The organism is Mucilaginibacter lappiensis (assembly GCF_050433765.1).
Classification (GTDB): domain Bacteria; phylum Bacteroidota; class Bacteroidia; order Sphingobacteriales; family Sphingobacteriaceae; genus Mucilaginibacter; species Mucilaginibacter lappiensis_A.
The window spans coordinates 173,014-230,684 of record NZ_JBNPWP010000012.1; the positions used below are offsets into that span (position 1 = coordinate 173,014).

Consider the following 57,671-nt stretch of genomic DNA (forward strand, 5'->3'; position numbering starts at 1 on the left):
AAACCTCATTATGAAACACCAGTTAAAACTCATTCTTTTGTTACTTATCTGTATTGCTATAAGTTATTCGGCATGTACCAAATCAAGCATCACCCGTAATTCAAGTACGGTTACCCCAAAGGTGATAAGCAGCCAGGTGGCTTTAAATCTTAAACAAATATTATATGGCGAATATGGCTCCTTTAGTATTGCCGACGGAGTAGACATGCCGGTAAATATGGATATTGGTCATAAAGGCCGCCTTAAAATACAGTCGACCAATGATGGCCCACAATGCGGTTTTAAGATCGATACCGCTTTTCAGTTTTCTCTTGACGCCAGTGATACTGCCAAATTTGATATCTGGAACAGGATAAAGTATGAAGTGCTTTGCACTGGTGGCGTACTGTCGGGCGTAAGTGTTTATGATAGTTTAAACGTTTCGGCTACATCAGCTAATTACACCATCGTATCAAAAAGCGGCGAAACTTTGGTGCTTAAAAGATTGGTTCCGGGTAATAAAAACTCACAACTTTCGCTGAGTGGCTCGTTAAATGTTTATGCAAATGTACAGCCCAAAAAAGCATCAGAAAAACCTACCACCGGGACATATAATTTTACGCTAACCGCCCTGATCATTGATCCTACAAAAAATGGCGACGTTATAAGTGGTTCGGCAACGTTTGCCACTAAGGGCAGCAGCGCCGATGGTATTTGGGATTATAAGGGAACCATTATATTTTTAGGCGATCATAAAGTTAAGATCACCATTGAAGGATCATCCTATACTTATGACCTGCAAACAGGGTTGGAAGTATAAACCGCAGATAATTTAAACACAAATGTAAAAAACCCGCCTCATCAGCGGGTTTTTTACTATATAGTGAGTTTAATATATTAAATCTCTGCATAAACGGGTTTGGCAATACCGTTATCATAAGCTTTTAAATTCTTCTTTAATAACTTACGTGCCACGTGAATGCGGGTTTTTACTGTGCCGATAGGGATATCCAGATGATCGGCTATTTCATGGTATTTATGTCCCTCAAAATACATCGTAAATGGTACGTAGTAATCTTCGGGTAACCTGTCAAGGGCTCTTTTAATATCATCCATCACAAACTTTGCCTCGCCTTGATTTTTTGTTGAACTGAATACCAGGTTTGGAGATGAGATCTCGTCAGACTTGGTAACAAATGTGCTCATTTTAACAAAACGGCGATAGTTGTTGATGAACGTATTTTTCATGATGGTGTATAACCATCCTTTTAAATTTGTACCCTCTTTAAACTTATTGTAATAAGTTATGGCCTTCAACATTGTATCCTGGACAAGGTCGTTAGCATCATCTGCGTCATGGGTAAAATGAAGGGCGTAAGACCTTAATGAACTTGCCTGACGTAGTACTAGGGTGTTAAACTCAATCTTTGTCATTTTGTTAAAGTTTTGTAACAAGTGTTAGACAAGCATGATGCCACTTACCGGTTAACTTTGAACACGGACAAAACTTTAAGTTAAATTTAAAAACAAAAATTCAAAGTGTAACCATTACACTATAAATGTTGTTAAGTATCTTATAAACAACAAATTATATCTACTAAATACTGAAAATAATCAAGTGAGACCAGTGTTTGTTTGTAACAAAAATGTTATACAAGGGAACAAAAAGGGCTGGATTTGTTTAGTTTGAATAAAATTATTTAACTAATAATATTTACTTCACGTTGTAGCATAACGCCAAATTTAGTGTACACACTGTCTATGATTTGCGACGAAAAGCTGTACACTTCCTGTCCGGTGGCACCGCCATGGTTCACTAATACCAGTGCCTGATTTTTCCATGTTCCGGTATTTCCTACAGTTTTTCCCTTCCATCCGCACTGTTCAATAAGCCATCCCGCGGCTAATTTAACCTGGCCATCGCCGCCCGGATAATTCACCACATCAGGAAATTTTGAGTGGATCTCCTTAAACTCATCAACACTTATCAGTGGATTTTTAAAAAAACTACCGGCATTACCTATTGTTGAAGGATCAGGAAGTTTGGATACCCGGATATGAGATACTACCTGCGAAACATCTTTAATAGTAGGCAATGTAATACCCCTACTGGCCAGCTCCTGCCCTATGGCGCCATACTGGGTATTGATATTAGGGACCAGCGACAAATGAAACTTTACCGATACTATGATATACAATCCTTTCAGTTCATTTTTAAATACACTTTCGCGATAGCCAAATTTGCAGTCGGCTTTGGTAAAGCTTTTAAATGTACCTGTAGCGATTTCAAAAGCTTTGCAGCTCACAAAAGTGTCCTTTAACTCCACGCCATAAGCGCCAATGTTTTGAATGGGCGATGCACCTACCGAACCAGGGATAAGGCTCAGGTTTTCGATACCCGCATATTCGCGGGCCACACAAAAGTTCACCAGATCATTCCACACCTCGCCGCCACCGACTTCCACAAAAACATCATTGTGACTTATACGGTGTTCGATACCGCGTATGTTCATGCGGATCACCAACCCATTAAAATCGTTAACCAGTAACAGGTTGCTGCCCCCACCCATCACCAGCCGCTCTGTTTGCTGCCATTGCGGATCTGCAAACAATTCAACCAATTCGTCCTCATGTGCTATCTCTACAAAATACCGGGCAGAAACATCAATACCAAAAGTGTTAAAGTTTTTAAGGGATACGTTTTCCTGTATTTGCAGCATATTTTTGATGTCGGATTTGGGATGTTGGATTTCGGATTTACTTGGAGCGAATTTCGGAATTTTATTTTGCAGTGCTACCCAATCTCACCAAAAAGAAATGATTCAACGTGGTCATCCTTTTTGCTTTGATGATGAACGGCAGCGTCATATTCTCATTCGGATAATTATCAAATGCTTTCACCAATTCAAAAGGTGTATTATTCTTTTGCAGCTCCGCCTTTTGATCGTCATTAATTAATATAAGCGCGTTGGTATGTTTGGCCGCCTCGTTCAGATCCATAAAGGTAACCGGCTGATGGGTGTAAAACTCAAAAGCATTCGGCACATTGAAGGCCGCTATCACTTCATCATTTGGATGATGTTGATTAATATATTCGGCCGCGTGCAGATCGCCCTTAAAAGTAAGCAGTGTAGGGTACACTACACTCATGAGGTAGGCATTAACCCACAAGCCCACACAGCACGTGAATAAAAACAAAGCTCTTTGTTTTGAGGCGGTATTTTTATAAATGTATAAAGTAATACCTGCCAATAAAATGCAGAGGGGCAAAAATATGGTCAAGCGCTCGGGCGCGAAAATGAAGTTGAGCACTATAACAATTACTATCAGCAAACCGCTTATGCTGTATTGAGCAATGGTAAAAAACAGGTTTCTGTTGCTGTTAAACACTTCCCGCACAAATCCCGCCGTTATAATAGCGAAGAACGGGAACAGGATATTGGTATAAAAGGGCAACTGAAATTTGGAGATCGAAAAAATAAGCAGCATCACCACAGAGCCGCTAATGGTAATATACTCGGGCAGTACTACCCCTTTAACCATTTTACGGATATGCCTGAAAATGGCATAGTAAAATAAAAGCATCCAGGGAGCAAAGGCCCATAAAAGCGTATGCAGAAAAAAGAAGATACTGCCATGGGTGTTTTTGATAAAGCTATTGTTATTAAACCGACCAAACTGGCTATCCCACAAAAACCAATGAATGCCCGATATGCCGGTTTTGCCAAAAACCACCTTTTCGGGATGCAGATCGAACTGTATATATAAGGTATAAATTTCGGGCAGTGTAAAAATGGCTACCAGTATAAAAGCCAAAAGCCATTTGAGGTGAAAAAGATTTTTAAGATCTTTTTTAAACAGATAATCGCCAATAATAGCGCTGCCTATGGGGATCAGCAGGTATATGCCTTTGGTCATTACCGCGCAGGCTGTAAATAACGAGGCCAGCAAAATATCAATAAGGCTAAAGCGCTCCTTAACTTTATAAAAGTGATACACAGCGCCCATCAGCAGGCCCATAATATAAGGCTCGGCCCGCACATCGGTGTTCGACATTAAAACATGCTGGGCGGTAAGCAATATTAAAATGGCTATCAGAGCCGTTTCCTGATCATAAAATTTACGGGCCAGTTTATAAGTATACACAACCGACATCAGGAAAAACAATAGGGCCGGCAGTTTATAAGCTATGGTATTAATGCCAAAAACTTTAAAGCTCAGGGCCGCCATCCAAAAGGGAAAATGTGGTTTATCCAGCCAGTCTTTCCCATGATAAATGATATCAGCAAAATTATTGCTTTGGGCCATGGTACGGGCAAGCATACTGTACAGGCTGGGGTCGTCGGTAAAATATTTAATGCCTATGCCGGCTATATTAACCAGTATGGCCAAAACCAGTACCACTATATATGGTCTTTTTTGTGCCGCGGATAGGGAGGTTGCTGAACTATTCACCAGATATATTTATCGCAATAAGCTGTACAAAATAACACATTATAAAATTACTAACGTGTTGAACCCTTAAGATTCTTAAAAAAATCAACCGGGAATTGCGGCGAATCGACTCACCCGGTCATCGCTATGCTCGACCACCCTCTCTTCGCCTGCGGCGGAAAGAGGGAGTTTGCAAGGCTTTTATTTTAACTGTCATCCTGAGGAACGAAGGATCTATTGTTGAATCTGTCCAATCGTTGAATAGATGCTTCACTATGTTCAGCATGACAAAATTATTTTTCTTCCTCAACCCTCTTTTCGCCGCAGGCGAAGAGGGTCGCCGAGCGAAGCGCAGACGGGGTGAGTCTTCTAAACCAGGTACATCAATAATTCATGCTTCACTCAGTCCATGGCAAATACTTTGGTGAAGTTTCTATCAATGTTGGATTAACCGCATTTAATGTTTCACCATTCAAAACCTCCTGATAAAGCATCAAATATTTTTGAGCCATTTTCTGTACGGTAAAATTGTCAACAGCATAATCATGGCAAAGCTGGTTATTAAATCCAGCCACGGCTTTAAGTCCATCGGTGAGTACTTGCTTACTGTTGCTAAGCAGCCCCACCTCTGGCAATACCAGTTCGGGCAGGGAACCATAGGGCGTGCCAAATACCGGGCAGCCAAAGTACAGACTTTCAATAATAGCCAAACCAAAAGGCTCGTGCCATAAAACCGGGAACAACAATGCTTTTGAACTGTTAAGCACCACCGACTTTTCATCATTATTAACCATGCCCTTAAACCGTACATTAATATTAAATGTAAAGCGCAACCCCATTTTTAAATTGAAGCGATCACCACCCAAAACTATCAGCTTGTTACCACTTTGAGTAGCCACATCAATAGCCCCCTTTACGTTTTTAACCCGCCAGGCAGCCTTTGCCAAAAAATGTGTGTGGGTTCGTTTTTTTGAAAGATCAGGTCTGGGATAATCATCGGGATCAAGACCATGGTGTATAAAAACCGATGAGCCATGCCGCGCTGCATGATCGGCAGATACAAATACGGAGTTCCTATCTAACTGATGCCCATAACCCGGATTGTTATGCACATTGATGAGGTAAGGTTTCTTTGTGAAATTGCTCACCTGGAAGTGAAAATGTACCACATCAATATCATCAGGTACCTGCATGTTCATATCAATAGCAGGATCATAAACTAAAATTTTTGCAAACGGGCATTCGGAGCCGGCGGCTACCAGGTAAGTTACCTCATGCCTCAAGCGGTTAAGCTCCTTACCCAGCCACCAGGTCACCCGCTCGGTGCCGCCGTATTTTGCAGCAGGTATTTGGGTATTGTTAACTATTAATATTTTCATCAGGCTGATAAAGTAAGCGCCCGAATTTCGGAATTTAATTTGGATTGAAAAGATTTGTCTGATTAACCATCCAGCTGCTTTTTCGCCCCCTTTACATCATAAAAATCAGGAGATTTTACTTTAACATCCAAAAAAACAGGTGTTATTGAAATTTATTTGCTTAAATTTTCATTTTAGCAATATAATCTATCAACTTTTTTAATTATTTTAGAAACTTAATTAAGTTCTTAACATTTTAACTAAAAGAAATGACAGTCATTAGCACTTCCGAAAAACTACCCCTTAAAAAAACAGCTGTAAATCCTATTATCATTATAGGCGCTTTATTTTTCATTTTCGGTTTTGTAACCTGGCTAAATTCGGTATTGATACCCTATCTTAAAATTGCCTGCCAGCTTAATAACATCGAATCGTTTTTGGTGGCCAGCGCCTTTTACATTGCCTATCTGCTGATGGCCAAACCGTCGGCTTGGCTGCTCAAAATATTTGGTTTTAAAAACGGAATGGCCGTTGGCTTAATTATCATGGCATTGGGCGCGCTGATATTTATACCCGCAGCATTAACCCGTACGTATGTCATTTTCCTGATCGGCCTGTTTGTACAGGGTTCAGGATTAGCGGTTCTGCAATCGGCCTCAAACCCATATATCACTATAGTTGGCCCACCCGAAAGTGCCGCCAAGCGTATCAGCATTATGGGTATATGTAATAAGTTTGCCGGTGTATTGGCCCCACTTGCCTTGGGCGCTGTTGTGTTAAAAAACATCGATGCTTTTACAGCTAAACTTGCCACGCTGAGTGACACTGAAAAGATAAGCGAGCTTAACGAGCTGGCTTCACGCGTTATATTACCTTATGTACTTATTGTAATTGTATTGGCGATACTGGCCGTACTGATCTATTTTTCGGGATTGCCTGAAATTGATACCGATCATGAGGACGAAACCGTTGCCGCTGCCAACTCCGGCAAAACCAGCATATTCCAGTTTCCGCACTTAATATTAGGAGTAATAGCCCTGTTCCTGTATGTAGGAGCCGAGGTCATAGCTGGCGATTCCATCATCAGTTATGGTATGGCGCATCATATCCCGTTGTCTACAGCCAAGTATTTTGCCTCTGGTACCCTTGCCTGTATGGTTATTGGTTATATTGCCGGCATACTATTTATTCCCCGTTATATTTCACAACAAAAAGCGCTGGTATATTCGGCTATTTTGGGTGTAATTTTAACTACTGTCGCACTACTTGTTCCTAAATATGCTTCGGTAGCATGTATAGCCCTTTTAGGTTTAGCCAACTCTTTAATGTGGCCCGCTATATGGCCGCTGGCACTATCGGGCCTGGGCAGGTTTACCAAAATAGGCTCCTCTTTACTGGTAATGGGTATAGCCGGCGCGGCTGTTTTCCCGCCAATTTATGGCTTCCTTGTTGATAAGACTAAAGAAAGTGCCGGCCCAGAGATGGCAGCACAATCTTCATACTGGATATTGCTTCCTATTTATTTATTCATCCTGTATTTTGCTACAGTAGGTTATAAAAAGGGTAAGCATGTAGTGGCGGTGTAAGGCTTTAGATTATCTGAATTACGTATTTTGTCTGAACCACGAGTTTTGTCTGAACCAGGATTCGTAGGATTATAGGATTACAAGGATTGTTGTCAATAAGAAATCCCAATAATCCCTGAATCCGTTTAATCATGGTTCAGACAATTTACAATATCACCGCTTAAACCATTTCCTGCTTGCCACCAGCAACCCAAACTCTTCCGACGGATTTTTCTCTGTTGATTTATGGTGAATTTTATGCGCCCTGCGGATACCCAGCAGGTAACGGTTATTGCTTTTAAAAGATTTGAAGCGGTTATGGATAAACCAATCATGGAAAATAAAGTAGATGATGCCGTATATACTGATGCCGGTACCAATCCAAAAGTGATAATCTAAACTGATATGCCCCGTCCACATCAGCCATAAAGCCAGCGCTGCAAAACCGATGCTAAAAATATCGTTCAGCTCCAGAAAGCCGTGCCTTTCCTGGTGATGCGTTTTATGGATAAACCACAGTGGCCCATGGAACAAGTATTTGTGCATAGCCCAGGAAATTACTTCCATTACAGCAATGGTCATAAGCACGATACCTATATCCGATAATACCTGCATATTATTTTGCCGCTAATGCCGGTTCTATAACGCTTTCTATGTCTGCGATGTTAACATCCTCTTGTCCGTCATATCCCGTTTTCTGAAATATCAGCTCCCCTTTTTTATTAAAGATGATCACGGTAGGATAACCTACAAAACCCAACTGCGCATCCGGGCATTTGGTTTTATCAGCTGGAGAAAAACTTTCCAATTGGCTTCCGACATGATTAACTTTCGAGTCGCAACCCTCTATAAAATATACAGGCAACCTGAAATCCTGTCGTTGGCTAAAAAACTGATATGACTTTACATAATTAGCCATTGATGTATCCTGAGCTATAAACTTTTTAACTACACCACTATCCGTGCGACATAAAGTTATAAAACAAAAATCTTTATTATTAAGGTGTTTAGCGTAAAGCTTGTGCAGCATACCCATTTCTATAAAACATGGCGGGCATGGTATAAACCACGAATCAATAAACAGTACTTTATTTTTACTCAACTGCTTTAAAGTAGTATGCTTACCATGAATATCGTAAACATCAATATCAGGCAAATATTTAAGTTGCTGCTTTTTAGCACTATTTTGTGCCCTGCCCATAGATGCCCAAAATAACATGCATGTCAGTAAGATATAATAGTTTATCTTCTTCATAACTAATAATTTAGTTTAATATAAGCCATACTAAAACAAAAAGCAGAAACAAATCTAATTGTTTCTGCTTCAATATTATTTACTTCGATATTCTAAATTAAAAATCCGAAATCTGAATTCCCAAATCCGAAATCTTATATATGTATCGGCCTGTTCTCGGTAGCTGCTAAACATGCTTCGCGCATGGCTTCGGTATAAGTTGGGTGGGCGTGGCTCATGCGCGAAATATCTTCGGCGCTTGCACGGTATTCCATAGCTACAACAGCTTCGGCTATCATATCCGCGGCACGCGGACCAATCATGTGTACACCCAGGATTTCGTCGGTAGCGGCATCAGCCAGTACTTTTACAAAACCATCCAAATCACCGCTGGCACGGGCACGACCGCTGGCCTTAAATGGGAACGAACCTGTTTTATATTTTACACCGGCCTCCTTTAACTGCTCTTCGGTTTGGCCCACGGCAGCAACTTCTGGCCAGGTATAAACAACACCCGGTATCAGGTTATAGTCAATGTGCGGTTTTTGGCCGGCAATAATCTCGGCAACCAAAGTACCTTCATCCTCGGCTTTGTGTGCCAGCATGGCGCCTTTAATAACATCGCCAATGGCATAAACACCTTTAACGCTGGTTTCCAGGTGATCATTAACGGTGATCTTACGGCCGCGTTCTTCAACCGTAATACCTATTTTATCCAAACCTAAATTATCGGTATAAGCTATACGGCCAACGGCTACCAGGCAGTAATCGCCTTTAAGCTCTTTTTTCTCGCCTTTAGGGGTATCAAAACTTACAGTAACTTCTTTACCTTTTACCGTAGCGCCGGTAACTTTATGACCCAGGTAAAACTCCATACCCAGTTTGGTTAATACTTTTTGCAGCTCGCGACCCAATGCTTTATCCATAGTTGGGATAATGCCATCCATAAATTCAATTACAGATACTTTAGACCCTAAACGTGCATATACAGAACCCAGCTCCAAACCAATAACCCCACCGCCTATCAGTACCAGGTGTTTAGGTATTTCGGTGAGTGTTAAAGCCTCGGTAGATGTGATAATGCGTTTTTTATCGATCTTTAAAAATGGCAGTGCCGATGGTTTTGAACCGGTAGCAATGATCACGTTAGTGCTGGTGATCTCGGTTTCGGTGCCATCGCTTTTTTTAACGATGATGGTATTTTTATCTTTAAATGATCCTACACCAAAGTGGGTATCGATCTTGTTTTTCTTCATCAGGTAGCTAATGCCGCTGGTGTTGGCATCAACCACTTCCTGCTTACGTTTGATCATCTGCCCGAAATCAATTTTCAGGTTATCCAGGTTAATACCATGCGTTTTAAATGAGTGAGCCGCGTTATGGTAATGTTCAGACGAATCAAGCAAAGCCTTTGACGGGATACAGCCAACATTTAAGCAGGTACCCCCAAGGGTAGGATATTTTTCAACGATAGCGGTTTTTAAACCCAGCTGGGCACAACGTATAGCGGCTACATAGCCTCCAGGGCCCGAACCGATAACGATAACATCATATTGCATAGTAGTGTATTTTGTGGTTGGCAAAGTTAATGGTTATTAGCCTATTATTTTATAGATTTAGGGTCAAAATTCACAATACTTGTTTACCCAGGAACGGATCAGCGCTACCCTGTCTTTTATAAACCGCGTGCCAAAAAACAAATTCGACCAGTCGTCAAAGTGATCGTGCTGAAACCCTAAATAAAATACCCAGAACCCAACACCCAGGTAAGGGATAGCTTTAAGCTCTTCTTCGGTAACATCCCTGTTTTCGCGATACCCCGAAATAAAAACCGCAAACATCCGGTCGGCCTCCTCATTGCTGAGCTTGCCCGTATAATTATGCACAAAGAAATGCACAAAGAACGACATCAGGTCATTTGCCAGATAGCCCTTACCGGCAAAGTCGAAATCGAAAAAGGTTAAAGTCCCGGCTTCGCTAAAATGGAAGTTCTTCGGTAAAAAATCATACTGGCAATACCCGTAGCTAAATTTACCGGTATCAAATGATGTCAGCTTTTCAATTACCTTATCTGCGGTTTCTTTTAAATAAGTGTACTCCTCAGGCAGATCTTTAAAAGCCGGTTTCAGGTCTTTTATGGGTTGGGTGAGCGTAGTTTCAGTTGTATATGCTTTCCGCTGATGCTTTAGTTCGATAACCGAAGTTATATTATGAACTATCGCCATTTGCCTGCCGATTGTTTTGAGCTGATCGTCCGTTAGTTCAAAAACAGGGCCACCTTCGGCGTAAGAAAATAAAATACCATAACGAATACCTTCGGCGGCTTCAAATTGCTGCAGCTGATCACCCCGGGTGTCTTTAATTGGATAAGCTACACTGGCGCCGTTTTCTTTTAACAGGTTCAGTAGCTCTATCTCTCCCTTTATTTCGTCGGCCGAACGGTGCTGCTCACGGTAAACTTTGAAAACGTATTGGGCATCTGTGGCTTCTATAATATAGGTATCGCTCACTCCACGTAACAAATACTTACAGGTTATAAGTTTTAAGCCGTAAGCATCCTCAATATACGTTTTTAAGGCGATGGCCGATAAGGTTGAATACTGCGCAGGAAACTTGGGCATAGGTAAAAGATTTAGATAGCCTACAATGATACAAAATTGAAAATACTTAGCGCCGGGCCTACTCTTATTTTACCAAACATTAGCCATTTATTAGCCTGTTATTGTAACAGTGTTGAAATGAACGTTTAAATGATGATTTACTTGTTATTTTAGTCAGTAAATTGACTGATCTCATGAAAAAAAATCTCCTTTACTATTTAAATAAAACTCCGCCCAAATCCACTGCTTAAGGTAGAGTCTTAAAAAAAGTCTTCCCTGCCGGATTAAATTTATACTCACCCTTCCAGGGGGATATTTTAACAGCGGTTGCTTTGTGCGAAGATTTACTGAAGCATATTTACTACATTTAAGCTTATTTTTATTGACTGATCCTTAACAATGAACAATTTATCATTTATCAAAGTGCATTATAAATTAATGCTCCTGCTGGCAATTACATTTCTGCCGGCCATCACCCAGGCCCAACTGCTGGAAACCAAAGAAAAATACACCCATGCCGATACGCTGCGCGGCGCCCTTTCACCATTGCGTAGCTGTTACGATATCAATTACTACCACCTTGATGTTAAGGTTAATATTGATCAAAAAGCCATTAGCGGCAGCAACCAGTTTAAATTTACCGCCACGCAGGATTTTACCAAACTGCAGTTTGATCTGTTTGCCAACCTTAATGTAGATAAGGTGGTATATAAAGGAAGGACCCTGGCTTATACCCGCGATGCTAACGCCGTATTTGTAACATTCCCGCAAACCATAGCAAAAGGCAGTAAGGACGAATTTACAGTATACTATTCAGGTAAGCCAACCATAGCCGTAAATGCTCCCTGGGATGGCGGACTGGTATTTAAAAAAGATTCTCTGGGTAAGCCCTGGGTGGCTACGGCCTGCGAGGGTGTAGGCGCCAGCATCTGGTGGCCCAATAAAGATCACCTGAGCGATGAGGTAGACAGCATGATGATCAGCATCAGCGTACCTAAAGGTTTAAAAGATGTATCCAACGGCCGCCTGCGTAAGGTTACCCCTTTAAAAGATGGATATACCCGTTTTGATTGGTTTGTTGCCAATCCCATCAACAACTATGATGTGGCTGCAAACATTGGCGATTATACCCACTTTAGCGACACCTACGATGGCGAAAAAGGTAAACTCACCCTTGATTACTGGGTACTGCCGGCCAGTCTTGACAAGGCCAAAAAGCAATTTGGCGAAAACGTAAAACCCATGCTTAAAGCCTTTGAACATTGGTTTGGCCCTTATCCTTTTTATGCCGACGGTTATAAACTGGTAGAGACACCGCACCTGGGCATGGAACACCAAAGTGCTACGGCTTATGGAAACCATTACCTGAACGGTTATTTAGGCTATGATATGTCGGGCACGGGCTGGGGACTTAAGTGGGATTACATCATTGTACACGAAAGCGGCCACGAATGGTTTGGCAATAACATTACCGGGAAAGATCTGGCCGATATGTGGGTCCATGAAAGCTTTACCTGCTACTCCGAATCGTTATTTATTGAGGATAACTGGGGTAAAAAAGCCGGACAGGAATACAACAAAGGGCTCAGACCAGGTATCGGTAATCGCAGCCCGATTGTTGGGGTTTATAACGTAAACAAAGAAGGCTCGGAGGATATGTACCCTAAAGGTGCCGTATTGCTCAACATGGTGCGCACCATTATTAACGACGATGAAAAATGGCGCACTATTTTACGCGGCCTTAACAGTACATTTTACCACCAAACCGTTACTTATGATCAGGTGGTGAATTATATTAATGATCAGTCGGGCAAAAACCTGCTGCCTGTTTTTGATCAGTACCTGCATTATAAAAACCTGCCTATACTGGAGTTTGGTGTACGAGATGGCAAACTGTTAAGCCGTTGGATAGCCGATGCTAAAGGTTTCACTATGCCGGTACTGGTAAGGGTTAAAGGCGGCGAGTATAAATTTATTACCCCTACCACCCGCTTTACCCCGGTTGAAATTGAAGGCGCTACCAAAGACAATATTGAGGTTGATACTTTTAATTATTATATAGGAATACTGATTGATTAAGTTGATTGATTTAATTACGATATAAAGACATGCGAAATAATACACTTTACATTTTTTCACTTACCCTTTTACTGGTAAGTGTTTGTTTATTGCCCGCACAAGCCCAGCTTGGCGCAAACCGCGAAACCTTTACCCGTGCCGATACCTTACGCGGAAGTTTGTCACCTTTACGCACTTGTTACGATATTAACTACTATCACCTGGATGTGAAGTTTGATATCGGTCAAAAATTCATCAGCGGCAGCAACTTATTTAAATTTACCGCTACGCAGGATTTTACCAAATTACAGTTTGATCTGTTTGCTAACCTGAAGGTTGAAAAAGTAGTTTATAAAGGAAAAAAATTGCCCTATACCCGCGAGTTTAACGCAGTGTTCATCACGTTTCCGCAGACTATAACTAATGGCAGCAAGGATGAATTTACGGTATATTACTCAGGCAACCCAACCATTGCCAAACGTGCCCCCTGGGATGGTGGCGTAGTATTCACTACCGACTCCCTGGGCAAACCCTGGGTAGCTACGGCCTGCCAGGGTGTAGGTGCAAGCATCTGGTGGCCAACAAAAGATCATCAGTACGACGAGGTGGATAGCGCGCTGATTAGCATCAGTGCACCCAATGGCTTAAAGGATGTATCAAACGGCAGGCTGCGTAAGGTAACCAAGCTAAAGGATGGCTATACCCGTTTCGACTGGTTTGTGGCTAATCCTATCAACAACTATGATATTGAAGCCAACATTGGCGATTATGTACATTATGATGGTACCTATCAGGGCGAAAAGGGCAAGCTGACACTCGACTACTGGCCGTTAAGCTATAACATTAACAAAGCCAAAAAACAATGGAACGAAAACGCGACCAAAATGCTGAAAGCCTTTGAACACTGGTTTGGCCCATACCCTTTTTATGAGGATGGCTACAAGCTGGTAGAAACCCCGCACTTAGGCATGGAACACCAAAGCGGTACCGCCTATGGCAATCATTACCAAAATGGCTACCTGGGCCGCGACCTGTCAGGTACGGGCTGGGGTTTAAAATGGGATTTTATTGTAGTGCACGAAAGCGGGCACGAATGGTTTGGCAACAACATCACCTCCAAAGATGTTGCCGATATGTGGATCCATGAAAGCTTCACTAACTATTCTGAATCCTTGTTTATTGAAACTTTTTATGGTAAACAGGCCGGGCAGGAATACGTACATGGCACACGTATGAACATTGTAAACGACCGCCCTATTGTGGGTCCGTACAATGTGAACCGCGAAGGATCGGGCGATATGTATTACAAAGGCGGCAACCTGCTCAACATGGTACGTACCATTATTAACGATGATGAAAAATGGCGCAACATACTGCGCGGCCTCAATAAAACTTTTTATCACCAAACCGTTACTTATGATCAGATAGTGAATTACATCAGTGAGCAGGCCGGTATCAATTTATCACCTGTATTTGATCAGTACCTGCATTATAAAAACATCCCCATACTGGAGTTTACAACAAGAGAAGGCAAAACACTTTGCAAGTGGACCAACGCTGATGCTAAAGGCTTTAACATGCCGGTAAGAGTGCGGGTAAAAGGCGGCGATTATAAATTCATCACCCCAACCACCCGTTATTCCCCAGTTAATTTGGAAGGCGCCACTAAAGATAATATTGAAGTTGATACTTTTAATTATTACGTAGGGGTAATGGTTGATTAAGTTGTATTAAGAGCGTTGATGAGTAAATAGGCTGTCATGCTGAACTTGTTTCAGCATCCCACATGCTGTTCCGTATTAGAGCTTAACACATGGGATGCCGAAATAAATTCGGCATGACCTGGCTAAAAGAAACTTTATTTCAAAAAAATTGCAACCTAAAAGCATAACGTGCGTCTTATAAACAAACAATTAACTTAACATGAAATCACTAACCAAACTATTACTTGTTGTGGCATTGGCAGCAGGTACCGCAGGCCATACTTTCGCAAAAGCAACCCCCGTTGTTAAAACCATAAGTCAAACTACCCAGGACCGTCATTTATCCGGTTTTCATGCTATTGACCTGGCAGGTTCTTTTGATGTATATATTACCCAGGGGTCAACCGAATCGGTAAAAGTAGAAGCTCCCTCCGATGTGATTGACCGTATTATTACCGAGGTACAGGGCGGTGTTTTAAAGATCCACAGTAAAAAAGACACCAACTGGGGCAACTGGAGCTGGGGCAACAAGAAAATGGTGATCTACGTTACCGCTAAAGATCTGAACAGCGTTGGTGTAACCGGCTCAGGTGATATATTTTTTAAAGACGGCATTACTACCAATTCATTAAAATTACAGATCACAGGCTCGGGCGATATGCTGGGCAAAGTGAATGTAAAAACGCTGGAAAGTAAAATATCAGGCTCCGGCGATATGAAACTTTCTGGCCGTGCCGATGAATCGACAATAAGCGTGGTTGGCTCCGGCGATTTTACCGCCCGCGACATGGTAACGATTAACACAGCAGTACGTGTAGCAGGCTCTGGCGACGCGGTAGTAAACGCCAGCAATAAAGTTGACGCCTCTGTTAGCGGTTCAGGCGATATTCATTATACCGGAGGTGCTAAAAATATCAATAGCGCAAAAGCCGGTAGCGGGGATATTGAAAGGTTGTAACCTCATAGCCTCACCTAATCCTCTCCAAAGGAGAGGATTCCTGATTAGCGAGGTGGAAATATATTAAAAGAAAAGAGCGATAGGCATAACCTATCGCTCTTTTCTTTTTTAACCCTCTCATTAGGAGAGGGCAGGGTGAGGCTCTGAATCCTAAAACCTCGTATAAAAAGCCAGCTGTGCCACATGGTTCAGGGTATAGCTTTCGGCTTGTTTAATGTATTGGTTAAGGTATCCGGTTTCTACGTCGATCATTTTGTTGATGCGGTAGCCTACGGCAACATAGGCCCGGTTTTGATCAAAGAAATGCTTGTTCACCTTATTTTTATTTTGGATATTAACAAACACCTCATTCTGCAAGGCCAGGAACGGGCCCTTGCTAAATACTGCCGAATCGTTTTTAAATGGTATTACCCCTCTTGCAAAATACCGGAAACGTTGCGAAAAATAATGATCGTTCTTGTTGGCTGCAGTGTTACCCAAAAAGCGTTGCTCCCAACGGAACCGGTGCGATACCGCGATGGTTTTACCCATCTTGTGCGAGTAGGTGTACTGCTGCCAGATGCGGTGCTCAGGCCTGAAGGTTTTATCGCCAGCCGCGGTGCGGCCACTGGTAGCAATGTAGGCATAACCTAATGCTCCTACTTTGTTTTTAGCAAAATAGTAATTGGCAGACGGGCGCAGGAGCACATTTTTTAAATAACTTATCTGATCATGTGAGCGGAGCTGCCCATCAAATGAATAGCCCCAATGATCTGATAATTTTTGTGAGTGAAACCATGCCCCCCATCCCGAAAACTGATTATCCTGCGCAAATAGCTTTGCAGGCACTATAAATAATAAAACAATAAGAACTGATAATTTTTGCTTCAACTGCATAGGTATTAGTATTTGTTAAGGTTAATTACTGTTAATCTTTAAATCGCACCAAAGTTTGACGGCCCAAATCAAACGTTATCCTAAACGCTTCCTGGTTGCTGAAATAACCCGGTGTTTGGTGCAAACTTAAAATAAATTGTCCTTTTATGCGCTTGTATAAAAATGGCGTGTATATCAGATCCATGCGGTTATAGGTTTTCTTTTCAAAAAACGAATCACCATAAATAATATGGCTGCCCTGGCCTTTATAAAACTCATCAAACAAGGCAAAGCGGTGCCAGCCTAAATATACACTTGCCACAAAGCCGGCAGGTTTTTGAAAACCATCCAAACCACGGGTACGTTCAAATGACATCATTCCACCAGCCTCAAAGCTTAGCGAATCCAATATGGTTTTGTGACTAAAATCAAGCCCTAACCTAATTTGGCCGCCGCCATTATCCTGTATATGATCATTAGGGATAGGAATGGCCGGCCCGGCATCATGCATCAGCAAAAAATAATGCGATACATAAAATGGTCCGCTAAGACTTGGCCTGTATTTCCCCGAAAAGCCGAATAAAAACTGTTCGCGGTCGGTATTGGTTTGGCGGCTCACCCAATCAATCCAGCCGGTTTCTGTAAAATGCTCATTGGTGTATCGGGCCAGTAAACCTTGCACATTGGGGCGGTAATAACGTAAAGTATCATTCAGTAAAGCCCGGGGATAATCGGTCAGTAAACCTTCGCGCGGAAAAGCACCGGCATTAAACAGCCAGTTTTTACCGGTATAGCTATAATAAGCAACAGGATCAACCTTTAAAAAATAAGGCTGGGCGCCAAACTCATGGATGCCGTTAACCCCCACAATAAAGTGATGAACACTATCGATATTCAAGCCCAGGTCAAGCGCCGTACGCACACCCGAGTAGGTACGTGACCGTAACACAAAATCCTTATACTCGCGGTTATCCAGAAAACCCATTCCGTTAAAATGGATATCGAGGCTATTTTGCGCCAAAGCAGCGGTGCTGCTTATGATAGTTATGATTGCTAATAGGTATAGTTTTTTAAACATGGGGTTATTATTTAACTGTTAAACTTGTAAAACCACTGTTCCTGCTCCCTACAAACGGATCCGTTCGCCAGGAAAAAAACAGCGCGTAGTTCCCTTTTTTCATGGGGGATTTGAATGTAAATTTATAATGTGCCTGTGCCCCGGGTTTTAATGGCGGCAGGTCATAAAAATCGTTCCCGGCCGACTGAATCTCCACAATATCCGGACCGAGGAAAAAACACACCTCAACTGTAAGCGGATGCAGTGCATTTTTATTACTGAAATCGATAGTGAACGGATACGGATTGGTGATGGTTAAGTTAACCGACTGCTGTTGCCCGGGTGCCGATGTAATACTATCGACCGACGCTTTGCATATCACTTTTTGATAGGTACGTGCATCGTTGATCCAGCCGCCATACCACTTACCTGTAGTGATAATACTATCAGTACTTACGTTAGGCCATTTATCCTGTGTAAGGTAATATACATCGGTATGCTGCAGGCTATCTTCAAAGGGCCACATATCAAACTGGGTGGTACGGTAATACCGTGAATCGTACGCAAACCCTTTTAATGAGTTGGTATAAAAACAATATTTGGATGGGTTTTGATATTCATCCCTCATCACCACATAATGATCGCCCGCTTTAGCATGTACTGCCTTTGCCCAATCCCTGAAACCGTAGTAGCTGGCTAATTGTCCGTTCTGTTTTAAAAACGAGAAACCCGCTACCAGGCATAATCTGAATGCAACAATAAGCACGATATTAACCACAGCCAACCGGTAAAGCCATACCGGGCTAAATTCTTTTTGTTTAAGATTGATCAGGGCCAGCATAACCAGTGGCACAAAAGCTATCAGCGTATAATGCGGCTGCACATTTACTTTGAGGGTATTCAGATAAAAGAAAACAAAAACACCGGCGGCATTCACCATGAGGCAGCGCATAAAGGCGTCCTTAATTTTGGTAGTGAAAGCCTTGTAAAATATAAACCAGCTAATGAGCGGTCCGCCAATGAGCAGTTGCGCAAGCAGGTAATTAAAGCCGTAAATAATATCAAAACCACCGCCAGAGCGTTCGAACAAATTAAAATTCACCGCCGGGAAATTGTGGTGGTACTGCCATAGTATATGTGGTACAAACAAAGTCAGGGCCAGCACTACGATCAGGTAAAACGAGCCGCGCTTTAACAGCTTTAAGTTTGATAGCAGGGTAAAACCAACAAGTAATACCCCATGATATTTACTGTACATAAGGCAAGCCACTACAACGCCAAGTATCAGCGCTAATACCCAGCTATCATGATCAAGGTATTGCTGGTAAAAAAAGTAGAACAAAACGGCGAAGAACAATAGTGGTGCATCGGGCGTGGCGGTAAAGCCATACACATGAAATATCAATATGCCCGCCATAAACAGGATAAACCATTTGGCACTAACCGCATACCGTTGCAGCATGAGCCATACCAGGTATATAGCCAGCGTGCTTGACAGAAGTGTTATCAGCCGTGCGCCCAGTTCATTATGCATCAATGTATCGCCAATGCGAATAAATACGGCCACCATTGGCGGGTGGTAATAAAAACCCCAATCCATCATACGCGAAAACACCCAATAGTAAGCTTCATCAGCATGTAGCTCCAGGGTGCTGGCCTGTAAAACGTTTAATGCTGTCCACAACAATAAAAAATAAATAATAGGGCGGTTATACTTTTCCGTTGCCTGTTTATTATTTAAGGTGCTGTGCTGCATTAATTATGATAAAAATTGAATTGGCAAAGGTATGATAAAAGATATAAGGCATAAAGCGATCGTAATCATCATTAAGTAAATTGATCAAATAATATGGTTAATGTTGTTAATTTAGCTTTCCTGATCATACACCTAATCATCTTCATCAATGCCCGAGTCAATACAAATCATCAAAGGTCCAAGAACTTTCATCCTTAACCTGGTTAAGGATCTAACCGTTGAACAGCTTAACCATATTCCGCAAGGATTTAACAATAACCTGATCTGGAACCTGGCCCACATCATATCCGGCCAGCAAGGCATCTGTTACACGCGTGCCGGGCTGCCTATTGTTGTGGACGATAAATACTATACCCCCTATCGCCCGGATACCAAACCCCAGGATTTTATTGATGCGGATGAGGTAGCAATTATCAAGGAGCTATTCCTATCAACGATTGACCAACTGGAAACCGATATACAGAACAATCTGTTTGTAAATTATCCCGCCTGGACCTCCCGCTATAATTTTGACGTGAACTCGTTTGATGAAGCTATAGATTTTTTACCTTTTCATGAAGGGTTACATGCGGGTTATATCATGGCTTTGAAAAGGGCGGTTTTGAAGGAGCTGGAATAAAGCCTCACCCAACCCTCTCCAAAGGAGAGGGCTTTAAAATGCTTTTTAAAGTCTCCCCTTTCGGGGGAGATTTAGAGGGGGCTTAATCAAGGTTCAGACAAACAAAAAAGACCTTCTTTTGCAAGAAGGCCTTTAATATAATAAGTTTACGAATGATCATTAACCTGCTAATGCCGCGGCACCGCTCACAATTTCGGTAAGCTCGGTAGTGATGGCTGCCTGGCGGGCCTGGTTGTATGAAAGCTTAAGGGCTTTTAACAGATCGCCTGCGTTTTCAGTAGCCTTATCCATAGCCGTCATGCGGGCACCATGTTCAGATGCATTTGAATCCAACACAGCACGGTACAACTGGATCTTGATATTTTTAGGGATCAGCTGTTCTACAATTTCCTCTTGCGATGGCTCCAGGATGTAATCAACATTAGCAGTTTTTGTTTGCTCCTGTTTTTCAGGTTTTGGCACCGGCAATAATTGCTCGGCAATTAAATACTGTACTGCAGCGTTCCTGAAATGGTTATAAACCAGCTCAACACGGTCAAAATCACCATCAACAAAACCTTTCATAATGCTTTCGGTAATTTTTGAAGCATTTTCAAAGTTAAGGTCAAGGTACAGATCGTTATTGTTGCCAATTACGTTGTATTTGCGCCTTTGGTAATACTCCTGGCTTTTTTTACCAATAGCCACTATCGAAACATTACCGGCCTGCAATTGCTTGCTGTATTTTTCGGCGATAAGGTTGTTGGCTGTTTTAATAACGTTGGCATTAAAAGCGCCTGCCAAACCACGGTTTGATGATACCACAATCACCAATATGCGCACGGGCTCGCGCTCCTGCAAATAAGGTGATGAGCCATCCTCTAAACTTTGAGAAAGATTTGCCAGCAGCTCTTTAAGCTTATTAGCATAAGGGCGCAATTGAACGATAGCATTTGTAGCGCGCTTTAACTTGGCAGCCGAAACCATTTTCATGGCCTTGGTGATCTGCTGTGTTGACGACACAGATGTTATCCTGTTTCTTACTTCTTTTAAATTAGCCATTCTTTTTTTTTAGTATCAAGTATCGAGTATCAGGTATCAAGATTTTGAACATGAATACTGACACCAATGGTACCTATATTTTGTATCAAGTGGTATCAAATATCAAGACCTAAAAAGGTACTTGATACTTGATACTAATTACTTGATACTACTAATTAATATCTTCCTGCCAGTTCTTTTGCTACTGTTTCCAGTACGCCGGTTATCTGGTCGTCAAACTTACCTGCTTTAAGGGCAGCTAATACTTCTGGATGACGGGCTTCTAACTGACTGGTATATTCTACTTCAAACTTCCTGATGTCTTTTACAGGCACATTACGCATCAGGTTTTTAGTACCTAAGTAAATAATTGCAACTTGTTTTTCAACAGATACAGGTGAGTACTGACCTTGTTTCAGGATCTCCACGTTACGTACACCTTTATCCAGTACGTTTTTGGTTGATGCGTCAAGATCTGATCCGAATTTAGAGAAAGCCTCCAGCTCGCGGTATTGAGCCTGGTCAAGTTTTAAAGTACCTGCTACTTTCTTCATTGATTTGATCTGCGCGTTACCACCCACACGTGATACCGAGATACCTACGTTAATAGCCGGACGAACACCCGCGTTGAACAGGTTTGATTCCAGGAATATCTGACCATCAGTAATAGAGATTACGTTGGTTGGGATATAAGCAGATACGTCACCAGCTTGTGTTTCGATGATAGGCAATGCGGTTAATGAACCACCACCTTTAACGATACCCTTGATAGACTCAGGCAGGTCATTCATCGCCTGGGCGATAGAATCATTTGCGTTGATCTTAGCGGCACGCTCTAATAAACGGCTGTGCAGGTAAAACACGTCACCAGGATAAGCCTCGCGGCCCGGTGGACGACGTAATAATAACGATACCTCGCGGTAAGCAACAGCTTGTTTTGACAAGTCATCATAAATGATCAATGCCGGGCGACCAGTATCACGGAAATACTCGCCGATAGCAGCACCAGCGAAAGGAGCAAAGAACTGCATGGTAGCAGAGTCGGCAGCACTTGCAGATACAACGATAGAGAATGGCATAGCGCCGTTTTCTTCCAGCGTACGTACAATGTTTGCCACTGTACTTGCTTTTTGACCGCAAGCTACATATATACAGATAACTGGTTTCCCAGCATCATAAAATTCTTTTTGGTTAATGATGGTATCAATACAAACGGCAGTTTTACCAGTTTGACGGTCACCAATTACCAGCTCACGTTGTCCGCGGCCAATAGGGATCATCGCATCGATAGCTTTAATACCGGTTTGCAAAGGCTCGGTTACCGGCTGACGGTAGATAACACCTGGCGCTTTACGCTCTAAAGGCATTTCATAAGTTTGACCTGTGATAGGGCCTTTACCATCAATTGGGTTACCTAAAGTATCAACAACACGGCCAAGCATACCTTCGCCAACGTGAATTGATGCAATGCGGTTGGTACGTTTTACTGTATCACCTTCCTTAATATCGTCAGATTTACCTAACAATACCACACCCACGTTATCTTCTTCAAGGTTAAGAACGATACCTTGCAATCCTGTGCCAAATTCTACAAGCTCACCTGATTGTACTTTTGTTAATCCATAAACGCGTGCAATACCATCACCCACCTGGAGTACAGTACCCACTTCTTCTAATTCAGATTCTGACTTGAAGCCTGCCAATTGCTGACGCAAAATTGCCGATACTTCGTCTGGTCTTACCTCTACCATTGTTTAAAATTTATTTAGAGTTTTAGTGTTAATATTAAACCGCCTGTTCGGCAAATTCTTTCTTTAATTTTTTTAAGCTCGCCGCAATACTGGTATCAACCTGCCTGTCGCCTACTGTTAGTACAAAACCACCAATTAATGATGGGTCAACCCTGGCTTCTAATATTACAGTACCACCAACTGCCTTTTGAACTTCGGCTACTATAGTTTTCTCATTAGCTGCCGATAATTTGGTAGCCGAGGTAACTTTAGCTGTAGTGATATGCCTTTTAATATTATACAGGTTAATATACTCAACCGCGGTAGTGTATAAAACCTCGCCACGACCTTTGTTAACCATCAGTTTAAAAAACGCGATAGTAGCCTTGTTCACCTTGCCCAAAAACACTTCATCAAGTATTTTTATTTTTTTGATGTGGGCGATGATCGGGTTGCTCAAAACAGCTTTAAGTTCGGGGCTTCCCTTTAAGGTGTGTAAAAAAAGATCCATATCGGCTTTGATCACATCAACAATCTCTTGTTCCTGTGCAAGGTCAATAAGCGATTTGGCGTACCTGGATCCTACTGTTAATTCTGACATGTCTTTTTTATTTCGGATTTCGAATTTTCGATTTCGGAATTTTTTATTTTGAGTTTAGGATATTTAACTTCGGGAGCTGATAAGGAAATAAATCCGGAATCGAACACCCCAAATCCGAAATCTCTATAATTTCACTTCCTTTAATAGCTGGCTAACCAGTTCATCCTGTTTTTGCTGATCTTCAAATTGCTTGCGTAATACTTTCTCGGCAATTTGTAATGATAGTGTAGCTACCTGGTTTTTAACATCAGCCATCGCGATTGATTTCTGGTTGTTAATTTCAACACGGGCCAACTCAATCATGCGTGCACCTTCTTTGTGTGCCAGTTCCTTAGCATCTACAATCATTTGCTCTTTAACCTTGCGGGCCTCAGTTAATATCTGGTCGCGCTCGGCACGGGCCAGTTTCAATAATGATTCATTCTCATTAGTTAAACGGGCCATTTCTTCTTTGGCAGCTTCGGCTTTTGAAAGTGAATCTTCAATAAAGCGTTCACGATCATTAAGTGCCCCTAAGATGGGTTTCCAGGCAAACTTTCCTAACAAAAACAACAGGATCGCAAATGATATTGTTGTCCAAACAACCAAACCAAGATTCGGGGTAACTAATTCCATAATTTATGTAAGCTATTACTTTATATGTTATTCTTTTTAATCAGATTAAAACAAGCCCGGAGCCAATCGCTCCGGGTTGTTCATTTTTTCTTTAACCCTAATAATTAGAGTAAAGCAACTACCACAGCAAACAAAGCAACACCTTCAACAAGGGCTGCAGCGATGATCATGTTAGTTTGAATTTTTGAGGCTGCTTCAGGCTGACGGGCGATACCTTCAACGGCTTTACCACCGATTTGACCGATACCAATACCAGCGCCAATAACGGCTAAGCCAGCGCCAATTGCACCTACTTTACCTGTAACTCCTGCTGCAGCTACTGCTTGTGCAATTACTCCAATCATTCCAATCATTGTTTGATAATTTAACGTGTGTATATATATTGTAATTAATTCAGATTAATGGTGATGCTCTTCAACCGCCATACCAATAAACAGCGATGTCAGCATCGTAAAAATAAAGGCCTGTAAAAATGCTACAAGCAATTCTATACAATCCATAAACACCACAAACGGAACAGAAACCGTTGCCATCCATGCTGTTTTAAAGATAAAGATCAATGATATTAAACTTAGTACTATAATGTGGCCCGCAGTAATGTTCGCAAACAAACGAATCATTAATGCAAATGGCTTTGATATGATACCAATAATTTCAACCGGAACCATGATGGGATATAACCAAACCGGGATATCGGGTGTAAAAATGTGTTTCCAGTAATATTTGTTACCGCTAAAGTTTATAACAATCAGCACAATTACCGATAGTACCAAAGTTACCGCGATATTACCGGTAAGGTTAAAACCTCCCGGAAAAAACGGAACCAAACCTAACAGGTTGTTGATCAATATAAAAAAGAAGATGGTTAACAGCAAAGGCATGTACCTTGCATATTTTACACCGATGTTAGGTATAGCCACATCATCCCTTACAAAAAGAATAACTGGCTCCAGCCATGACTGTAAACCTTTTGGTGCTTTACCTGCGCGTTTTTTATAAGATGAGCTTATGCTAAAAAATACGATCAATAATATGATCATACCCATCCACATACTGGCAACATTGCGGGTTATTGAAAAATCATAAACCTTAGCGTCCTTATTAACTTCACCAGCTTCATCAACGGCTAATATTTTATTACCCTCAAGCTTGTAGTTGTAATACTCGCCTTTGTGAACAGGAGCCTCATGACCTTCTTCATGATGAAGACCTAATTTCTCTGACGAAAAAATTTCCAATCCTTTATCAGTATACAGAATAACTGGCAGTGGAATGGCAATATTTCCGAATACATGCATGGAGTGCGAATCACCAATATGTTCAAATACGACCTCTTTTGGATCAAACGGCTTTTCAGTGCTCTCGGCAGCTTTTTCCTGCGAAAAGGAAAGTGTAGGCTTTACACAAAATAGCAAAAAAAGCGCGGAAATCAGTAATGGTTTAAATATTTTTGAGTTCAAAATCGAGCAATTATTCATTCAGATGATGTTTTCTACCTTATTTTTTGGTTGCGCAAGTTACGTAATAGGCCATAAATTTCAAAGACCATATTTAAGAAATATACATAAAAAAAATCGCCCACAAAAACATACCGGTTTACCTTGTTTTTTAAAAGGAAAAACAGAGCAAAGAACATACAGGCCAATAGCTTAACCGTAGTAGCTGCTAAAAATGCCTGCGCATACATTTCTTTGTTAATTTTGGCTACCATCAGGATAGAAATTACCGTTAAAAACGTAAGTCCCGAAAGGAAAAAAAACAGCAGCCAGAACTTTGGGGTTATCAGATTGGTATGGCCGGTATAGGTTAATACCAACGGCGGTACCGCTATAATAATAATAAACAATAAATAGGATAATACAGTAGGTAGTAGTTTCAACTTTTTACAGATCTGATAACAATATACAATGCAATAAAAACCCCAACCAGCGATAACCCCGCTGTTGCCCACTTTACAGTATGGCCGGTAGCCTCATCAATTTTATACCCGGCAAAAGCAAAGACACCTATAACAGCAATCATCTGGAAAGCTATACCGCTAAATTTGGCATAACTATTTACCCGCCTGCCATTTTCGTCATCTTCCTGCTGTTCATTTTTAGCCATGCCGCAAATTTATTAAACCTATTGTATAATCTTTAGTATTTTAGCAATGCTTTTAAAACCAACATCTTATTTTGAGGCAATTACCTATAGTTTCTACGTATAAGCGCAGTAAATTTTTGCTGTTTACATTTATAATTATTGTTGCAGGATGCTCGCTCGAAAAACAAAGCGGCTTAAACCGTTCACTGCAAAACCTAACCGCGCACTACAATATCCTGTTCAACGCCAATGAATTATTGCGGCTTAAACAGGAAAGCTATGCTACATCGTTCCATGACGGGTATACCGAATTGCTGAACGTTTACCCCGATACCACCAGCCAGGGCGCCACTCCTGATAAGGATATGGAGGCCGTTGTTACCAAAGCCAATACCATTATTAACATCAAAGAACAAAGCCATTACATTGGCGATGCTTACCTGGTTATGGGCAAAGCAAGATTCCTGGAAGGCAGTTATTTTGACGCGGTGGAGTATTTTAACTACGTGATACGCTCCTTTGGCAATAAAACAACGTTAACCCAGGAGGCCTTGATTTGGAAAGGCCGGTCGCTTTTATATTTGAATGATCTGCCGCAGGCTAAAACAACCATCGATTCGGCAGTACAGAACATCGATCCTAAAAAACTCAAAAAAAGCTTCGCGGCCGATGTATACGCTACCAGACTGCAATACAATATCAACACGCAAAACTATGCCGAAGCCGAAGAGGATGCTAAACAGGCCATAGCATACAGTACCGTAAAAAGACTAAAGCTGCGCTGGATATTTATTTTGGCACAATTGCAGGAACTTAATTTAAAACCAGCCGATGCCTTTGATAACTATACGCGCATTGTTCAAAGTAATGCATCGTTTGAGATGGCTTTTAATGCCAATTTAAACCGCATACGCATACAGGATAACCGCAATGGGATTAAGCTAAGCAAAATAGACCTGCTGCGTAAATTATTAAAGAACCACGACAATCTTGATTTTAACGACCAGATTTACTACCAGATAGCAGGACAATATTATGCCGCCGGCGATATTGATAACGCCCTCAAAAACTACAAACTATCGGTACGTTACAGCACCAAAAATCAAAACCAGAAAGGCATATCCTATCTGCGTATTGCCGATATTGATTTTAAGAACAAAGCCGACTATGCCGGTGCCAAATTATATTATGACAGCACCCTTACTTACCTGTCGCCCGGCTATCCGGGCTATCAGCTCATTCTTAAAAAGAGCAACAACCTGCAGTTACTAACCGGTCTGTTCGAAACCATAGCCCGTGAGGATACCTTACAAATGCTGGCCTCGCTTGATGAAAAAACACGCATATCCCATATTGACGCCATGGTTGCGCGTAAAGCAGTTCAGGAAAAAGCCACTGCCGAAACAGCCGTGAGCGCCGGCGATCCATTTATCAATAGCAGCTCACTGGGCAATAACAATCCTGATGCTCAATCGCCAAACAGCCAAAACACCGCGAGTTCATTTTATTTTTATAATAATAACGCGATAAGCCAGGGCTTTGCCTCATTTAAACGCCAATGGGGTAATCGCAAGCTGGAAGATAACTGGCGGCGCAGCAAGCGTTCAAACAGTGGCATGCCGGCCAATGCCGGGCCTTTGGCACAAAACAGCCCTACGGATAAACCTGTTAGTCAGGCCGGTAAAATTGGGGATTCAGTAAATAATAATGGTTATAAACAGCAACTGATCCGTGACCTGCCGCTAACCCCCGATCTGCTTAAACAATCAAACATCCGTATTTATAACGCCTACCTTGATCTGGGCAACCTGTACCGCGATGTACTGGAAGATAAAAAGGAAGCCATAGTCATTTTTGAAAAACTGCTTGCCCGTTTCCCGGATAGCCCTGATAAGCCTGCTATATTTTATAACCTATACAGGCTTTATACTGATATTGACGCCACCAAATCTGAAAACTATAAGAACCGGATCCTGAAAGAATATCCGCAAACCGCGTTCGCCAAAATCATTCTCGACCCTGACTATGGCAAAAAACTAAATGATGCCAATGCAGGGTTCAATGTATTTTACAACCAGGTATATGACCTGTACACCCAAAAGCAATATGTCCAGGTTATCAGCAGTGCCGATGATCTTTTAAAAAGATATCCCGACAACCGTTTTTCGGCCCAGTTATATTATTTAAAAGCCATTGCTACCGGTCACCAGGAAAAGCTGCCGCCTTTTATGGCCGATATGCAGCAGATAGTGGATAAATATCCCGATGATTTGTTAGTAACCCCATTGGCCACCCAGCACCTGGCCTATATTAATGCCAACAAAGCCGAGGTAGCTGCCAGGCCCGTTGTATTAGCTGAGGATGATCCTAATGAAATACCATTCACCCCGCCTGTAGCTTATCAAATACAAACCGAATACCGCAAAGGCTTTATCCCATCGCAACAGGTTGAAGAGTACAGACACCCTGTAAGTGCACCGTTAAATGGATTGGCGCCTTCATCGGCACAAATCAAGTCGCCATTAGGCATTCAGCAAGGAAAGTTGGTTGATACACATATACAGCAGCCGGCGTACCAGCTGCAGCAGGCTGCACAAACAAACCCCGACAGTGTTGCTGCACCTGCCAAAGCCGAAATAAAAGCACAGAATATAATATCCATATTTTCAAAGCGCGATAGCAGTAATTATTATTTTGTAGTAAATGTTACTACGGGTACAACTAACCTGGCCTCTTCACGTTTTGGTATAGGGCAGTTTAACCGCACCCGTTTTTCGGGCAGTACTATTAAACACCAGTTGGTTAATGCCGGACCTGATGACCAGATAATTTATGTAGGCCGCTTTTACAGCCTGGAAGATGTAAAAAAATATGCAAGGGGCATCATTCCGCTGTTGCCTGATATTATGAAGGTACCAAAGGATAAATACAGTTTTTTTATCATAACAAAGGAAAATCTGGATAAATTAGCCGATCAAAAAACAGTAGATAGTTATATTGACTATTACCAGAAAAATTATTGAAATGAGAACCACTAAGCCTAAGCTTACCCAGCAGGATATAAGAAGATATAATTGGTACATATGGCGAACCGTATTAGCCGGCTTTGTATTTGTTGCCATCATGATAGCGCTTACTATTTTTGATGTATTTGGCCAGTTACCCGCTTTTCGTGACTTAGAAAATCCTAAAAGCAACCAGGCATCAGAAGTAATATCGTCTGATAAGCAGGTTTTGGGTACCTATTATATCCAGAACCGCTCTAATGTAACTTACGCCGGATTATCGCCCTATGTGGTTAACGCGCTGGTAGCTACCGAGGATAAACGTTTTTTTGAGCACTCGGGTATTGACTTTGGGCGCAGCTTCACCATTTTTCTGCATTTGCTGGTAGGACAAAAACAAGGCGGAAGTACCATTACGCAGCAATTGGCGCTTAACCTGTTTTCAGAAAGGGCAGCCAATCCGTTTAAACGCGTTATTCAAAAAATGCAGGAATGGGTAACCGCGGTTAAGCTGGAACGTCATTATACCAAACAGGAGATCCTGACCATGTACCTGAACACGGTTGATTTCGGCGCCTATAATACTTATGGCATAAAATCGGCAGCGCGTACCTATTTTAATACCACGCCCGATAAGCTTACACCCGATCAGGCTGCCCTGTTAATAGGCATGGTTAACGGTCCGGGTATTTACTCGCCTATAAGGCATCCCGACAATGCCCTCAGGCGCCGTAACCTGGTACTTAACCGTATGGTAGAAAAAGGTGATCTGAACGAAGCCCAGGCCGAGGAGTATAAAAGAAAACCACTTGGCCTTGACTTTCATCCCAACAATCATTTTGACGGGCCGGCTCCATATTTCAGATCGGTACTAAAAAAAGAACTGCAAAAACTATTTAAGGAACAAAGCATTAACCGGCCCGATGGTACGCCTTATGACCTTGACCGCGACGGTCTAAAAATATACACCACCATTGATGCCACCATGCAGCAATATGCCGAAGAAGCGCAGCAGGAATACATGCGCAACTTACAAGTGCAGTTTAATGACCACTGGCGCGGGCAAAATCTGGCAAGAAATATCCACAACTTTAAATACCTGATTAACCTGGGCATGCTAAAATCAGACAGGTACAAAATGCTGAAAGCCCAGGGAATGAGTGATGAAGATATTAAAACAAATTTTAACACAAAGGAAAAGCTGAACCTGTTTACCTGGCATGGCGACATCGATACGTTAATGAAACCTATCGACTCTATTGTTTATTGTAAAATGATGCTTCGTAATGCCCTTATGAGCATGGATCCTACAACGGGTTATGTGAAAGCCTGGGTAGGCGGTACCAACTTTGAGCATTTTAAGTATGATCAGGTTAAAAACGGTACCCGTCAGGTTGGTTCAACAGCCAAACCTTTCACTTACGCGGTAGCTATTGATAACGGCTATTCGCCTTGTATGAAGATCAATAACGTGCCGGATACCATCAGGGGTTATGGAGCCCCTTGGTGCCCGCGCTCGTCGCCATCCGAAACCATACCCGGCTTTATAACCCTGCGCCAGGCTTTGGCCCACTCGCAAAACTGGGTAACCGCTCACGTTATGAGCGAGGTTAAACCCGAGCCGGTTGTGGAACTGATCAAAAAAATGGGAGTTACCAGTGCGGTGCCCCCTTATCCATCCATTTGCCTGGGTACGTTTGATGCTTCGGTATTTGAAATGACCGCCGCCTATTCGGTATTTGCCAATCATGGCCTGTGGACCGAACCTACTTATATATTACGTATTGAAGATAAAAATGGCAACGTGTTATACACCCACACCCCAAAAGTGGTGCAGGCCATGAACCCTCAAACGGCTTATGTAATGACCTACATGCTTAAAGGTGTAATACAGGACGGAACTGGTTCAAGGCTGCAATGGAAATATAAACTTAACAATCCTATAGGTGGTAAAACAGGTACTACCAACGCCAATTCCGATGGCTGGTTTATGGGCATAACCCCGCAACTGGTTACCGGCGTTTGGACAGGCTGCGAAGACCGCGACATTGCCTTTCAATCAACCCGGCTTGGCGAAGGTGCTAACAGCGCCCTGCCTATATTTGCCCTGTACATGAAAAAAGTATATGCCAACGCGGCCCTGGGTATTAAAAAAACCGTTGATTTTGATGCACCCAAAAACGGCGTAAGCATTGTACTGGATTGTAATCAATACAACCAGCAGCAGCAAGGCGCTACTGAGGTAGATAAGAAATTGGATTTCTGATTTAGTTCATTGGTTCAAAAGTTAAATACAATTTGTCATTCTGAACGACAGTGAAGAATCTGTTAACCGATATGTATGTAGCATAATAGATCCTTCGTTCCTCAGAATGACAAAACAGGCGTTGTGAGTACTGATCAAGAAATGGAGAAATTCGATTACAAGATTGCATTAAAGAATATACCTCATAAACCCGGTGTATACCAGTATTGGGATAGTGAGAATGAACTGATTTACATTGGTAAAGCTAAAGATCTGCGTAACCGTGTTGGCTCATATTTTAATCAGGATATACATATAAATGCCAAAACCCGGGTTTTGGTATCAAAGATCCGCAATATTACTTTTACTATTGTTGATACCGAGGTGGATGCCTGGCTGCTGGAAAACAGCATGATCAAAAAGCACCAGCCCCGGTACAACGTAATGCTTAAGGACGATAAAACCTATCCCTGGATCATTATCAAGAACGAGAACTATCCCCGCATTTTCTGGACCAGGCGTATAGTAAAGGATGGTTCAAAATACCTGGGGCCTTATGCATCTGTAAGCATGATGCATAATATTTTAGGGCTTATTAAGGAAACCTACCCCCTGCGCACCTGCAACCTGGCGCTTACGCGCGAAAATATTGATAAGGGTAAGTTTAAGGTTTGTTTGGAATATCAGCTGGGCAACTGCAAAGGCCCCTGCCAAAACTACCAAACAGAGGATGATTATGACAATGGCATTGAGGAGATAAAAGATATCCTGAACGGTAAGATAGGGGCTGTATTGCGCCGCCTTAAAGGTGAGATGGATATTGCCGTTGCCGAATATAATTATGAACTGGCGCATCGCCTGAAAAGGAAATTCGATTTGCTCGAAAATTACCAGAGCAAATCAACCATTGTTAATTCATCTATAACTGATGTGGATGTGTTCAGCATCGCATCTGAAGAGAAGATAGCCTTCGTAAACTTTTTAAAGGTGATGAACGGCACCATCATCCAAACGCAAACCATCGAACTTAAAAAACGACTGGACGAAAGCGATGAGGAACTGCTCACCCTGGCTATATCTGAGTTCAGGAGCCGTTATAACAGCGACTCCAAAGAGATCATTGTACCCTTTGATATTGACCTGGAAGATCATCCCGGCATAAAATTCACCGTACCCAAGCTGGGCGAAAAGCGGAAACTGCTTGATCTGTCGCAAAAGAATGTGCAGTACTTTAAAAAGGAAAAGATAGACCAATACGAAAAGCTGAACCCGGAGATCCGCACCGAACGTTTGCTAACCCAAATGATGAAGGATCTGCGCATGAACCAGCTGCCCCGCCATATTGAGTGTTTTGATAACTCCAATTTCCAGGGTAAATACCCGGTATCGGCCATTGTTGTATTTAGGGATGGCAAGCCGTCGAAAAAGGATTACCGCCACTTCCATGTAAAAACCGTTGAAGGACCAAATGATTTTGCTACCATGGAAGAGGCCGTACACCGCCGTTACCGCCGTATGCTTGATGAAGGCACCGAACTGCCTCAACTCATCATTATAGATGGTGGCAAGGGTCAGTTATCATCGGCTATGCACAGTCTTAAACTGCTGGGTATTGATAAGCAGGTAACGGTGATAGGTATTGCCAAACGCCTGGAAGAACTATACTATCCAAACGATCAATACCCCATGTACCTGGATAAAAAATCAGAAACACTTAAAGTGATCCAGCATTTGCGCGATGAAGCGCACCGCTTTGGTATAACTTTTCACCGTAAGATACGCGATAAAGGCACACTGGCTACCGAGCTGGAACTGATTGATGGCATTGGCAAAACCACCGCCGAAAAGCTACTTAAATACTTTAAATCGGTAAAAAAGATCCGCGAAGCCAGCGAAGAAATGCTGCTGGAAGTGGTAAACCTGAAACAAGCGAAAGCAATATTAGGATACTTTGGCGGGGAGGTGGAGACAAGTCAAAATTAAAAATTCACCCGTCGTCTGTGTCCTCACAGACAATAGAATTAAGATGAAAGAGCAGAGGGCAGTGCGATTCCTTCCCTCGGGAAGGGGGAGGTAGGGGTTTAATAAACTATCCGTATCCCGCTTAAATACCCGTAGGTAACAGGGTGTATAAACCCCTCCCTGCCGCATCACAAACCAACGCACCCCTCCCGTGGGGAGGGAACTATAACGGCGATTAGCCCAAATCCATAAAAACAAAAAAGCCAAAACTCAATACCCGGAGGCTCTGAATTTTGACTCTAAAATTTAGGTTTGTAATTGGTTAGTATGACCAAAGGTTAAGCTCCCAGTCCATCAGGGTTTTTTTGACCCTTTCTGATTCATAAAGCTTATCAATACCCTGGGCGTAATCTTTTATACGTTCGTCCTTATCGTTACTTTCTTTAACAATATAACTGGTAAATATTCTTTTCATAAAAACATCGTCAAAGCTCAAACCGGTTGCATCGCTGTTGCGGCTTACTACTTCTTTTGTAGCCAGTATAGGTCTTGCTTCGGGAAAATAGATCCAGAAAGCGGGCTGGTAATCCAGATCGAGGTTACCTGCTTTAGGTTTAATCAAAGGCGCTATACCTACAATGCGCGGCTCAAATACAGAACGTTGTCTGTCAAAAACCCAGTCCTCCTTAATACGGAACTTAACAACACTATCGGCATTAAACTCACCGGCTACCAGGGTTGATGAAATTTTGTTACCATCTTTATCAAGCTTATCAACCACGCTGCTATCGGCCATGCGTGAGCGTGCCTGCTCTCCGGTTAACGGAGCAGTAAAGCTATCGCCTCCCGGATCATCCTTTTTGCCCGGTGTTGGGTCATAAGCGGTTAATTCACCAGCAGCAATGGCATCAAGCAAAACATCTATCAAACGGCGTTTTGGCGAAGCCAGGTATTGGTTCATTTTTTCACGCAGATCAATTTCGCGCCATATACGTTTAGCAAAAGCTACATCACTTTCGCGCAGGTTTGGGTATGGTGTAACCCGGGCGCTTAAAATATTGTTCTTTTTGTAATAACCATCAAGCGGTCTTTCAAAAGGCTTATTAGGGTCAAAACCCTTGCGCTTGGTGGTATCAGCAACAGGCGGCTGGCTTACTACGTTATCCTGCTGACTGTTCAATTGCTGCTGTTGAACGGGCTGTTGCTGAACTGGTTGCTGTTGAGTAGTAGTAGCAGGTTTCCTGGTACGCTTTTTAGCCGGGCGTTTCTGGGCAAATGCCGAAACACAGATTAAGCAAAGCACAACTACCAAAATTTTCTTTTTCATACGCTTTTAATTTGCGGATAATACAATGGGGTCAAGTCCTCTCGGCGATCCATCGGGGCCAACTGCAACAATATCCTTAAATATAACAGTAGAACCCGGTGTAACGGTGTTCATTGCAGCACGCATTGCACTTGTTAGTTCAGATCCGCTGCCTGATAATATAATGGCATCCTGGCGGGGCTTTACTATTAGTACGGTAAAACGTGTTACGTTAAATTTAGCATCAAAATCAAAATTTTCCAACTTGGCAAATACCCTGTCCTGCGCCCTTAGGTTGGCAGCACTGGTATTACCGCCGCTTCTGCCGGCAAACTGTGGTTTAGGGTCAGGGATCCGTTTAACACGAAACTCCGATGTACCCAAAACCATGCCTTTATCGCCCAAAACGGTAACCCTTGCAGTACCAATACTACTTACTGTAGCCGTATAATGACCACCGCTACCGTTTATTGAACCTCCGGACATGCTTACTTTCATACTTTCTTTTGGTACACCCGGCGCCGATACCGAAAGCGGGTTAGGTACACCAATATATAATACATTCATTTTATCGGGCGATACAACTGCCGATGGCTTTGCAACCATATAGGAAGCAGAAATTGGATACACCTTAGGAGGACCTTCTACCTGTTTTACAGATAAATTACCTGACCAGGTATGTAAACCCTCACCGCTTGCTGTTGTGCTATAAGTACCTACGCCATTTGAAGTAGGTATTGATGAACCACCTATGGTAATAGCGGGGTTTGAGTTTTGATCATACGCGGTTAAAAAAATCTGGGCGGTATACTGCTGTCCTGCCAAAACATAACTGCTTGGCGCAACAGCAACGGCTTTAAACTGGTTTAAAGTTACCGATGCCACATCAATTTTTCCCAATATCTTTTTCACCACTTCGTTCTCCGCGTTTTTATTATCTGCCTGTATTTTAGCTAATGTGGTTAAAGCTGCCCCCAACGGGATGCCATCGCCAAAATATGCCTGCTGCCATGTTTTCTTTTTAGGTCCAATGGCATTCAAAGAAAAATTAACACCTACACTATCCTTACCCAATAGTTGTAATAAGCGTGCCCTGGTGCTTTCAATTTTCCCTTTCAATACATCAGCTTTTTTAGCATTGATCATCACTTCGGGCGATATATCAAGGCTTTCCCTCGCATCCACATCATTAATTTCCGGGTTAATTCCTCCACCCCTCTTAATTAATTCCGTTTTTAATTCTTCAATGTACCCATTCAGTTCATCAGCGGCTTTACTTGCATCCTTTGCTTTTGTTAACAATTGATTAGCTTTTTCGGGCTGCTCTTTTAACTTGGTTGCTTCAAAGGCCGAATATGTACTTTGTAAGCTGGTAGTAACATTAGTTCTTGACTGATCTAAACTGTTTGTAATATTTCTAAATGCATCTAACAGGCTATCCGGAACATTAAGGGCAATTAAGCCTAAAAGCACCAGGTATAATATACCTATCATCCGCTGTCTTGGGGTTTCCTTACCTCCGGCCATCCTACTATAAATCTTAGCTTGTAAAAATTCTATTAATTATATTAATTAACACGAGGCTGGTTCATTGCTGTAAGCATATTACCATAAACCGAATTTAACGATGCCAGGTTTTTAGCTAAACGCCCCACTTCTTCTTTAAACTGTTTTGAATCGTCTAACGACTCGTTAAAGTTGTTCATGGTTAATGACAGATTCTTGTAAAAGTTGTTCATTGATTTTAAATGAGCACTTGAATCCTGCAATTCCAGTTCATAAACAGCATTTAAATCAGAAAGGTTACGTCCCAGTTTATTTACCTGCTCATGGTATGCTTTTGAATCAACATTTGAATTGGCCATTTCGGCTAAATTGGCCGAAGCTTTTTCAAAAGCGTTGCTCAATTTATCATAGCTTGTACCTGCGGTCTTAACTTTTTCGGTAAAGGCAATGGTTGCTTCGCCGGCATCGGTCACCTTTGATATAGCGGCTACTTTATCGCCAAATGTTCTTAGGCCATCACCCAGGCTGCGCACCAGTTCAGGTCCTATTTTGGCATCTTCCATCATTTTATCCAAAGCTTGTGTGCTTGAAGCATTGCTGCTGATTGGCCTTACTGAAGCTTTTGGTAATTCGCCTTTAAAATCTTCGTTTAGTTCGGGGTAAACACGTACCCAGTCTATATCTTTCTCTTCCCGTTGAAAACCTAACAAAAAGAATAATATTGCCTCTGCTCCTAATCCAACTGTTATAAATGTTGATGCCATAGGCCAGTGTTGTATTTTAAACAACAAGCCTATAATTACCACTGTAGCTCCCCATGATACTACGTTCCCTATTCCGTAAGGTTTTTTCTTCCCTGCCATAATAATTCAGAAATAACTTTTTTGTAGATGTTTGTTAATTAGTTTATCGTTTGTCTTTAATATCTCTTCCCAGATACTGTGTTACACAGCGGAAACCAATGTATGATTTCGCGGTGTCCTGGTATTCATAGCTGCGGGTTGCGTTTTGAAGGAAATATCCTATATCTTTCCATGACCCGCCGCGTACAACTTTACGTTTAAGTACTTCAGGATCGGTGGCTTTAGCTTCGTAGTTAAATGTTGGTGCAAGATCGTGTACAAATGATGATGCAGATTCGTCGAACGTTGATGATGTCCACTCGGCCACATTACCAGCCATATTGTACAGGCCGTAATCATTAGGAAAATAAGAGCGTACATTTACGGTGTATGCCCCGCCATCATCAGTATAGTTACCACGGCCGGGTTTAAAATTGGCCAGCAGGCAACCTTTTGCATTTTTAATATATGGGCCTCCCCATGGGTAATCGGTACCTATCCTGCCACCGCGGGCTGCATATTCAAATTCGGCTTCGGTAGGGAGTTCATAAGGTAAACGGCGGGGTAAACGGCGCGAGGCTTTATAAGCCTCATTATAACGGGTACGCCATACCGTAAATGCCCTTGCCTGTCTCCACGTTACGCCAACCACCGGATAGTTGCGAAAAGCCGGATGCGAAAAATATCCTTCAACCATAGGCTCATTGGCAGCGTATGAAAAATCGCTGAGCCATACCAGGGTATCCGGGTAAACGGTTACAGTATCATGCAAAATAAAATCAGAGCGCCTTTTGGTTTTATCATTTTTATAAGTGGCCGCGTCGCGCAGCACCATCAGCGAGTAGTTGTACTTTAATAAACGTATGTCAATCTCATTACTGTCAAACACCCGGTCCTCGCCCTGGTAATACATGCCTTGTAGTTTTGACGCGTTCCCGGCCTGTCCTTTCTTATCACTCCAGATAGGGTTCCTTTTTACATAGGCCCAGTTAATGTACTTTTTACCAGTAGCATTGGCATTGGCGCCCGCGCCCTTTGGTTGTATATAATACTTATTGTCGTTAATGTAATTGGTAATAGCTATGGAGTCGCGTACCCAGTAAACAAACTGTTTGTACTGACTATTGGAAATTTCGGTTTGATCCATAAAAAATGGAGCAACAGTAACCTGCTTGGTTTGTGCTATTTGCGCGAATGTTACATCCTGATCGGTTTGCCCCATCAGGAATGTTCCTCCCGGAATATAGACCATGCCGTAGGGCACTTCTGACCTGAACGACCGCTGCGGAACTCCTGTTAGTTCTCCCCTGTCACCGCCTTTACCGCAACCACTCCATACACCACCAGCTAAAACAACTATTAATAAGTATATCTGCTTCATTTTAAAAATCAAAATTCAGTTATATAAACTATAACATATATGACCCCCGAATATATCAAAATTTGTGCTATTAAAGCCAAAAAACATTTTATTTAAGCTATATTATAGCCCACTATATGTCCTTTGCGTTATTTAAACGACAAGATATTGAATAATAAACGATGATCCAACTAATTACAATGATGAGAATTAGTTGGCATTATTACGCTAATATTTTAAAAAAAGTTGCGATGTGCGCTAATAAATCCGGAATATTTATTTGTTTACCAGCTTAACATATTGCTCAATGGCCATGGTCATTGATGGTGCCGCGGGGGTTGGTGCTGGGATATCCAGAATCAGTCCGGCTTCGAGCACCGCTTTATGGGTTGTTGCCCCAAAAGCAGCTATGCGGGTATTATTTTGTTTAAAATCGGGAAAGTTCTTGTATAATGACTGGATACTTGACGGACTAAAAAAGGCTATTACATCATAAAATACTTCGGCCAGGTCAGAAAGATCACTGCAAACTGTGCGGAACAATACAGCAGGTGTAAAGTTATAGCCATTCTCCAGCAAAAAACGTTGTGTTTCTTCGGCAGCAACATCTGAACATGGGTAAAGGAATTTTTCGGCCGAATGTTTTTTCAACACTTCTGCCAGGTCGGCAGCAGTTTGTTTGCCAAAAAATATTTTACGCTTACGGTATTGAATATATTTTTGCAGATAAAGAGCAATGGTTTCTGAAAGACAGAAATATTTCATCTCCACAGGCACTTCAAAGCGCATTTCTTCGCAAATGCGGAAAAAATGATCAGCGGAGTTACGGCTGGTAAAGATAACAGCGGTAAAATCACCAAGGTTTATCTTTTCCTTTCTAAAATCTTTAGCCGGCACGCCTTCAACATGAATGAATGACCTGAAATCAATTTTCAGGTTTAGCTTTTTAGCCAGTTCAGCATACGGATTCTTATCGTTCTCAGGTTTTGATAAAGTAACTAATATACTTTTAACCTTTTTATTTCTATCTTCCAAATCAGTTCTTTTAACTACCTAAATTTTAATATTCAATGCCTTTATCAAAATTAAAATGGGGCAAATTTCGAGGGCACAAAGATACGTAAATAAATAAAACTTATGAAATCGAAAAGTAGAAATTATATTTACGCTGCTCCTGAGATATTGCCACACAAATATTATTACGATTACAATAAGTGTTACTGTAAGCAATGCGGGTACATATTGGCTCCCCAGCAGGCTAAAACAAATTACTACAGGTAAAAATATAAATGCTATATTAAAATACGTAAGGTGCAATATGTTCAGGTATTCGCTTACCAAACGGTTAATATCAAACACAAAACCTATAAACTTAAGCACCAGAAATTTTAGCGCAAAAAGAGTTATGAGTATTGTAGTAAGCGATATGAAAAGGCTGCTGCCGCCTACTATGTAATAAACCCCTTTATAGGCTGCCAGCTGATATAAAAAAAGGCCAAACGTTGAACAAAACAGCAAAAACAGGCCTACAAAGGCCCAGAAGCTTACAAAGCCCTCCTCTTTACCAGCCTGCGATAATATGCGTTTATTGTAAAACGATTGCAGCACATAGCTTACGTCTTTATTTAAAGCAATATTAAGTATAGCCGTGTATAACAGTAAACCTATGATGATAACAATGATCCAGGGATCACGCAGGGGGCGGCTATGCCCATCCTTAACCCGGCCTTTTGATTTGAGGTGAATATCTAAAAAACCGTAGCCCTTATATAAGCTGCGCGCCAGCAAACTATCAGCAAACTCGCTATTGGTTGCAGAATCTGGAGCATGTAAATAACGCATGGCCAGGGAATCGGCAACAAAAAGCTTGCGGGCCTGCATGGCTGCTGCCACCGAATCAAGCAGGGAGGCACTGCTACTCTTTATAGTTTTGGGGGCTGTTGTTTCGGGGCTGTTTGCTACCGTGTCCTGCTGTGCAAATGCAGCAGAACAATTCAGTAAAAATAACAGAAAGCACCAGGCAACTAAACGCATTTGCAGCAAAATATAAACCCCGTTAATTTTGCTGCAAATTTATTGTAATAATTGGTTGTTTTATAAATGCCTCATAAAATTATAACAGCAATAAAATGCCATTAAATATCAATACTTTCACCTATTTGTGGCAGATACAGCGTTAAATCAGATTTTTCAAACTCCTGAATTGCATCAGCTTTATCGATCTTAATAAATCCGAACGTGTCATAATGCACCCCTATAATTTTTTTTACCTTAACAAATTGAGCAGCTTCAATGGCGTCTTCTATACCCATAGTTAACATATCACCTATTGGAAATACCGCGAAGTCAAGATCGGCCCATTTTGGGATCAATGTCATATCTAAAGTAAGTGCAGTATCGCCACTGTAATAAAAGTTACCACTGTCGGTTTTGAAAACAAAGCCACTGGGCACCCCTGCATAACTTCCATCGGGCAAACTGCTGGAGTGTTGTGCTATTACAGCCTTTACTATTCCAAAATCAAAGGTAGCTTTACCTCCCGGGTTTAACGGATGTACATTTTTAACCCCTTGCTTGCTAAAATAATCGTACAATTCCCAAATACCAACAACCAGCGCGCCTGTGCGGTTTGCAATGGCTACCACATCAAGCATATGATCAAAATGGCCGTGTGATACAAAAATGTAATCGGCTTTAATCTCATCAATGTTGATGTCTTTTGCCAGTTCATTTCCCGAGATAAAGGGATCAAACAAAATATGTTTTCCGCCTGCCAAAACCGAGAAACATGAGTGACCGTAATAGGTAATTTTCATCTTTTTGTTTTTACTGTAAATAATATTTTTCGAATTGTTTATTTCAAGAGCCCTATAATTTTTCGCTTATCCACATAGCAAAGCTATCTGAACAATTGCTTACTTTAAATTATTTTAGCATGTTGACAACGGTGTGACAAAATGAACTCACGTGCGTGATCACTATACAGTTTCAACGAAAATGACGATGGCAAAAGCCTAATGACAAAGCATTTTAACGGGCCATCAATAAATAAGAACCTTATTTAACCGGTACACCTGTGGCTGCCCAAAAAACAAGGTATCCGCCAACGGTTTTTTTAACCTTAACGTGTACCAAAATACGTTTTGGATTGGGGTATATATTAAGCGCATCAATATTATGGTGATTGATCTCAACCATTTTGTTTTGATTATCCCACTTACCCAGGTCATGCACCACATAGCTTAAAACGGTATCTCTTGCAACAATATCATTATAATAATCAGGCAGCCAAAAGTCTTTTATTTCCACGCCATCTTTATAAGTTAATTCAAATTGTAGCTGCGAGCCCCCCTCGGCACTTGTAAGACTTAAATACATGCCCATATATTTTTTTTGTGGCACATAAAATCCAAAACTACCAGCACCCGAAACAAAATGGGCCTGGTTATTAACCCCGTCGCTGTTTGAATAATGTAATTTAATAGCAGGATGCGCGGGTGTGGCATCTATAAACGGATCATTTGGCAATGCATGCGGGTCTTTATCTTTATTAAATAAAGCGGCTTTCATAGTCAAATAGCCATCTCCCTTCCCGTCGCCATCAATTCCTTTGGTCCAGGTTACCAGTTTACCATGGGTCAGGGTGGTTACCGGGCGGGCATTTAAAAGCGTGTCAATATTGATCTGGATGGCTCGGCCCGGACGTTGCGCGTAAGCAAGGGTGGTAATCAGGCTACAAAACACTAATACTGTGGCTATTTTAGGTTTCATTTAAGGGGATACCCGCATAAACGGGTATATAAATATACCTTAAAAATGATGGTTATCAAATAACTAACCTTATACATCCGCAGGCGATATATCATCATCGCGTTTTACCCAACATATCGTCAAAGTATTTTTCTATTTCGTTTACCGCGTTTTCAAGTCCGTTCTCATTTCTGATTTGCCTGCCAATTGTTATAATATTATTTTTTATTTCGGCTGTTTGAACTTTTATTATGGCCGAAATCAGATTTTCAGCTTTGAGTTTTTTAATTGGAATATGAACACCCAATTTCCTCCGTTCTATTATTTTCCCCCAGGTTGGCTGGTCGGTATAAAATGAAATAATAATTACCGGCAAATTGTTTCTCAACATAGTTGCCAGTGTACCCGCGCCTCCGTGAAATATTCCTACTTTACATTTTGGTAAAATTGCTTCATGGTTTACATACTTTATTACAAATAGGTTTTTATGAACCGGTAAGTTATCAAGCGACGACCAACCCGTACAAAATAAAATCCGCTCCGCGGTTTGTGTCAAAATATCACTCAATATGTTTATAAGTTTCCCCACGTTTCCAACACCATTACTGCCAAAGCCAATGTATATTGGCTTATCGCCTTGTGATAACCAATTATTGAGTTCGTTTGGTATTTTATCCAAAAAATGATTTTCTCTTTTCTCCACCGGAACAGTCAAAAAGCCTGTTATTTTATGATAGTCTTCCCAATCTTTGGGCTGTGGGATCAAACTTGTGCTTATGCAGTATAAATCTAACGGTTTTTGTTTGCCGATATAACTTATCAGGTTTTCCTTCAAAACAGACAACCCTAATTCCTGCCTGAATTCATTGGTTTCTTCTTTTACAAATTTCCAATAAAAAGCATGTGCTAATTTATAGGTCAGCTTGTTATACCAGGAAAAATTTAAGAAGTCAAAGTCGCTCAACGGAAATTCATTTGTTGGAACAACAGGTGGCATAAAATAGGTAAGGGCAACTTTTTTATTTTGTTTTTCGGCAATAGCATTTACAATAGGAAGAGTAGCTGAATTCGCTATAATAAAATCTACTTTGCTGATCCCTTCAAGGTAAGTTTTTCGTAAAGGGGTCCTTATTTCATGAAGTACTTTAAAAAAATACTTCATCAGTTTAATGGTATTCTCTGTTTGAAGTACACTTTGTCCCTCGGGCGAATTCATCATTTCTTCGGCGTTTCCATATAGCGGATGAAAAGCAAGTCCAAAACCTTCAACAAATTCTTTAAAATTCTCTGGTGCAGCTAATGTTACCTGGTGCCCCTTATCTATGAGTCCTAATGCCAGGGCAATATATGGTTGTACATCGCCTCTTGTTCCGTAAGTAAAAATCCCGATGTTCAATTGTGATAAGTTTTAATTTACAAATGAACTAAATTATAAAAGGACTTCCTGCTGTATTTGAATAATCTTTAGACAGATAAATACTTATCAAATAAGTAACACACTACTGTTTAAAATATGGCCCCCTCTTCCGAATTTCTATAAATCTTTCCATCTTTTTTAAATCAGCATAGATAATACAGCAAGGCTATTAGCACAATATTCTGGCTATATATTTTTTTTAAATATCCTATAATCTTTACTGCTTTTTTTAAAAATTCAATGAGCTGGCTGTACGCTTTTTGTGAAAAATAAGGCTGTTTTTACAATTTAATACCAATACTCAAATAATATATACTACCCATATTTAAACAAGTAGATTTGTTTAGATACCCCAAACCAGAGATCGCTAATCTTAATTTCTTAAGTAAAGACACTTAAGAATATTTAACCACAGCTGTTTATTGACACTTATGATTTTTAGCCTCATGCTCCAAAAAGAGACCTGGTTTACTTTGATAATATGACAATATTACTAAAGAAATACATCGAACCTAATTTAATAATAAAATGATAAAAGGTATCCAGTTGTTACGCGCTATAGCTGCATTAGCAGTTGTATTTGTCCACTGTCATTTTCATCATATGGAAACCGGCACGTTTGGTGTAGATATTTTTTTTATTATCAGCGGTTTTATCATCGCGTATATGGTTAACCAAACCACTAAACATTTCATCATCAAACGCATTGTCAGGGTTTCTCCCTTATACTTTTTAGCCACTTTTTTAACCGTGGCGCTGGCTTTAGCAAAACCACAATGGTTTAACCATGTCATCGTCAATACCGAAGCCCTGATCAAATCCTTCCTGTTCATCCCTTATCAAATTAAAGAGAGCGGTCCCATACTTTCCTTAGGCTGGACCCTAAACAATGAAATGTTTTTTTACGGAGTGATGTTTCTCTGTATCTTAATTTTCAGAAAAAAAGAGCACTTAGTCCCTGCCTGTGCAGCGCTATTAATCTTATTGTTACTTGTGCTCAATAGCTTTAGTAAAGACACCATTTCGGCCTATAGTCATATACTTCGTTTTTATAGAAACGGCTTGCTTCCTGAATTTATTTATGGCCTGGGCTTATACTATTTTTGGGGCTATTATAGCGACAATAAAATAAAAGCGGTCGATACGCTCATGGTTACCATAGGATTGGCCGCATTTGCGTTGATGATTTATTTTGATTTAAATCAAGGCTTTCAATCTATCCCCAGAAACATCCATTATGGCATTCCTTCCTTGTTATTTGTAAATGCTTTCCTGGTTCTGGAAAACAAAATCAACGTAAAAAACAGAATTATAAAAGCCGGATTAAAACTTGGCGATGCCAGTTATGCGATGTATTTATTCCACCCCTTTGTGCTCTATTTTCTTATAAGAGTGGTTTATCCAAAAATCATTGGACCCTCAACACTATTAACGGTTGAATTATCAGAAATGATCTTCGCCATTGTTCTGGTTGGTGTGGTGAGTGTACTCATTTATGAATTTGTAGATAAACCATTGAATAAATTTATTAAAAAACGGATCAAAAAATATAATGAGACCCGTGTTATAAAATTGGCAGTTACGGAAACAGAAAGTCAACCTGTTAACGAAATAAGACAATAATCAATAAACATTTATAGACGGCGAATAGTCAAGCAGTGAGTGAATAATTGATTTTTGCCGGCTGTTTAAAATCGTGCTTTATCGGTTTCTCGGAATCGTCAGGACTTTGCGTGATATATATCACATTTTACATTTTAAAATAAATGTACTTTTAATTTGGGCGAATAAATATCCATAACTCTCTATGAAACAGCTTATTTTAAACATTTTAATAATTTCCTATTGCTTCCAAACCGGTTATGCGCAAACAGCAGCATCAGATTTTTCGATTAAGTCAACTAACTTAGTTAATGCCGCTTTAGAGGCGGCTTCACCCTCCACTTTGCCCAATATTCAATATCATTTAACAGCACGGCCATGGAATGCTTTAAATATTTCAAGAGATGTTTATTTATCCAAAGCAGAAGGTATAGTTCGTGAGATAGCAAAATACCAAAATTCGAGTGGCGCTATTATTGATCCGTATGCTCGTCGTGAAATACAATATTCTACACCCTATTTTGCAAATGTGGTAGGGACACTGTTATCTGCTGGCCGGGCTAAGGATCTGCTAAATGCTGGTGTGTTGGCTATGAACCACGCCACTGCTGACGTAGCCGCCGGATTGTCATCTATCCCCGACAATCATGGCGAATTTTTTCTCGCTGCGCTGGCAAGTGCTATACCGCTTTATACGCCTTATGTTTCCGCAGCACAATTACAAACATGGAAAACAAGAATGGCAAAGCCAATTAGTGCTGTTATTAGTCAGCGAACCAATAATTGGAGATCATATGCTATGAAAGGAGAATGGCTTCGTGCAAAAAATGGGTATGTAAATAAAGTTACGGCTGTTAGCTGGATAGAAAATAGCTGGATCAATACTCAAAGGAGTCGGCTAACAAATAATTCCTGGAATTCATATCACGATGCGAGTACTGATCCGGATGCGTGGGCTTACGAATCAGTAGGAAGGAGTAATTTATTGGCAATGCTCGCTGACGGATATAGCGGAGCCTCCAGGAACGAAATTTTAACAATATTAAAAAGAGGAACACAATCCAGTCTTTTATTGCAGGATCCTTCAGGGCAAATAGTTGCGGGCGGCAGAAGCGGTAATCATATGTGGAATGATATACTGTTGGCAAACGGCTATGAAATAATGGCTGAAGTGGCTAACATAGAAGGAAAATTGCGTTTAGCCGGGCAATACCGTCATGCTGCTGCTCTTGCCTTCCAAAGTGTACAAAGATGGATCAGACCTAACGGCACCTATTCTGTTACGAAAAACCTTTTTGACCCTGCCGCGAGGGTAGGATATGCAACCTACAGCTTCGTTACTAACTATAATGGCAACATGATGTTTCACATGGCAGAGAATTATCTGATCCATAAATCTGCCATAACAGAAGAGCCTGCGCCGAATGAAATAGGTGGTTATACTATGGTAAGCGACGGTCAGTTTGCTACGGCTGTTGCCAACGCGGGCGGGATGGATATGCAGATATGCTTAAGAGGTTCAACAGCAGTTCAATATGATCGTTACTGGACTACGTTAGGAGTTGTTCGTTTTGCCAGACCCGGATGGGATTCCCGTCTCGGGCCTTCGGATGGGGTAAGAGAACCATCAACTAAGTTGGGTGTGTCCTTTGCACCTACATTTTTGGAAAATGGAAAATGGATATGTCTGGCCAGTGTACCAGATCGTTATGAAGCTTTTTTTACAACTCAGTTTACACATCCGTTACTCATTCGTTGCCAGGTAGTATATAAACCCAAAAGCGGTAAAACCGGGCCCACTTTCACTAATGATTTTATTATTACCCCCGATGGGATTCTTTCAAAGCTTACTTCTACAGCTGCATCTGCAAAGTTTGGAGTAACCTGGCCCCTATTAACTTTTGACGGTGCTAATCATCTTAATACCAGCATAACGTCAAACACAGTAAGTGTTTCATCTCCAAGTAAAACAGACCAGCAAAATTTTATTGCTTTGCATTCAAATCCTACTATTACTACCGTGGATAAAGCAATAAGAAGTTCTTACGGCGATCTTCTGCCCGTAAGAATGATTTCAGGCAATACAAATAATGTGACATTTATCTATCCCCGCAGTTCAACGGATGCTTCTGCAGAATCGGTAAGAGCAAGCTTTTTACGATCAGGGAATGATTTTTCATCAGTATTGGGAAAAGTTCAAGGGGATACCTATATAGGAAGAACATCGGCAGGGGGAGTTGCGACATCTATTGATATTAATAACGATGGCAAGGCAGACGTCACTTTCAATGCAAGTACGGGATTTGTTATTCAGTTAGCAACTGGCAAAATCAGCAAAATAGAAACAGACAGAGATGCAACAGCAGTAATTCAGGGACAAACTTTTAATTTTAAGGCTTACACCCCCATGTCTATTATCTTACAAGAACCAAGCCTCAAAAAAGTAGCGGTACAAACCGATAGTACTGCTCACATAAACATTAAAAACTACAAGGATAAATTGCTTGCTACAGGTAGTTTGTTAACCGACTCAACTTATTTAAAAGGTCAACCCGAAACGGTAAAGGTTGAATTTAGCAAGGATCCGGCTGGATTAGGCGTGCAGAAAGATATGGAGAATTATGATTTTAAAGTGTGGCCCGTTCCAAGTCAGGGTATATTAAATTTACAAGCCTCATCTTTTTGGTCAAATTGTACATTAACTGTTTATAATTTCTATGGTAAAATTGTTTTAACCAGAAATTTAAACGGAACCTCCGCTCAAATAAATCTTTCTGACATGGCAAAGGGAACTTATATAGTATACCTGAGTAAAAATGGCAAAGTAGCCAATAAGAAAATAATGCTTCAGTAAAACATTAATAAATACCACCACTATTACCAATTCATTTAGATAACGCAAATTTTATTAATTTATCGTTGATAAACAATTCATTCAAAGGATTTAAGGACAAACCTTTTTAATCTGTGCAAGAAATCCGTTTTTAAAATTAAACCCTATGAAAAAAACTTTTCACAGGGTTTAACATTTCAAAAAATGATATCCAATTATCAGTCAACCTGCATATTAGCAGTCTTCGATTGATCACTTATACTTGGGTTAGCATCAGAAATTATTCTCAAGGTAATATTGTAAAACGTATGTCCGATCAATTCACAATAAGGTGTAAAATCTTTAAATGCTGTCCCTGTATTAGGCATATTAGAAGCTACTACCCCTTTGAATACACCGTCCTGGTATACTTCGATAGTCACCGTACCGGTTGCTACCAAATCTTTGTTCCAGGTCATCGTGGTAGACCAGTCAGATCCGTTATACCGCATACTATTATCCCAGTCGGTGAACCAGTTGTTATAATTAGGCGGGGCCGGATTTATGGTAAGTGTTATAGAACGGTCGACCGCTGGCAGAGACGTCAAATGAACATAGTCATAGGGAGTTACCCTAAAAGTATATGTCACTGTAAGCGGGATAGAAGCAGCACTAACTGCATTGAACTGAAAAGTGGTTGGATTACCAACAGCTCTGTTATACCAGGAAAAGTTCGTCATAGCCGGAACACTTACCTGGCCGGACATCGAAGAATTGGGACTTGCAACTGATTTTGACCAGTATTGAATACCCATTAAATACTGTGAGGGCGTTTCGCCGGCCGCCTTCACCACTACGGTGGTGCCCGACGTTACAGTTGTGGCTGTTGTAGTTAACGTTTGCGCATTAACCGAGAAACAGTACGTGATGATACTGAAAATTAGCAGGATTTTTTTCATGAAAATTAATTTATTAAAATTTATTCTCCTAATATAATTTATGTATATTAAGTGGCTATTAGCTAATTATTACCAATATTATTAAACTTAAAACTTATGCCAAGCAAAAAATATCGCTTAATATTTGAATATTTAACACTTTCAGAATAGGTAGGACCGATCACATTGTTATTGAATTTAAAGGAATTGAAAATGTCGTAGCCTTGCACCCATATTGTACCCATATCCTTAAATAATTTCTTCTTAATTGATGCATTTGCCGAAAAGGAAGTCAGGTTACTGACGTTATGGCTATAATTGAAAAGAGGGTATAGTTCAAACTGAATTTTTTTAATCTCGAAAGCTATTTTATCGGAATAAGTAATTGTAATTACGTCTACATTACCGTTCTCGTAAAAATATTTATTGTAGGTCGAGGTAATTATTGGAGAAATTGACAATGCACCTTTAAAGAACTTCCTCGTTGAGCTAAAAACCTGGCTAAAAGTATAACTGTTATTCACAATCAACTTGTCATTGATCATTACCGGCTGTTCCATATAGGAAAATGTATTGGTATAGTTTAAATTAGATCTGTCGGATATCCCTCTCTGTATGGAAATGCCGGCTTCTGCTGAAGCTGCCCTCCCAAGATTATCGATATAAATATTTTGTGTCTGATTGGGGCGTATGTCAATGTGTTGTCCAAACTTCGAATTAAATAAATTCAAACTGCCTGTTAGCTTTAACGTTTGAATATCTGAGGTTTTCACATTATACGCTAATTGAAAGGAATTCTTGGTTTCGGGCCTAAGGTTAAGATTCCCTTTATCCTGTGCAATTAAGTCGAGTGAATAATTGGGGTTAATTAGCTGATAAACCTCCGGATAAGTAGGGCTGGCCTTGTAACTGGCAACAAATCCCTTCTTTTCATTAATCTTATAATCAAAATTAAATTCTGCATCGAGGTTGATATTTTTAAGCCTTTCCGTACCCTCTTGATTATTCTTCCGTAAATTGACAATGCCCGCGGCTATGACTTCAACCGAAAACTGCCTGTAGCTTTTCCTAAGTTTTGCCCCTCCTTTGTCGTATTGATTTATGATTCCGATAAAATCTGAAATGATAGCATCGGTGGTGTCGCTCGTGATAGTTGGACTAAAATGTATAACATCTTTTTTATACTCTGCAAAGACGTTTAAATAAGTTGTACTATTCAATGGTTCGGTAAATTCAAAGTTGAGTGTTGTAGTACTTTGAAAGGTATTTCTGATGGAATTGACGATATATGTTTTTTCTACCTGATTTTCCGAAATGAATACATCGTCCGACTCGTTGTTTTTAATGGAATAAGTATTTCTTTTTAAATGGGCGTTTAATATCCGGCCCGGTTTTGAAAAAACTCGGGAGAACTGTAACTCTGAAGTTGATAAATCATTTATTATTTTGGATGTCTTATACAGATTAGAAACTGTGCTGGATATATCAGAATTAATTTTATAGTTTAACGAGTCATTCAATTTCGTGTTATCGTAACCAACCGTTTGCGACAATGTCAGGTTAGTTAAAGAATCTATCTGATAAGCCAGATTTAGCCGGATATCTGAAAGACTAAATAGTTTAGAATTGGACGTATTACTAAGCTCAGATAATTGGTTAATCGTTTTTTCCTTTCGTATCGATTCAGATAAAAAGGTTCTTTCTTCAAGTTTGCCTTTTGCAGAGAAATCAACGTTAACCTTCTTTGAAAGCGAGTTTGTGTAGGTAAAGCGGGTACTTGACGTTGTTTTATTATTCCCTTCACTTGAAAAATTAATAGCAGGCTCAATCGGAGGAGCTTCCCCGAGATTGACGTTGTTTCTGTTGATGGCAAGTGAAATTTGCCTCTTATCCTTATAAGTATAAAGGTCTGTAGTTAACAAAGACCGGTCGGAAGAACCTAACGCAACATTAGCATTCCCGAATAATCCTTTACTATACTCCTTTTTCAGTTTAAGATTAAGTTTAATGATCGGGCGTAGCATAACGGTGTGGGTTACATCGTCGATATTACTTTCGACTATTTCTATGTTATCTAACGCCAAAGCTGGTAACAGGCGGTAGATATCCAGATTATTCTTGCCAAAAAAATCCTCTCCGTTTACTTTCAAACCCGAAACGGGTTTTCCATTGTAAAATAATTGCCCATTACTGTCGCGGTGAAATCCAAACTCGCCCGAGAGCAAGTCGTTGACCATATGAGATCGCTCGTATTTCTGCCCCGATAAATCTATTTTTGTGGTATCGCTAAAACCCCGTTTGGCCTTTACATCAACCTGCTTCAAAATCACAGTGGCAGGACGAAGTTGAATAGTCCCCAAATCCCGAATTTTTTCCCAGGCTTCCTTCTCGTGAAGTTCCACCTTTTCAAACCCAACTGCTGTTATATTAATGGAAGCCCCATTTATTAAAGAATCCCTGCGAATCGCAAATCTCCCTAAGCTGTCTGTTAACGTATAAAATGAAATTTTCTTTTTTTTATAGACCGAGATCGTTATTCCCTGCAACGGCCGGTTATTTTCCTGTACAATTGTTCCCCTTATATAGGTATCCTGGGCGGATGCTGATAGGAGATAGAGTACCATAAATAAAACCAGTGAAAAGATTTTTTTCATAAAGGCAGGGTATCTGCAAAAATACGCGGCAATGTTAAGTTGGGTTAAACCTAACGTTACCTTATTGAAGGGCATGTAAGATCACCCCATATTATAAGCAAAAAGAAAAGACCTGATCATCTCTGAAAAGGTCTTTTTTGTAAAGCCGGAGATTGATTACTTACCGTAAACCACCCAGGCAGCTTTTGACCAGTCATTAGCTGGGTTAACAGCACCGATATAAATAGTTTTGTCAAAAAAAAGTATCTGATAGTGCGCCATCAAAGGGCTGGTGAGCCTGTTTTAGGAATCAGGTTATTATTTTTAGCTTATCCTTGTTGGCCTCACCAATCCGGGTTCCAGAATCAGAATAGTCATAGTTGCCATAAAATATTTGTTACTTTTGTTACTCAACGAAGTCGAAAAGTAACACTTGAGTAACAAAATCAGGATAAATCAGGTGGAAATGCAAATATTAAAATAGAAATAATATCACTAAATAACTAATAATGAGCATTATATCTATTTTATCTTATACCAATTTGCGCTCATTTAAGTTACTATAAAAGCATAGCAGGCATTGAATTTATAATTGATTTACAAATACTTAAAACTTAAAAGTAACAAATAAGCAACAATGCGTAATGAAAAATATCAACTAAAAAACAGTTGGTTTATAGGGCATACAAGAGGCCATCCTTTCGGCTCCAATACTCTCCACCGTAAATCAAATGCTTAAACCAATAAGTTTAAATACATTAAAATGTATTTTTCTGTGTTTTTAAAAAGAAAGGTTTGTTGCGTATTTTTGAGAAGAGGCAATTTATAAATTACGCAAATGACACGACGACATTTAATAACTTTAATTTATTTTTTCCCGACACTTTTGTTTGCCCAGAAGCAAGAAAAACTGACCGCAAGTCAAATTGTAGATTCTTCATTAGTTTTTTGCGGTGGTGAACTCCGAATCTCAAAAATAAATTCGGTCCAAATTAATTACTTACTTATCCAACCAGACCAGTCAACAGCAATAATTAATGATAAATTAAAAACTGGAGAAAAATATGTTCAGTGTATTTTATCAAAAACTCATTTTCCGCAGACCACGTTCTTCAATGGAGAGAAAATTAGCAGGGTTGTCGGAAACTCGGTCATTCATGTTACTGACATTCAATCAAAAGAAGAAGTAAAACTTAAAACATACGGTCAAGTTCAATATGGTTACAAAAAGCTTAACTATCAATTATCCCGACTTGCGGACCAAAAATTTAAAAACTTTGATTGCTTTGTAGTCGCTGCAAAAGCGAACAGTGGCTATACGACAATTAACTTTTTTGACAAAACAAATTATAGACTATTAATGATAATATATCCCAATGGCAACAAATCAGCCATGATAGAATATATTTTTAAAGATGGCGTTCTTTTCAATTCCCATATCGTAAACACATTCACTAATTCCAAGGACTTACAAATATTAGAACTGCGAACAATTGATTTAAACGCAAATATTTCCAACACATGGTTTAATTGTCCGTATTCGGGCAAAGTATATGTTCCTGAATATATTAAAACCGGGCAATTCGCCTCTACAAATGGGGAAGCAACAACATTTAATAGGACTAAAAGTTCAATGGACTATACTGACAACAAAGGAAATGTAGATTTAAGGCGATTCTTAACATGGGGTATTGTTTCGCCAGACACTTTCGATCTAATCGATAAACAAGCATTGAAAAATAATGATAAGTCTTCATCATCACAGATATTAGTTAGAGTTATTTCTTGGGATGAAAAAGGATATGTTTGTCAATGGATGACCGATAAGTATACAGATACTCAGGATTATAAATTAATTAAGTGAAAAAATAACTGCCCCCTAACAAGCATAGTTTAACTTTGCACTTTATTAATCCCAAATGGCAGGCATCTACATACATATACCTTTTTGCAAACAGGCATGTCATTATTGCGATTTTCATTTCAGCACATCGTTAAAATACAAGGACGAGTTGCTGCATGCGCTGGTAAAAGAGATCCGTCTGCAAAAAAGCTACCTGAACAATGAAACCGTTGAAACCATTTACTTTGGCGGTGGTACACCATCACTGCTGGAAGCCGATGAGATAAACCTGCTGATTAACACTATTACGGAATTACACACCGTATCGTCAAACGCCGAAATAACACTGGAGGCCAATCCTGATGATCTTAATGAGGCTAAAATAAAATCGCTGCGCCAAACCGATGTAAACCGCTTTAGCATTGGCATACAATCGTTTTTTGATGATGACCTGCTGTGGATGAACCGGGTACACCGCAGCAGAGATGCCGAGGCATCGGTAAAAAGGGCGCAGGACGCAGGTTTTGAAAACATTACTGCCGACCTGATATATGGTTACCCCCTATTGAGCGACACCAAGTGGAAGCAAAATCTGGATAAAGTATTTGAGCTGGGTATACCCCACATATCTGCCTATTCCATGACGGTTGAGCCACAAACCGCGCTCGCCGCGTTCATCAGCAAAAAGAAACAGCCACCCATGAACGACCAGCAAAGCGCCGCGCAGTTTGTTGTGCTGATGGATGCCATGACCGATCATGGTTTTGAGCATTATGAAATATCGAACTTTTGCCGTCCGGGGCATTATTCCAGGCATAACTCCAACTATTGGCAGGGGGTAAAATACCTGGGTATCGGTCCATCGGCACACTCATATAATGGCGAGGCCAGGCAGTGGAACATAGCTAATAATGCCCAATATATACAGGTTCTTGAAACCGGCAAGCTGCCCGCCGAAACCGAAACCCTTACCGAAGAAAACCGGCTGAACGAATACATTATGACCTCCATACGCACCATGTGGGGCCTTGATCTGGATAAGCTTAATTCAATAGCCAAAGCATCGGCCGATCAATTACTTATTGAAGCCCGCCGTTATTTTGATAACGAATGGATAACCCAAAAAGATAACACCCTATACTTAACCCCTACAGGTAAACTTTATGCCGATAATATAGCGGCGGGTTTGTTTTTTTGAATAATAAACCAATTGCCTTATTAAAAGTCAATACATTGTTACAAAGCAAAACGCTATTGAAAACAGTTTATCTTTACAAATCGTATATTTATACCAATACATTATATACCTGCACTATGAAAAAATTAATCATCGCGGCGTTAACAGTGGTAGCTTTTGCAATAGCGCCTAAAGCTTACGCTCAAACCAAAATGGTAGGTGGCGCGGCTATGGCCCCTAATAAAAATATTGTTCAAAACGCTACAAACTCAAAAGATCATACCACACTGGTAGCCGCGATTAAAGCTGCTGGCCTGGTACCTACTTTATCATCCGCAGGTCCGTTCACTGTATTTGCTCCAACCAATGAGGCATTTAGTAAACTACCTGCCGGTACTGTTGATAACCTGCTTAAACCAGCAAACAAAGCCTCTTTAATTAAAACTTTAACCTATCATGTAGTAGCCGGTAAAATAAGTTCGACCGATTTGATAGCCAAAGTAAAAGAAGGAAAAGGGAAAACAGAATTAAGTACCCTAAGCGGCGGTACCCTTACGGTTATGTCGCAAGGTGCAAAACTATACCTGGTTGATGAAAAAGGTGGTAAATCATGGATCACCATTGCCGATGTAAATCAAAGCAACGGCGTAATACATGTAGTGAATACGGTATTAATGCCTAATTAAGTTTTAGAAGTTTTGAGTGGTGAGTTTTGAGTATATATATCATTATTTGTTCATAACTCTCCACTTATAACTATCGCTTTGTAAAAGCAATTTTAATCCCCATCAGTACAAAGGTTACAGCCGAAACCTTGTTAAGCCACATAGAAATTGCGGGGTTAGTTTTTAGTTTGGCTGAAAACGAACCAGCAAAAAAAGTCAGTATCATAAACCAGAATAAACTCATAAACGCATATATTAACCCTAAAACAATATATGGTAATGCCCCGTGAGTATATGCGGGCTGTATAAACTGCGGAAAAAAGGCCAAAAAGAATATAGCAACCTTTGGGTTTAGTGTATTGGTAAAAACAGCCGAAATATATGTTTTTTTTATGGATACCACTTGCTCCCGCTGTTTTTCTTTTACCATATTTTGATTAGAGAAAAGTTTGCTTATACCCAAATAAATAAGATAAGCTGCCCCTATGTATTTTACAATACTAAAGGCCATAGCAGATTGTGCCAGGATAAGCGATAAACCAAATGAGGCCAGGGTAGTATGCACAAGTACTCCGGTAGTAATACCCAATGTTGAATAAAAGCCTGATTTACGCCCCTGCGCAATTGCCTTATTTAAAATAAAGATTGTATCAATTCCCGGGGATATGATAAACAGAAAAGAGGCAATAATAAATGCCGGTAAGTTAATGATACCCATACCTTCAAATGTACCCTATTATTTATAATTGGGTTTTTGAATTTGTCAGGAAAGTTTCAAAATTGTTTTGCAAACATGCCTGACGTAAATCAGATGCTTCACTGCGTTCAGCATGACAAGTTTGTTTCTAACCTGCATTCCGCCGAAGGCGAAGAGAGGATGATCAAGCGTAACGATGATCGAGTGAGTTAATTGCCGATATTTTTTTTAACATTAATCCTATACCTTTTGGGGTTTTATTTCGTTATTTTGTTTGCTTTTCGGTATTATGGTTAAATTAATTTAAATAAAACAGCACGGAAAGTTAACAAAATATGAGTTTTATCCTCCGCCCTATTGATACTGTTGAAAATATTTCTCCTGAAGATTTCAAGAAGAATTATTTAGATCCCCGCCGTCCGCTGGTTATCAAGGGCCTTACCAAAAGCTGGCCCGCACGCGAAAAATGGACACCTGAATATTTGAAACAAGTAGTTGGCAAAAAGGTGGTGCCTTTGTATGATAACTCAAAAGCCGATCCTTCAAAACCCATTAACTCGTCGGCAACCGAAATGCCATTTGATGAGTATATTGATATGATCCGCAGTCGGCCTACCGAGCTGAGGATCTTCTTTTTTAATATTTTTAAACAAGCCCCGCAACTTTTGGATGATATTGTATTACCCAAAGACCTGATGGGCGGCTTTTTAGAAAGTATGCCTGCCATGTTTTTCGGCGGCTCCAATTCGGTTACCTTTTTACATTACGATATTGATTTGCCGCATATTTTCCATACCCATTTCGGCGGGCGCAAACACGTGATCCTGTTCGAAAACAAATGGAAACGCCGTTTATACTGCATACCAAATGCTACTTATGCTTTGGAAGATTATGATGTAGCAAACCCCGATACCAAAAAATTTCCTGCACTGGATGGCGTAGAGGGTATTGAAGTGTTTTTAGAGCATGGCGATACCCTGTTTATGCCTACCGGTTTCTGGCATTGGATGAAATACATCGACGGATCGTATTCCCTGAGCCTGCGCGCCTGGGATGCTTCCCTTAGCCGCAAAGCTGCCAGCTTATACAATCTGGCCATCAAAGGCGGGGTGGATAGTGTATTGAAAATGGCTTTTAAAGAAAAATATGCCAAATTCCGCGAAGAGCTGGCCGTAAAATGGGCCAACCGCGAACTGGCAGCCGGGAAACCTCATTGAGTTGTAGGCCATAAATTATCGAAAAGCGATGGGTTTTTACTTATCGCTTTTTTTGTTTAACGCCTGCCTGTAAGTGTTCATATGTACACCCGTGAACGCTCATGAACACTAATTGATACCTGACAGTCAAGCATTTATATATTTAACCCTACTGACAAATCTCTGTCACCACTTTTAATTTATTAAGGCACAAGTAGCTTTTACTCGCTTACCAGCCCAACATACTTGCGCCAGGCTTGTGGCCGTAAAATGGGCCAACCGCGAACTGGCCGCCGGGAAACCTCATTGAGTTTTAAGCTATAAGTTATTGAAAGTCGATGGGTTTCACCAATCGACTTTTTTTGTTTAATAATGCTTATTTTTAGTACTGAATCTTATCCTCATGATACCCGAAAAAATCAAACAATACTTTGATAAAAAAAGCCATGTTAAAATATCAAGAACTATTGATAAAACAAGTAGAGGGT

47 protein-coding genes (1 of these 47 running past the window's edge) are annotated in these 57,671 nt (G+C 40.7%); 16 read left to right on the top strand and 31 right to left on the bottom strand.

What is annotated here, in order from left to right; all coding sequences use genetic code 11:
- The first annotated feature begins 10 nt into the window (after positions 1-10).
- Positions 11-799, top strand: a complete 789-nt coding sequence (locus M2273_RS27300) for a hypothetical protein (RefSeq protein ID WP_429400950.1) — start codon at positions 11-13, stop codon at positions 797-799.
- A gap of 77 nt (positions 800-876) precedes the next feature.
- Here the strand turns inward: M2273_RS27300 and M2273_RS27305 are convergent, their stop codons facing one another.
- The 4 genes from M2273_RS27305 to M2273_RS27320 form a co-directional block, all read right to left on the bottom strand.
- Complete coding sequence (locus M2273_RS27305) at positions 877-1,413, bottom strand: RNA polymerase sigma factor (RefSeq protein ID WP_429400951.1); 537 nt, start codon at positions 1,411-1,413, stop codon at positions 877-879.
- A gap of 266 nt (positions 1,414-1,679) precedes the next feature.
- Positions 1,680-2,699 (bottom strand): UDP-N-acetylmuramate dehydrogenase, encoded by a 1,020-nt coding sequence (gene murB, locus M2273_RS27310; RefSeq protein WP_429400952.1) that lies wholly within the window; start codon positions 2,697-2,699, stop codon positions 1,680-1,682.
- 61 nt (positions 2,700-2,760) lie between these two features.
- The gene (locus M2273_RS27315) at positions 2,761-4,434 is read right to left on the bottom strand and encodes an ArnT family glycosyltransferase (protein WP_429400953.1); all 1,674 of its coding nucleotides are present in this window, start codon (positions 4,432-4,434) and stop codon (positions 2,761-2,763) included.
- 377 nt (positions 4,435-4,811) lie between these two features.
- Positions 4,812-5,792 carry a glycosyltransferase gene (locus M2273_RS27320; protein WP_429400954.1) on the bottom strand — a complete coding sequence of 327 codons (981 nt, stop codon included), beginning with the start codon at positions 5,790-5,792 and terminating at the stop codon, positions 4,812-4,814.
- Positions 5,793-6,040: 248 nt separating this feature from the next.
- On the opposite strand from M2273_RS27320, the gene M2273_RS27325 reads away from it, so the two are divergent.
- Positions 6,041-7,357: a sugar MFS transporter gene (locus tag M2273_RS27325; protein ID WP_429400955.1), complete on the top strand. Its 1,317-nt coding sequence runs from the start codon at positions 6,041-6,043 to the stop codon at positions 7,355-7,357.
- Positions 7,358-7,510: 153 nt separating this feature from the next.
- On the opposite strand, the gene M2273_RS27330 is transcribed toward M2273_RS27325, so the two are convergent.
- The 4 genes from M2273_RS27330 to M2273_RS27345 all read right to left on the bottom strand — a co-directional run bounded on the left by M2273_RS27330 (position 7,511) and on the right by M2273_RS27345 (position 11,191).
- Positions 7,511-7,951 (bottom strand): sterol desaturase family protein, encoded by a 441-nt coding sequence (locus tag M2273_RS27330; protein WP_429400956.1) that lies wholly within the window; start codon positions 7,949-7,951, stop codon positions 7,511-7,513.
- A 1-nt stretch (position 7,952) separates the two neighbouring features.
- Positions 7,953-8,591 (bottom strand): TlpA family protein disulfide reductase, encoded by a 639-nt coding sequence (locus M2273_RS27335; RefSeq protein WP_429400957.1) that lies wholly within the window; start codon positions 8,589-8,591, stop codon positions 7,953-7,955.
- 134 nt (positions 8,592-8,725) lie between these two features.
- Positions 8,726-10,129 (bottom strand): dihydrolipoyl dehydrogenase, encoded by a 1,404-nt coding sequence (lpdA, locus tag M2273_RS27340; RefSeq protein ID WP_429401046.1) that lies wholly within the window; start codon positions 10,127-10,129, stop codon positions 8,726-8,728.
- A 63-nt stretch (positions 10,130-10,192) separates the two neighbouring features.
- Positions 10,193-11,191 (bottom strand): phosphotransferase enzyme family protein, encoded by a 999-nt coding sequence (locus M2273_RS27345; protein ID WP_429400958.1) that lies wholly within the window; start codon positions 11,189-11,191, stop codon positions 10,193-10,195.
- Between the two features lie 378 nt (positions 11,192-11,569).
- Here M2273_RS27345 and M2273_RS27350 point away from each other — a divergent pair, with 378 nt between their 5' ends.
- From M2273_RS27350 to M2273_RS27360, 3 genes are all read left to right on the top strand, one after another.
- Complete coding sequence (locus M2273_RS27350; RefSeq protein ID WP_429400959.1) at positions 11,570-13,249, top strand: M1 family metallopeptidase; 1,680 nt, start codon at positions 11,570-11,572, stop codon at positions 13,247-13,249.
- Positions 13,250-13,278: 29 nt separating this feature from the next.
- A complete protein-coding gene (locus M2273_RS27355) occupies positions 13,279-14,952 on the top strand; it encodes a M1 family metallopeptidase (protein ID WP_429400960.1) in 1,674 nt (557 codons plus the stop codon).
- 199 nt (positions 14,953-15,151) lie between these two features.
- On the top strand, positions 15,152-15,889 hold the full coding sequence (locus M2273_RS27360) for a head GIN domain-containing protein (protein WP_429400961.1): 738 nt from the start codon (positions 15,152-15,154) through the stop codon (positions 15,887-15,889).
- A 150-nt stretch (positions 15,890-16,039) separates the two neighbouring features.
- On the opposite strand, the gene M2273_RS27365 is transcribed toward M2273_RS27360, so the two are convergent.
- The 3 genes from M2273_RS27365 to M2273_RS27375 are packed head-to-tail and all read right to left on the bottom strand — an operon-like array spanning position 16,040 to position 19,557.
- Positions 16,040-16,765, bottom strand: coding sequence for a DUF2490 domain-containing protein (locus M2273_RS27365; RefSeq protein WP_429400962.1), 726 nt, complete (start codon positions 16,763-16,765; stop codon positions 16,040-16,042).
- A 31-nt stretch (positions 16,766-16,796) separates the two neighbouring features.
- Entirely contained in the window at positions 16,797-17,822 is a 1,026-nt protein-coding gene (locus tag M2273_RS27370; RefSeq protein WP_429400963.1) for a hypothetical protein, read from the bottom strand.
- 7 nt (positions 17,823-17,829) lie between these two features.
- Entirely contained in the window at positions 17,830-19,557 is a 1,728-nt protein-coding gene (locus M2273_RS27375; protein ID WP_429400965.1) for an ArnT family glycosyltransferase, read from the bottom strand.
- A gap of 148 nt (positions 19,558-19,705) precedes the next feature.
- On the opposite strand from M2273_RS27375, the gene M2273_RS27380 reads away from it, so the two are divergent.
- A complete protein-coding gene (locus M2273_RS27380) occupies positions 19,706-20,176 on the top strand; it encodes a DinB family protein (RefSeq protein WP_429400967.1) in 471 nt (156 codons plus the stop codon).
- A 159-nt stretch (positions 20,177-20,335) separates the two neighbouring features.
- Here the strand turns inward: M2273_RS27380 and atpG are convergent, their stop codons facing one another.
- From atpG to M2273_RS27420, 8 genes are all read right to left on the bottom strand, one after another.
- Positions 20,336-21,217, bottom strand: a complete 882-nt coding sequence (gene atpG, locus M2273_RS27385) for an ATP synthase F1 subunit gamma (RefSeq protein WP_429400969.1) — start codon at positions 21,215-21,217, stop codon at positions 20,336-20,338.
- 155 nt (positions 21,218-21,372) lie between these two features.
- Complete coding sequence (gene atpA / locus M2273_RS27390; protein ID WP_429400970.1) at positions 21,373-22,947, bottom strand: F0F1 ATP synthase subunit alpha; 1,575 nt, start codon at positions 22,945-22,947, stop codon at positions 21,373-21,375.
- Between the two features lie 34 nt (positions 22,948-22,981).
- On the bottom strand, positions 22,982-23,527 hold the full coding sequence (atpH, locus tag M2273_RS27395; RefSeq protein WP_429400972.1) for an ATP synthase F1 subunit delta: 546 nt from the start codon (positions 23,525-23,527) through the stop codon (positions 22,982-22,984).
- Positions 23,528-23,650: 123 nt separating this feature from the next.
- Positions 23,651-24,142, bottom strand: coding sequence for a F0F1 ATP synthase subunit B (atpF, locus tag M2273_RS27400; protein WP_429400974.1), 492 nt, complete (start codon positions 24,140-24,142; stop codon positions 23,651-23,653).
- Positions 24,143-24,246: 104 nt separating this feature from the next.
- Positions 24,247-24,486, bottom strand: coding sequence for an ATP synthase F0 subunit C (gene atpE / locus M2273_RS27405; protein ID WP_429401048.1), 240 nt, complete (start codon positions 24,484-24,486; stop codon positions 24,247-24,249).
- A 54-nt stretch (positions 24,487-24,540) separates the two neighbouring features.
- Complete coding sequence (atpB, locus tag M2273_RS27410; protein ID WP_429400976.1) at positions 24,541-25,602, bottom strand: F0F1 ATP synthase subunit A; 1,062 nt, start codon at positions 25,600-25,602, stop codon at positions 24,541-24,543.
- Between the two features lie 32 nt (positions 25,603-25,634).
- Positions 25,635-26,021 carry a hypothetical protein gene (locus tag M2273_RS27415; RefSeq protein WP_429400978.1) on the bottom strand — a complete coding sequence of 129 codons (387 nt, stop codon included), beginning with the start codon at positions 26,019-26,021 and terminating at the stop codon, positions 25,635-25,637.
- Positions 26,018-26,248: an AtpZ/AtpI family protein gene (locus M2273_RS27420; protein ID WP_429400980.1), complete on the bottom strand. Its 231-nt coding sequence runs from the start codon at positions 26,246-26,248 to the stop codon at positions 26,018-26,020. The genes M2273_RS27415 and M2273_RS27420 overlap by 4 nt, the downstream gene beginning before the upstream one ends.
- 71 nt (positions 26,249-26,319) lie before the next feature.
- On the opposite strand from M2273_RS27420, the gene M2273_RS27425 reads away from it, so the two are divergent.
- The 3 genes from M2273_RS27425 to uvrC all read left to right on the top strand — a co-directional run bounded on the left by M2273_RS27425 (position 26,320) and on the right by uvrC (position 33,460).
- Positions 26,320-29,250, top strand: coding sequence for a tetratricopeptide repeat protein (locus tag M2273_RS27425; protein WP_429400982.1), 2,931 nt, complete (start codon positions 26,320-26,322; stop codon positions 29,248-29,250).
- Position 29,251: 1 nt separating this feature from the next.
- Positions 29,252-31,498, top strand: a complete 2,247-nt coding sequence (locus M2273_RS27430) for a penicillin-binding protein 1A (protein WP_429400984.1) — start codon at positions 29,252-29,254, stop codon at positions 31,496-31,498.
- A 141-nt stretch (positions 31,499-31,639) separates the two neighbouring features.
- Positions 31,640-33,460 (top strand): excinuclease ABC subunit UvrC, encoded by a 1,821-nt coding sequence (gene uvrC, locus M2273_RS27435; RefSeq protein ID WP_429401050.1) that lies wholly within the window; start codon positions 31,640-31,642, stop codon positions 33,458-33,460.
- Between the two features lie 301 nt (positions 33,461-33,761).
- On the opposite strand, the gene gldN is transcribed toward uvrC, so the two are convergent.
- The 9 genes from gldN to M2273_RS27480 form a co-directional block, all read right to left on the bottom strand.
- Complete coding sequence (gene gldN, locus M2273_RS27440) at positions 33,762-34,766, bottom strand: gliding motility protein GldN (protein WP_429400986.1); 1,005 nt, start codon at positions 34,764-34,766, stop codon at positions 33,762-33,764.
- A gap of 6 nt (positions 34,767-34,772) precedes the next feature.
- A complete protein-coding gene (gene gldM / locus M2273_RS27445; RefSeq protein WP_429400988.1) occupies positions 34,773-36,272 on the bottom strand; it encodes a gliding motility protein GldM in 1,500 nt (499 codons plus the stop codon).
- Between the two features lie 41 nt (positions 36,273-36,313).
- Positions 36,314-37,114: a gliding motility protein GldL gene (gene gldL, locus M2273_RS27450; RefSeq protein WP_429400990.1), complete on the bottom strand. Its 801-nt coding sequence runs from the start codon at positions 37,112-37,114 to the stop codon at positions 36,314-36,316.
- A gap of 43 nt (positions 37,115-37,157) precedes the next feature.
- Positions 37,158-38,474, bottom strand: coding sequence for an SUMF1/EgtB/PvdO family nonheme iron enzyme (locus tag M2273_RS27455; protein WP_429400992.1), 1,317 nt, complete (start codon positions 38,472-38,474; stop codon positions 37,158-37,160).
- Between the two features lie 255 nt (positions 38,475-38,729).
- A complete protein-coding gene (locus M2273_RS27460) occupies positions 38,730-39,488 on the bottom strand; it encodes a uroporphyrinogen-III synthase (RefSeq protein ID WP_429400994.1) in 759 nt (252 codons plus the stop codon).
- A gap of 18 nt (positions 39,489-39,506) precedes the next feature.
- Positions 39,507-40,487 (bottom strand): DUF4271 domain-containing protein, encoded by a 981-nt coding sequence (locus tag M2273_RS27465; protein ID WP_429400996.1) that lies wholly within the window; start codon positions 40,485-40,487, stop codon positions 39,507-39,509.
- Positions 40,488-40,588: 101 nt separating this feature from the next.
- Positions 40,589-41,269: a metal-dependent hydrolase gene (locus tag M2273_RS27470; protein WP_429400998.1), complete on the bottom strand. Its 681-nt coding sequence runs from the start codon at positions 41,267-41,269 to the stop codon at positions 40,589-40,591.
- 241 nt (positions 41,270-41,510) lie between these two features.
- Positions 41,511-42,224: a hypothetical protein gene (locus tag M2273_RS27475; protein WP_429401000.1), complete on the bottom strand. Its 714-nt coding sequence runs from the start codon at positions 42,222-42,224 to the stop codon at positions 41,511-41,513.
- A gap of 94 nt (positions 42,225-42,318) precedes the next feature.
- Positions 42,319-43,599 carry a glycosyltransferase gene (locus M2273_RS27480; RefSeq protein ID WP_429401005.1) on the bottom strand — a complete coding sequence of 427 codons (1,281 nt, stop codon included), beginning with the start codon at positions 43,597-43,599 and terminating at the stop codon, positions 42,319-42,321.
- A gap of 549 nt (positions 43,600-44,148) precedes the next feature.
- On the opposite strand from M2273_RS27480, the gene M2273_RS27485 reads away from it, so the two are divergent.
- Together M2273_RS27485 and M2273_RS27490 are read left to right on the top strand one after the other, a co-directional pair.
- Positions 44,149-45,243, top strand: coding sequence for an acyltransferase family protein (locus M2273_RS27485; protein WP_429401007.1), 1,095 nt, complete (start codon positions 44,149-44,151; stop codon positions 45,241-45,243).
- 184 nt (positions 45,244-45,427) lie between these two features.
- On the top strand, positions 45,428-48,076 hold the full coding sequence (locus M2273_RS27490; RefSeq protein WP_429401009.1) for a T9SS type A sorting domain-containing protein: 2,649 nt from the start codon (positions 45,428-45,430) through the stop codon (positions 48,074-48,076).
- Positions 48,077-48,273: 197 nt separating this feature from the next.
- Here the strand turns inward: M2273_RS27490 and M2273_RS27495 are convergent, their stop codons facing one another.
- Complete coding sequence (locus M2273_RS27495) at positions 48,274-48,993, bottom strand: hypothetical protein (protein WP_429401011.1); 720 nt, start codon at positions 48,991-48,993, stop codon at positions 48,274-48,276.
- Positions 48,994-49,055: 62 nt separating this feature from the next.
- Positions 49,056-51,626, bottom strand: coding sequence for an outer membrane beta-barrel protein (locus tag M2273_RS27500; RefSeq protein ID WP_429401013.1), 2,571 nt, complete (start codon positions 51,624-51,626; stop codon positions 49,056-49,058).
- An 817-nt stretch (positions 51,627-52,443) separates the two neighbouring features.
- Here M2273_RS27500 and M2273_RS27505 point away from each other — a divergent pair.
- From M2273_RS27505 to M2273_RS27515, 3 genes are all read left to right on the top strand, one after another.
- Positions 52,444-53,469: a hypothetical protein gene (locus M2273_RS27505; RefSeq protein ID WP_429401015.1), complete on the top strand. Its 1,026-nt coding sequence runs from the start codon at positions 52,444-52,446 to the stop codon at positions 53,467-53,469.
- 55 nt (positions 53,470-53,524) lie between these two features.
- Positions 53,525-54,646, top strand: coding sequence for a radical SAM family heme chaperone HemW (gene hemW / locus M2273_RS27510; protein WP_429401017.1), 1,122 nt, complete (start codon positions 53,525-53,527; stop codon positions 54,644-54,646).
- Positions 54,647-54,762: 116 nt separating this feature from the next.
- Entirely contained in the window at positions 54,763-55,311 is a 549-nt protein-coding gene (locus tag M2273_RS27515; protein WP_429401019.1) for a fasciclin domain-containing protein, read from the top strand.
- Positions 55,312-55,381: 70 nt separating this feature from the next.
- On the opposite strand, the gene M2273_RS27520 is transcribed toward M2273_RS27515, so the two are convergent.
- Complete coding sequence (locus M2273_RS27520) at positions 55,382-56,008, bottom strand: LysE family translocator (RefSeq protein ID WP_429401020.1); 627 nt, start codon at positions 56,006-56,008, stop codon at positions 55,382-55,384.
- Between the two features lie 314 nt (positions 56,009-56,322).
- Between M2273_RS27520 and M2273_RS27525 the strand changes: the two genes are divergently transcribed.
- Positions 56,323-57,204, top strand: a complete 882-nt coding sequence (locus M2273_RS27525; RefSeq protein ID WP_429401021.1) for a cupin-like domain-containing protein — start codon at positions 56,323-56,325, stop codon at positions 57,202-57,204.
- A gap of 382 nt (positions 57,205-57,586) precedes the next feature.
- On the top strand, positions 57,587-57,671 hold the beginning of the coding sequence (locus tag M2273_RS27530) for a hypothetical protein (protein WP_429401023.1). Its footprint extends 464 nt past the window's final position; the window shows 85 of its 549 coding nt (coding positions 1-85); its start codon is at positions 57,587-57,589; its stop codon lies beyond the right edge, outside the window.

Excerpts from the sequence above, each read along its gene's own strand:
- M2273_RS27300 (WP_429400950.1), top strand. The coding sequence starts at position 11 with ATGAAACACCAGTTAAAACTCATTCTTTTGTTACTTATCTGTATTGCT.
- M2273_RS27305 (WP_429400951.1), bottom strand. The coding sequence starts at position 1,413 with ATGACAAAGATTGAGTTTAACACCCTAGTACTACGTCAGGCAAGTTCA.
- murB (WP_429400952.1), bottom strand. The coding sequence starts at position 2,699 with ATGCTGCAAATACAGGAAAACGTATCCCTTAAAAACTTTAACACTTTT.
- M2273_RS27320 (WP_429400954.1), bottom strand. The coding sequence starts at position 5,792 with ATGAAAATATTAATAGTTAACAATACCCAAATACCTGCTGCAAAATAC.
- M2273_RS27325 (WP_429400955.1), top strand. The coding sequence starts at position 6,041 with ATGACAGTCATTAGCACTTCCGAAAAACTACCCCTTAAAAAAACAGCT.
- M2273_RS27330 (WP_429400956.1), bottom strand. The coding sequence starts at position 7,951 with ATGCAGGTATTATCGGATATAGGTATCGTGCTTATGACCATTGCTGTA.
- M2273_RS27335 (WP_429400957.1), bottom strand. The coding sequence starts at position 8,591 with ATGAAGAAGATAAACTATTATATCTTACTGACATGCATGTTATTTTGG.
- lpdA (WP_429401046.1), bottom strand. The coding sequence starts at position 10,129 with ATGCAATATGATGTTATCGTTATCGGTTCGGGCCCTGGAGGCTATGTA.
- M2273_RS27345 (WP_429400958.1), bottom strand. The coding sequence starts at position 11,191 with ATGCCCAAGTTTCCTGCGCAGTATTCAACCTTATCGGCCATCGCCTTA.
- M2273_RS27350 (WP_429400959.1), top strand. The coding sequence starts at position 11,570 with ATGAACAATTTATCATTTATCAAAGTGCATTATAAATTAATGCTCCTG.
- M2273_RS27355 (WP_429400960.1), top strand. The coding sequence starts at position 13,279 with ATGCGAAATAATACACTTTACATTTTTTCACTTACCCTTTTACTGGTA.
- M2273_RS27360 (WP_429400961.1), top strand. The coding sequence starts at position 15,152 with ATGAAATCACTAACCAAACTATTACTTGTTGTGGCATTGGCAGCAGGT.
- M2273_RS27365 (WP_429400962.1), bottom strand. The coding sequence starts at position 16,765 with ATGCAGTTGAAGCAAAAATTATCAGTTCTTATTGTTTTATTATTTATA.
- M2273_RS27370 (WP_429400963.1), bottom strand. The coding sequence starts at position 17,822 with ATGTTTAAAAAACTATACCTATTAGCAATCATAACTATCATAAGCAGC.
- M2273_RS27375 (WP_429400965.1), bottom strand. The coding sequence starts at position 19,557 with ATGCAGCACAGCACCTTAAATAATAAACAGGCAACGGAAAAGTATAAC.
- M2273_RS27380 (WP_429400967.1), top strand. The coding sequence starts at position 19,706 with ATGCCCGAGTCAATACAAATCATCAAAGGTCCAAGAACTTTCATCCTT.
- atpG (WP_429400969.1), bottom strand. The coding sequence starts at position 21,217 with ATGGCTAATTTAAAAGAAGTAAGAAACAGGATAACATCTGTGTCGTCA.
- atpA (WP_429400970.1), bottom strand. The coding sequence starts at position 22,947 with ATGGTAGAGGTAAGACCAGACGAAGTATCGGCAATTTTGCGTCAGCAA.
- atpH (WP_429400972.1), bottom strand. The coding sequence starts at position 23,527 with ATGTCAGAATTAACAGTAGGATCCAGGTACGCCAAATCGCTTATTGAC.
- atpF (WP_429400974.1), bottom strand. The coding sequence starts at position 24,142 with ATGGAATTAGTTACCCCGAATCTTGGTTTGGTTGTTTGGACAACAATA.
- atpE (WP_429401048.1), bottom strand. The coding sequence starts at position 24,486 with ATGATTGGAGTAATTGCACAAGCAGTAGCTGCAGCAGGAGTTACAGGT.
- M2273_RS27420 (WP_429400980.1), bottom strand. The coding sequence starts at position 26,248 with ATGGCTAAAAATGAACAGCAGGAAGATGACGAAAATGGCAGGCGGGTA.
- M2273_RS27430 (WP_429400984.1), top strand. The coding sequence starts at position 29,252 with ATGAGAACCACTAAGCCTAAGCTTACCCAGCAGGATATAAGAAGATAT.
- uvrC (WP_429401050.1), top strand. The coding sequence starts at position 31,640 with ATGGAGAAATTCGATTACAAGATTGCATTAAAGAATATACCTCATAAA.
- gldN (WP_429400986.1), bottom strand. The coding sequence starts at position 34,766 with ATGAAAAAGAAAATTTTGGTAGTTGTGCTTTGCTTAATCTGTGTTTCG.
- gldM (WP_429400988.1), bottom strand. The coding sequence starts at position 36,272 with ATGGCCGGAGGTAAGGAAACCCCAAGACAGCGGATGATAGGTATATTA.
- gldL (WP_429400990.1), bottom strand. The coding sequence starts at position 37,114 with ATGGCAGGGAAGAAAAAACCTTACGGAATAGGGAACGTAGTATCATGG.
- M2273_RS27455 (WP_429400992.1), bottom strand. The coding sequence starts at position 38,474 with ATGAAGCAGATATACTTATTAATAGTTGTTTTAGCTGGTGGTGTATGG.
- M2273_RS27465 (WP_429400996.1), bottom strand. The coding sequence starts at position 40,487 with ATGCGTTTAGTTGCCTGGTGCTTTCTGTTATTTTTACTGAATTGTTCT.
- M2273_RS27470 (WP_429400998.1), bottom strand. The coding sequence starts at position 41,269 with ATGAAAATTACCTATTACGGTCACTCATGTTTCTCGGTTTTGGCAGGC.
- M2273_RS27475 (WP_429401000.1), bottom strand. The coding sequence starts at position 42,224 with ATGAAACCTAAAATAGCCACAGTATTAGTGTTTTGTAGCCTGATTACC.
- M2273_RS27485 (WP_429401007.1), top strand. The coding sequence starts at position 44,149 with ATGATAAAAGGTATCCAGTTGTTACGCGCTATAGCTGCATTAGCAGTT.
- M2273_RS27490 (WP_429401009.1), top strand. The coding sequence starts at position 45,428 with ATGAAACAGCTTATTTTAAACATTTTAATAATTTCCTATTGCTTCCAA.
- M2273_RS27495 (WP_429401011.1), bottom strand. The coding sequence starts at position 48,993 with ATGAAAAAAATCCTGCTAATTTTCAGTATCATCACGTACTGTTTCTCG.
- M2273_RS27500 (WP_429401013.1), bottom strand. The coding sequence starts at position 51,626 with ATGAAAAAAATCTTTTCACTGGTTTTATTTATGGTACTCTATCTCCTA.
- M2273_RS27505 (WP_429401015.1), top strand. The coding sequence starts at position 52,444 with ATGACACGACGACATTTAATAACTTTAATTTATTTTTTCCCGACACTT.
- hemW (WP_429401017.1), top strand. The coding sequence starts at position 53,525 with ATGGCAGGCATCTACATACATATACCTTTTTGCAAACAGGCATGTCAT.
- M2273_RS27515 (WP_429401019.1), top strand. The coding sequence starts at position 54,763 with ATGAAAAAATTAATCATCGCGGCGTTAACAGTGGTAGCTTTTGCAATA.
- M2273_RS27520 (WP_429401020.1), bottom strand. The coding sequence starts at position 56,008 with ATGGGTATCATTAACTTACCGGCATTTATTATTGCCTCTTTTCTGTTT.
- M2273_RS27525 (WP_429401021.1), top strand. The coding sequence starts at position 56,323 with ATGAGTTTTATCCTCCGCCCTATTGATACTGTTGAAAATATTTCTCCT.